The following is a 57,671-nucleotide window of genomic DNA, read 5'->3' on the forward strand; positions in this document are numbered from 1 at the left end:
CGCGGGGTGGGGAGAGCTTCGAGGAGGAGGTCGAGCGCGTGCGTGCGGTTCCGGCCGCCGCCGCCCGCGCGCAGTTGCGGGTCGCGGTGGGCGGCCCGCTGCCCGCCCTCCTGGAACGCGACGACCTGGCGGACCGCGCCGCCGGCCTCCTCACCCACGTGTGGGAGGACGCCGTACGCCCGTACTGGGGGCGGCGCCGGCGGATCCTCGAGGCGGACGTGGTGGCCCGGACGGCGCAGGTGGGGCGGGAAGGCTGGGCGGCGGTGCTGGACGCGCTGCGGCCGGGGACGCGCTGGCTGGGCGGCGACCGGCTCCAGGTGAACGCGCACGAGCTGCCCCCGCGGGAGATCTCCGGGGCCGAGCTGCTGTTCGTTCCGGTGACCGCGCAGCGGGTGGGCTGGGTGTCGTACGAGGGGACGCGACGGTACGCGCTGGTGTACCCGTGCGCGGGGGCGCTGGCCGGTGATCGTGACCGGGAAGCCGTGCCGGCGGGTCTGGGCGCGCTGCTCGGGGGTGCGCGGGCCCGGGTGCTGATGCTGCTGGGCTCCCCGATGAGCACCAGCCAGCTCGTCGCCGTGACCGGGCAGGGGCTGGGCTCGGTCGGCCGGCATCTGCGGGTGCTGCTGGAGGCGGGGCTGGTGGAGCGGGCGGGGCGTACGGGCCGGTCGGTGCTGTACGCGCGGACGGCGGCCGGGGAGGTCCTCGCCGAGGCGGGGCGCGGGGCGGGCGCGGGGGTGTCGTCCGCCGGGGCTAGGGTCGGCTCATGACGACTGCAGAGAACAACGGCACCTCTCCCCTCGATGTCGGGATCGACGCCCTGAACGGTGGTCCGGCGGACCTCGCCCAGTACGCGGGCCGGGTCGTGCTCGTCGTGAACGTGGCCTCCAAGTGCGGGCTGACCCCGCAGTACGCCGGCCTGGAGAAGCTGCACGAGCGGTACGCGGAGCGGGGCTTCACCGTGCTCGGCGTCCCCTGCAACCAGTTCCTCGGGCAGGAGCCGGGCAGCGCGGAGGAGATCGCCGAGTTCTGTTCGGCGACGTACGGGGTGACGTTCCCGATGACCGAGAAGGTGGAGGTCAACGGGGAGGGGCGGCACCCGCTGTACGAGCGGCTGGTCGGTGTCGCCGACGCCGAGGGGCACAGCGGGGACGTCCGCTGGAACTTCGAGAAGTTCCTGATCGGGCGGGACGGCGAGGTCATCGCCCGTTTCTCCCCGCAGACCGAGCCGGATGGGGCGGAGCTGGTGGCGGCCGTGGAGAAGGCGATCGGCTGAGCGTTGACCTTGCCCCTGGGGGAGGGTGGAGCGTCTGCGTCACCGGGCGGAACGGCCGCCCGGTGACGGAGGATGCCGGCGTGGACGAAGAACTGCTCGCCATCGGGGCGTTCGCGGCGCGGGCGCGGCTGTCGGCCAAGGCGCTGCGGCTGTACGACCGGCTGGGGCTGCTGGCCCCGGCGCGGGTCGACGCGAGCACCGGATACCGGTTCTACCGGGCGGGTCAGGTCGAACGGGCCCGGCTGGTGGCGCTGTTGCGGCAGCTGGACATGCCGTTGGCGCGGATCGCCGAGGTCGTCGACGCGGACGACGCGGCGGCCGGGGCGGAACGGCTCGCCGCCTACTGGGCGGACGTCGAGGCGCGCCACGCCGAGCAGCGGACGCTCGCCGAGTACCTCCGTGCACGGTTGTCGGGGAGGAGCTCCGAGATGTACGGAACGTTCACGGTCGAGACGGTCGAGGTGCCGGAGCAGGTACTGATCACCGAGTCGCGGCACATCCTCGCGGAGGAGCTGCCGTCGTGGATCGGGGCGGCGCTGGGCCGGCTGGAGGAGGCGGCCGGGGCGTGCGGGGGCGTGGCCGGGACGCCGTTCGTGGCCTACCACTCCGAGGTGTCGGCGGAGAGCGACGGTCCCGCGGAGGCGTGCGTGCCGGTCGCCGGCGAGGCGGCGGCACGTGCCTGGGCCGACGGTCCGGGCCGGGCCCGGGGGACGACGGTGCGGGTGGAGCCGGCGCTGCGGCTGGCCTACGTCCGGATCACCAAGGCGCAGGTGGCGCATCCGCAGATCCTGGCCGCGTTCGAGGCGGTGGAGGAGTGGATGAAGGGCCGGGGGCTGACGCCGGCGGGCCCGTGCCGCGAGGTGTACTTCGCGGACTGGGAGGCCGCGGGGCCGCAGGACCCGGTGTGTGACGTGGCCTTCCCGGTGGCACTCCCGTAGCGCCGTCCGCAGGCGTGTGGGGCTGCCGCAAGGCCCGGTAGCGCTGCCGGGCCCGGTGGCGCCGGCCGCGGGCCCGGCGCCCGGCCGGCGGGCTCCTCGGCGGCCCCTGCGCGGGCCTGCCCGAGGAGCACCGGCTGAGCCCTCTCGGCGAGGACGGCGGACAGGTCGAGAGGGCTCCGCGGGGGTGACGGTGCCGGTCGCCGGTGCCGGTCGCCGGTGCCGTCAGCCCTTGACGGTGGCCACGAAGGCGCTCCACGCGTCCGCGGGGAAGGCCAGCTTGGGACCCTCGGGGACCTTGGTGTCCCCGAGCTCCAGCGCCGCCTCGGTGGTCGACCTGACCATCACGCACGCGCCGTTGTTGTTGGTGTAGGAGGACGTCGTCCACGTTTCCGTGGCGCCCAGACGAATTGCCATGTTCGCTCCGTAGCCAGATGCTGAGTTGCTGTCACCGACCTGCGCATTCCGGCATGGACCCGCAGAACGGATTGCGCCAACCTCCACTGGCGGTTGGCGTGATCGACGCTACTCGCCACCATCGTCTCTCGGAGCGGTCGTTCACTCGTCTGGATGGCATATCCCAGGCGCCACTTCCAGTCAGGCACGTCAGCGGTGTAGCCTTCCGCCCCCCGCGCCTGACGGCGTGTCAGCGTGCGTAGTCCTTCGCGAGGCGTTCCACCAGCTGACGGGACTGCTCCACGTTCAGCGACTGCGCCCGCAGGTGCTCGTACATCACCGTGTACTTCTGCACGTCGTGCGGCTTCTCCAGGTACAGGTCGCTGGTGACGCCCTCGATGTACACCACGCTCGAATCGGCGGCGTCGGCGAACTCCAGGATCGAGTACTGGCCGTTGATCCCGGCGTGCGCCCCGACCTCGAACGGCAGCACCTGCACGGTGATGTGCGGCAGCTGGCTCAGCTCCATGACGTGCTCCAGCTGTTCGCGCATCACCTCGCGGCTGCCGACCACCCGGTGCAGGGACGCCTCGTCGAGCACCACCCACAGGCGCAGCGGCTCGGCGTCGGCGGTGATCCGGCTCTGCCGGCGCAGCCGCACCTCGACCCGCCGGTCGTTCTCCTGCTCGGTGGACTCCGGCGAGCCGCCCTGGACGATCGCCTCGGCGTACGCGCGGGTCTGCAACAGGCCGGTGATGATCTGCGGTTCGTAGACGCGCAGCGACTCCGCGTCGGTCTCCAGACCGATGTAGACGCTGTACGGGATGTCGCCGAAGGCGTGCCACCAGCCCTGCTGGCGGGAGTCCTTGGCCATCTGCATCAGCGACTCGACCATTCGGGTGTCCTCGACCTCGTACACCCCGCACAGGTCGCGCACGTCGCGCTGGCTGATGCTGCGCCTGCCGTTCTCCAGGCGGCTGATCTTCGACTGCGAGACCAGCAGTCGCTCCGCCACCTCCTCGGCCGTCATGCCCTTGAGCTCCCGGAGCCTGCGCAGCTCCTGGCCGAGCCGGCGGCGCCTGACGGTGGGATTGACATGGGACGCCACGGGACGTGCACCTCCGGCTGTGTGCCTCGTACTTACCACTTTGCGTGTCTGCTGATGAGCAGACTGCCACCAAGGTGCTTCCTGCCGCTGGGAAACGGTGGATATACGACGGGTACACGCCACTCCACGGACGGGTGGAGGGAGTTGGGGCCGGCCGGGGTCACGCCGAGCGGGGCGGAGGACGCCGGTGCGTTCTCCGCCCCGCTCGGACAGCGGCTCCCGTGACCGGGCTCTGCGGTACATCGGATCCGTGCTCGCCGCGCCGTTCGGCCCTGGGGACGTACGGCTCAGTGGGCCACGGCGCGTGCCATGGATCCCCGGTGCGGTTGCGCCGGAACGCCACGGGCGGGTTCCGGTGCGCCCCTGCCGCCGGCGGGGGCCTGCCGGCCTGCCGGGGCGGAGCCGCGCCGCGGCTGGGCCGCCGCGCCGTTCTGGACGTCCATCACCGCGTGCGCGACGAGTCCGCCCATCGGGTCGTGCCGGATCAGGTCCCGCAACCGGGAACGCGAGGAGCGTCCCTCGTTCCCCGGGTACAGGTGCTTGCCGAGACCCACCGCGTGCGCCAGTGCGGCGAGCGCCGCGGTCCGCGGGTCCGGCGGGACGCCGGTGCGGATCGCGGAGTCCAGCCGGGCCTTGATCTCCCGGCTGATCTCGGTGTCCGTCGCCTGGTAGCGAGTCGTCGGCAGCACCCCGCACATCTGTCCGGCCACGGCATGCACCATGCCGCACCGCTCCAGATGCGAGAGGTAGGTCTGGCGCAGCCCGAGACGCGGCCCGCCGATCCAGTGGACCGCCCGTACCGGAGCGCCGCGCCTTCGCAGCAACTCCAACGCGCAGTCCAGTGTTGGGTCTCCAGTCGGCCGTGGCACCACCACGGCGATACGATCCCCGTCTGGGGCTATCCGTCCGGCCAGCGCCAGCTCCACTAGCTGCGCTCCGGCCAGACCGAGGTCGAGCGACTGCGGCTGTGCAGTGGTACCCGTGGTCGGGTCCAGTGCCAGCAGCAGAAGCTCCTCCGGAAGTGTTCTGCGGCTCCTGCCCATCCATGCCTCCCCGCGTGGATGTCTGACAGGGTGACCCCTCTCACATTGGTCTGTCGAGAGCACGTGACCGGTTCGTAAGGGAACCGGTAGGTATGTCGTTCTCGTCTACCACGTGGGGCAGGCCCGCACACAGGACACTGGTACATGGTTCGGACAGCACCGTGGAGCGCTGTCGCGGGCGGGCGGTTCACGGTTCGGATGGCGCACGCGGGGCGTGCGGCGCATGGAGGAGGCATCGGTGGCGGGCGAGTCCCCCGACAGGTCGAAGCAGCGCGAGTCGTCGGCAGAACCGACGTCGGGGAGCGCGGGTCCGGTTCCCGGGAAGCGGGATCCCCGACTGGCGGTGGCGCGCGACGCCGCCCCCTCCGAGCCCCGCGGCACCGCGGACACGGCCACCCGGGTGCTGTCGGTACCCGACGCCTCTCCGGCGGAGGGCGAGGACGAGACTCCGGCTGAGGGCAGGACTCCTGCGGAGGGTGAGGGCAGCTCCCCCGCCGGGGGTGACGGCCGGCTGCGCGAGGCCGTGGCCGCCTGGGTCCGCTCGGCGGAGCCGGGCGAGGACCTGAAGGGTGACGCCGGACGGGACACCGACGGGGACGAGCGCGACACCGACACCGACACCGGTACCGCCGCGGCGGCTCCGGAGGCGGCGGACGCGGCCTCCGACGACGCGGACACCGCCGGGGGCAGCGCCTCCAGGGACACCGGCACCGCCGCGAGTGGCGCCGCCGGTACGGGTACGGCGGCGGGCGGCGACGGCACCTCCGAGGGCGCCGAGCCGGACCCGGCCGAGGGCAGCACGCCCGAGGACACCGGGGCGGCCCCGGCCCCGGTCGACGCCTCCGGGGACGCCCCCACGGACACGAGCGGCGCCCCCGAGGACGCCGACACCGCCGGGAGCGGCGCCGCCGAGGGCGCTTCCGGGGGTTCGGACGAGGACCCGGCCGCCGACGGCGGGACCGAGGGCACGCGCGCGGACGAGGCCGATGGCGACGCCTCAGAGCGTGCCGGCACCGACACCGCCGACGGCGGGGCCTCCGAGGACGCCGAGACGGAGGCCGCCGAGGTCAGCACCGCCGAGGACACCGGGGCGGACCTGCCGGAGGGCAGTGCCTCGCGGGACGCCGCAACGGGCACCGCCGGGGGCAGCGCCTCCGGTGAGGCCGCTGCGGACGCGGCGGCGGACGCCGCGTCCGAGGACAGCGGTACGGAGGAGCTGCCCGAGGGCCGGGCCGCCGAGGACGCCGGGACGGACAGCGCCTCCGGCGGCGCCGGGGCGGACGCCGCGTCCGGGGGCGGCCGTGCGGCTGCGGCCGAGGGGGCCGGCGGGGCGGTTCCGGCCGCGCGCGGTGCGTCCGCGGACGGCGGGGCGAAGTCGCGCGAGCGCGGGGACGACGCCGATGGCGGCGACGGTGAGGACAGGGCCGATGGGGGCGGCACCGGGGGCGAGGGCGGCAAGCGTTCCGTCGACCAGCCGACCGCCGTCTTCCGGACCCGGAAGCCCGCCGTCGACCAGCCCACCACCATGCTCAAGCTGGGCGACGCCGAACCCGACACCGAGCGCAAGGCCGAGCCCGAGCGGGAAGCCGAGCGGACCAGCAAGTTCGTCGCGCTGAAGGACTTCGACGACCCCGCCGTCCGCAAGCCCCCGCCCGCCGCCGACGCCACCACCGCGCTGCGCACCGTGGCGCCCGCCGAGGCCACCACCTCGCTCCCGCAGGTCGGCCCGGAGCGGACGACGCAGCAGCCGCTGCCGCCCAAGCCGCCGCTGGACCTGCTCGCGGAACTGACCAACACCCCGCCGCCCCCGCAGACCCCGCTGCGGACGGCCGTGCGGCGGGTGAAGATCTGGACGCCGCTGGTCGTCCTGCTGGTGATCGTCTTCGCGGTCGTACAGAACATCCGTCCGCTCCCCGCACCCACGCTCGAGCTGACCGCCGAGGACAGCTACACCTTCGAGGGCGGCAAGCCCGACATCCCGTGGCCGGCCGCCGGACAGGCCGCGCTCGACGTGCAGGGCATCGGCACGTTCGGCTCCTCCGGTGAGCAGAAGCCCGTCCCGATCGCCAGTGTCGCCAAGGTCATGACGGCGTACGTGATCCTGCGCGACCACCCGCTGAAGAGCGGCGCCGAGGGCCCGATGCTCAAGATCGACGAGCTCGCGGAGCAGCAGTCCGACGCCGGCCAGGAGTCGACCGTCAACGTCACCGCGGGCGACGAGATCTCCCAGCGGGAGGCGATCGAGTCCGTCCTGATCGCGTCCGCGAACAACGTGGCGCGGCTCCTCGCCCGCTGGGACGCGGGGTCCGAGAAGGCGTTCGTGGAGAAGATGAACGAGGCCGCGAAGGACCTCGGCATGACCGACACGACGTACACCGACCCCTCGGGTCTGAACGACACCACCGTGAGCACGGCCGTGGACCAGGTGAAGCTGGCCAAGGAGGCCATGAAGCAGCCCGCGTTCCGCGAGGTCGCGGCGATGATGTCGTACGACGACTACAAGGGTGTGAACCACTCCAACTGGAACCAGCTGGTCGGCCACAACAACGTCGTCGGCATCAAGACCGGCACCACCACCTCCGCGCTCGGCAACCTCGTGTTCGCCGCGAAGAAGGAGGTCGGCGGGGAGACCCGGACCGTCGTCGGCGCCGTGGTCCGCCAGCCCGCGGGCGGCAAGGACAACACCATCCTGTCCGCCGCCCTCACCGCGGGCGACGACCTGATCCGGGCCGCGCAGGGCGCGCTGGAGTCGGCGACCATCCTGAAGAAGGGCACCGTCGTCGGGTACGCGGACGACGGTCTCGGCGGCCGTACGCCCGTCGCCGTCACCGAGGACGTCAAGGCCGTCGGCTGGGCGGGCCTGTCGGTGAAGCTGACGTTCGCCGCGGACGAGCTGCCGCGCACGGCGAAGGCGGGCACGAAGGTGGGCACGCTCACCGTGGGTGACGGGACGAGCAGTGCCGTCAAGGTCCCGGTGGCCCTCCAGAAGGACCTCGTGGAGCCCGGCTTCACGGACAGGCTGACCCGCCTCACCTGAGGCGGGACCGGCGCAGCACACCCGCACCCCGCGGGCCGACGCCCACCCCGGGCGACGGTCGGCGGGGTGCGTGCTAGCGTCACGAAACGGGCAGGAACGGGCAGGAACGGGCAGGGAACGGGACACGGGGAGTGCCTTCAGGTGGCCACAGCGGAGCCGACACGCGCCGACGACGCCGATCCGGGTCCGGGATCCGTGGGTCCGCGATCCGACGCCCGGGAATCCACCGGTCCGCGAATACCCGCGGCCGGGTCACGGCGTCCGTCCCCCGACGGCCCTGACATGCCTCCGCGGGGCGGCGACGGCACCCGCGGCGCCTTCATGACCGCCGTCCTCGCCGTGCGCGCCCGCATGCTGCGGCACCCCGTGCTGTCCGTCACCGCGCTCGCCGGCCTGCTGCACATCGTCTGGTTCTTCACCTTCGCCAACAGCGGCGGCGACCTCGCCGCGCAGGACGCGTGGGCCGAGTTCGTCGGCCGGCACCCGGACTCCGCGTACAACCTCGCCTGGTACGGCGGGATGCACCCGGTGTCGTACAGCGTGGTGTCGCCGTACCTGATGTCGCTCCTCGGGGTGCGGACGACGATGATGATCGCGGGGACGGTGTCGGCGGGGCTGCTGACCCTGGTCCTGATGCGCAGCCGGGCCGTGCGCAATCCGCTGTGGGCGGCCCTGGCCGGGGTGTTCGCGCTGCTGTGCAACGCCGCCTCGGGGCGGGTGACGTACGGGCTCGGCACGATGTTCGCGCTCGGCGCGGTCGCCGTGGTCTTCTGCTGGCCGTACCGGTGGCGCTACAAGCGCTGGGCGAAGGCCCTGTGCGCGGCCCCGCTGGCGGCGCTGGCGACCATGGCCTCGCCGGTCGCGGGCCTGTTCGTGGGTCTGGTGGCGGTCGCGCTGTTCCTGCAGAAGCGGCTACCGGGCGCGTGGGCGCTGGGCCTGGCGCCCACCGCGGTGGTGGCGGTGTCGGCGTGGCTGTTCCCGTTCTCGGGCACGCAGCCGATGGGCGTCGGCTCGGTGGTCCTGCCGCTGCTGTACTCGGTCCTGGTCTGCGTCCTGGTCCCCGCGGAGTGGAAGACCGTGCGGATCACGTCCGCGGTGTACGGGCTGGGGATCGTGCTGGTGTGGCTGATCAGTTCGCAGATCGGGTCGAACATGACGCGGCTGGCGATGCTGTTCGGCGGTGTGGCGCTGGTGGCGGCGCTGCCGTTCGCGGTGCCGAAGTCCCGCAAGTGGTACGCGATCGTCGTCGCGATCGCCGGCTTCACCGGCTGGATCGGCTTCAAGTCGGTCGACGACGTCGTGCACACCACGCCCCGCGCGTCGTGGGCGCGCGAGCTGGCGCCGCTGGTGAACGAACTGCAGGAGGTCGGCGCCGGGCGTGGCCGGGTGGAGGTCGTACCGGCCCGCTCGCACCGTGAGGCGTCCGCCCTCGCCCCGTACGTCAACCTGGCCCGCGGCTGGAACCGGCAGGCCGACATGGAACGCAACCCGCTCTTCTACGACGACACCCTCAACTCGGCGAACTACCGGGAGTGGCTCAAGCGCTGGGGCGTGCACTTCGTGGTGCTGCCCAAGGACGAGCCGGACGGTGACGGGGGCCAGCGGGAGCGTGAGCTGGTGCAGCGCGGGCTGCCGTACCTGAAGCAGATCTGGGGCGACGCGAACTGGCAGCTGTTCGCGGTGGACGAGCCGACCCCGCTCGCGGAGCCGAACACGGTGGTGGAGCGGGCCGATCAGGGCGAGTGGACGCTGCGGGTGGAGAAGGCGGGCCGGATCCTGATCCGCATGCCGTACTCGCCGTGGCTGGGCCTCGTCGACGCCGACGGCAAGGCGCTGGAGCCGCCGCAGGAGACGGAGGAGTCCGAGGACCGTGCCGAGGGTGAGCCGAAGACGTACGAGAACGTCCACGGCTGCCTGATGGAGACGGAGGAGGATGCCGACGGCGACCGGTGGACGATGCTGCTGGCGCCCGAGCCGGGGATCTACCGCCTGGCGGCTCCGTACAAGTGGGACCGGGGCACGCCCTGCCCCGACGAACTGCGCTGACCGGGTCGGCCCGGACGAGACGACGACATCCCCGGCACGGATCCCGCGCAGCTTCCGGGCGTTCACATAGCTGAACACTTATCAGCCATACGGACGACTTTACCCGCTCTTGACCCGACGCTTCCTTGTCGCGCCCGCGCCCTCGCCACCACGATGAGCGGGCACTTCGCGGCCCGCCATGTCCCTACCCCGCTCAGGCGAAGTGCCAACCAGCTGAGCGGCGTTCACAAGGAGGACCCTGGAAGGGGGGACATGAACGGTCTCGACTGGGCGGTTCTCATCGGCTACTTCGCCGTGATGGTCGCCATCGGTGTCTGGTCGCACAAGCGGGTGGACAACGTCAGCGACTTCTTCACGGCCGGCGGCAAGATGCCCTGGTGGCTCTCCGGCATCTCCCACCACATGTCGGGCTACAGCGCGGTGATGTTCACCGGGTACGCCGGCATCGCCTACACCTACGGGGTGACGTCCTTCGTCACCTGGTCCTTCCCCATCGCCTTCGGCATCGCCATCGGCTCCAAGCTGTTCGCCCCGCGCATCAACCGGCTGCGCTCCCGGCTCCACGTCGCCTCGCCGCTGGAGTACCTGAAGAACCGCTACGACCTGAAGACCCAGCAGGCGCTCGCCTGGTCCGGCATGCTGCTGAAGATCGTGGACGTGGGCGCGAAATGGGCCGCGATCGCCACCCTGCTGTCGGTGTTCACCGGTGTCTCGCTCAACCAGGGCATCCTCATCACCGGTGTCGTCACGGCGGTCTACTGCACCATCGGCGGCCTGTGGGCGGACGCACTGACGGAACTCGGCCAGTTCATCATCCAGTTGCTGGCCGGCCTGACGATGTTCGTCGCGGTGGTGCTCGAACTCGGCGACCACGGCGGCTTCTTCGGCGCCTGGGACGAGCCCGAACTCCAGGGGCACGGCGAGCCGCTGGTCGGACCGTACGGCACGGTCTTCCTGCTGGCGTTCCTCTTCATCAAGCTGTTCGAGTACAACGGCGGCATGCTCAACCAGGCCCAGCGCTACATGGCCACCCCCACCCCCCGCGAGGCGGAGCGCTCGGCACGGCTGTCGGCGGTGCTGTGGCTGGTCTGGCCGGTGATCCTGTTCTTCCCGATGTGGATGTCGCCGCTGCTGGTGGAGTCGCAGAAGACGGACGGCTCGGACTCCTACGCCCTGATGACCGAACAGCTGCTGCCGCACGGGCTGCTGGGTCTGGTCATCGTCGGCTTCTTCTCCCACACGATGGCCATGTGCTCCTCGGACGCCAACGCCATCGCGGCGGTCTTCACCCGCGACGTGGCGCCGGTGCTGTCCGCGCGGGCGCGGGCGTGGGGCGAGCGGTCGGGCCTGATCGCGGCCCGCGTGACCACGGTGGTCTTCCTCGGCCTGTCCATGGCGGTCGCCACCCAGGTCGACTCGCCCACGTTCAAGGACATCATCACGGTCGTCATCAAGTGGGTGGCCGGCCTGATGGGCCCGATCGCCATCCCCATGATGCTGGGACTGCTGCGTCCGTTCCGCCGCTCCGGCCCCACGGCGGCGCTCATCAGCTGGGGGCTGGGCCTGCTCGCCTTCTGGCTGGTCAACTACCCGATCCACTGGGCCGTCGACGGCGGTGTGCCGCTGGAGTACCAGGTCTCCGTGCCGCTGGCGGTCTCGTTGATCCTGTACGTCCTGATCGGCTTCGCGAAGCCGGAGGACACGCCGGAGCGGGTGGCGATCATCGACCGGGTCAACACCGATGACGACGGTGGGGCGGGGGCGGCCGGGGCGGCGGTGCCGTCCCGGGGGGAGGAGCACGCCCCGGCTCCCGCCAGGGACTGAGGCGGGGGCCGGGGGGAGAGTCGGAGGTGGAGGGCTCTCGGGATCTCGCCCCCGCCGCCCCTTCCCGTCCCGTCCCCGGGGGCTGCGCCCCCAGACCCCCGTTCGCGCGGTTCCCCGCGCCCCTCAAGGGCACCTCTGGGCGCCCCGTGGGTAGCGGGTGAGCCAGGCCGGGCAGGAGCCGGCGGGGCCGTGGAGGGCGGGACCCTGGGTCATCTCCATGGCGAAGTCGTCGGCGAGTTCCAGCATCGTGGGGCGGCCCTCCAGCTCGGCCAGCCAGGCCGGGGGAAGGGCCGTCTCGCCGTGCAGCGCCCCGAGCAGGCCGCCGGTCAGCGCACCGGCGGCGGCGCTGGGCCCGTCGTGGTTGACGGCGAGACACAGACCGTGCCGCACGTCCTCCGCCACCAGCGCGCAGTACACGGCGGCGGCGAGCAGTCCGTCGGCGGTGGCGTTCCCGACCAGCTCCGTGACCCGCTCCGGGCCGGGCATCCCCTGCCGCACGGCGCCCAGCGCCTGCTGGAGCGCGTCGCTGACCGGCTGGTGTCCCGGCCGCGCGGCCAGCAGCGCGAGCGCGCGCTGCACGGCCGCGTCCAGGCTCTCCCCGCGGGCCAGCGCGTGCACGATGACGGCGTACCCGCCCGCCGCGAGGTGGCCGACCGGATGGCCGTGGGTCTGCGCCGCGCACTCCACGGCGAGCTGGGCGACGAGCTGCGGCTCCCAGCCGACGAGCAGCCCGAAGGGCGCGGACCGCGCGGCGGCCTCCGGGCCGGCCTCACCGGGGCTCTTGGGCGCCTCCAGCGTCCCCATGATCTCGTCACCGAGCCCGAGCAGCAGCGCCCGGGCGGGGTCCCGGCGGGCGTACAGCCACTCCTCCCGCGCCAGCCAGCCGTCGTCCCCCCGCCGCTCGTCCGGGCCCCAGTCCCGCTGGGTGGTGGCCCAGCGCAGGTACGCCCGGTGCAGGTCGGTCGGCGGATGCCAGGCGCCGGTGTCACGCCGCACCTGGGCGCGGATCAGCCCGTCGACGGAGAACAGGGTGAGCTGCGTGTGGTGGGTGACGGCACCGCGCCGCCCGTAGGCGGGGGCGAGGCCGGTGACGCCCTCCGCGCCGTGCGCCCGGCGGATCGCGTCGATCCCCAGGCCGCCGACCGGCGCGCCCAGCGCGTCCCCGACGGCCACCCCCAGCAGCGTCCCACGCACCCTGCTGCGGAAGTCCTGCTGCTCACGGCGCCCCCACACGGGCCCGGCAGTACCAGCCACCAAGACCTCCCGGGGACCGTCCGTACGTACGACGCCGAGCACTGTAATCGAACGCGGACGGCCGGTTCAGGGGGCGGGCGGGTATGCGACAGGTGCCCCGGTTGCTCGGATGGCGCCGGTATCAGCCGTCCCGGTGGCGTACGACCGTGTCCCGCTGGGTGCGCGCCCAGGCGTAGGAGGGGTCGATCTCCAGGGCGCGGTCGAGGTCGGCCAGGGCTTCCGCGGTGCGGCCGAGGCGGTGGCGGGCGACGCCCCGGCTCGCGTACGCCGACGCGTAGTCGGGATCGAGGGACAGGGCGAGGTCGTACGCGGCGAGGGCCTCCTCGTCCCGGCCCGCGGCGCGCAGGGCGTCGCCGCGTTCACAGTGGGCCCACGGGGAGTCGGGCTGCAGGGCGACGGCCCGGTCCAGGTCGGCGAGGCGGTCGGCGTGGGCGCCCAGCTCGCGAGACGCCCTGGCCCGGCGGAGCAGCGCCCAGAAGTAGTCGGGCCTCAGGCGCAGTGCGCGGGTCAGCGCCGTGTTCGCGGCGACCGGGTCGCCGAGGGCGAGGCGGGTGGCGCCGAGGGAGGCCCAGGCGTACGCGTGGGCCGGGTCGAGCCGGACCGCGCGCTCCAGCTCCGGCAGGGCCCGGGCGTGGGCCCCCATGGCCCGCAGGCACTCCCCCTTCTCCGCGACGATTCCCGCATCCTGCGGTGCCAGGGCCTCGGCACACGTCAGGTGGGCCACCGCGCCGCCGTAGTCCTGCTGTGCGGCCAGGGTGACGGCCCGGCCCCGGTGCACCCGCAGCCGCACCTGCGCCGGCAGCTCCGCCGGTGTCAGGTACCGTGCGTCCGCCCCGGCCGGACGGCCGACGGGCGCACTCCCCGGCCGGGCCCCGGCCGGTACGGGTCCTGCGAGGGTCCTGCCCGGGTCGGTCCCGGAGGCGCCCGCCGGTCTCCCGCCCGGGGGCCGCGCGGCGGCCCCCGAGAGCCTGCGGCGCCGCACGCCCCCCACCAGCCGGTCCAGGACGGCCCCGGTACCGCCCTGCCCGAGCGCCGCCGCCAGTTCCTGTCCCCACGCGGCCGCCTCGGCCAGTTCGGCGTCCCGTCCGGCGTCCTGGAGGGCCCGCACCCAGTGCCCGGCGACGGCCTCGCCCTGGTCGCACGCCTCGACGAGGTCCCGCAGCACCTCGGGCAGCGCCTGCCGGTCCCGGGTACACAGGAGGTGGTAGGACTCGGCCAGCCGCAGCTCCCGCCACTCCTCGTCGGCCCACAGCCGCCCGGCGTCCCGTCCGGCCTCCGTCTCCCCGCGCCACTGCCCGAAGAGCTCGGCCAGCCGGCGCTGGCGTTCCACCCAGCCGCGCGGTGAGCGCCCGCGCTGGAACCGCAGCATCGGGGCGCGCACGACGTCGTGGTAGCGCAGCCGGCCCCCGTGCTCGTCGACGAACGGCAGGCCGCTCACCCAGGCGTACAGCTCGTCGAGCTGTTCCCCTTCGCAGTCGGCCGCCACGCGGAACACGTCCGCGTCCAGCCGGCGCGGCAGCGCGCCCGCGAGCGCGGCGGCCCTGCGCACCGGGTGCGCCTCCCACTTCAGGAACCGTTCCACGGCGGTGGCGCTGGGGTCCGGAACCTCGTCGGGGCCGGTGGGGCCGGCGCCGGCGAGCATGGAGACGAGCACCGGCAGACCGCCGGTCAGCCGCAGCACCTCGGCGACGACCGGTTCCGCCGTGATGCCCCGGCCGGCGAGCAGCCCCCGCGACTCCGCCTCGGTGAACGGCCGGAGCGGCAGGGTGGTCATGAAGTCCGCGAAGCCGCCCCAGCGGGCCGTGACGGGGGGCCGCTGCCCGGCGGTGACGACGACGACCGTGGCGGGGAAGGCGCCGTGGCGTTCGCTGGTCATGACGTCGTGCAGCCACGCGTCGAGGAAGGGGCCGGTGCGCTCGTAGGTGTCGAAGAACAGCACGATCCACGGGACGTCGGTGGCGACGCCGTTCAGTTCGCCCGCCAGGACGGGGGTGAGGACGCTCTCCGGGGAGAGGACGAGCTGGACGTCCTCGTGGCTGCGGAAGCGAGCGCTCAGGCCGGCACGCAACCGGTCGGCGCCCTGGGCCAGGTGGGCCGGGTCGATGACGGCGGCGAAGGCACCGGCGCCGGGGATGAGTCCCAGGCCCGCCAGTCCGGCCCGGGCGACCGCCATGCTCCCGGCGGACGGCGCCCCGTCGGGCTCGGGCGCCAGCGCGGCGAGGGCTGCCGTCTCGGCCTCGTGGCGGCGTTCGCGGTGGGCGGCCAGGAGCCGCTCCAGTTCCTTGAACCGGTGCCCCTGCGCCGCGAACTGCCGGCACATCTCGGCCAGCGCCTCCGGGATGCCGTCCACGCCCGCGTCGACGTACGACGTGAGGGCGCCGCGCTCCCGGGCGATGTGCTCGAACTCCCTGAGCAGGCGGGTCTTTCCGACGCCCGCGTTGCCGTGCACGTGGAACAGGAAGCGGTGGCCCGTCTCCCCGGGCGCCGAGTCGAAGTTCGCCCGGAACAGTTCGCGTTCGGCGGCGCGGGCCACGAGCCCCGCGCGCCGGCGCTGTTGGACGATCTGCTGCATCGTCAGCCGTGCCTGCGCCACGCGGACGCCCCCTCCCCCGTGTCCCGGCGGACCCCGTCCCGTCCCGCTACTCGACGACCCGTACCGACGTGCCCGCCGTGCCGAAGGTCCACAGGGCCTTGCCGTCGTCCTTGCCCACGCGGATGCCGCCGGTCTTGGCGTCCGGGGCGGCGGGCGGGGGCGAGGAGCCGTCGACCGCGTTGGAGAACGCGACGGAGACGCCGGACTTGGCGGCGAAGTACATGATGTGCTCGACCTGCACGCCGTCGCTGCCGGTGGTGGCCTCCGTGCGGGTGCCGATCGTGTAGGAGCCCGGGTCCGGGGAGACCGTGCCCGGCCACACCGCGAAGGAGCGGCGGGCGGCGTCGCTGGCGTCGACCAGCCACACGCGCTTCTGGTCCAGGGAGTACACGATCCGGCGGCCCGTGCCCGAGTCGGCCGGGACGGCCGCCGGTTTCTCCTCCTCCGGTGCGGCGGAGGGCTTCGGGTCCGCCGTCGCCGAGGCGCTGGGCCGGCTCGCGGCGGCGGTGGGTTTCGGCCCCTGGTCCGCCTGGACGGCCAGGACCGCCACCGCGGCTATCGCGCCCGTGGTCAGGCCGGTCACCCAGGCCCACGAAGGAAGACGGGCAGACACCGGTACGTACTCCTCAGCTACGGGTCCCGAACGCGCGTCGGATCATCCTACTGCCCGCGCGGCCGGTGCCCGTCGCGGTCCGACGCCCGTCCCAGCCCGGCACCCGGCTCAGTCCAGCACCCGTCCCAGCCCGGCACCCGGCTCAGTCCAGCACCGGCAGCAGCTCCGGCAGGTGGCCGTCCGAGGCCTCCGCCGCGCGACGGCGCTCCTCGGGGACCTCGCCGTACAGGGTGGTGCGCGGCTTCGCCGGACGGCCCGCCGCCTCCGCGACCGCGATCAGGTCCTTGACCGACTTGTAGGAGCCGTAGGAGGAGCCCGCCATCCGCGAGATGGTCTCCTCCATGAGGGTGCCGCCGAGGTCGTTGGCCCCGGAGCGCAGCATCTCCGCCGCGCCCTCCGCGCCCAGTTTCACCCAGCTCGTCTGGATGTTCGGGATGTGCGGGTGCAGCAGCAGCCGCGCCATCGCCGTGACCGCGCGGTTGTCGCGGACCGTCGGGCCCGGGCGGGCGATGCCGGCCAGGTAGACCGGGGCGTTGGTGTGCACGAAGGGCAGCGTCACGAACTCCGTGAAGCCCCCGGTGCGCCGCTGGATGTCCGCCAGGGTGCGCAGGTGCCCGAGCCAGTGCCGGGGCTGGTCGACATGGCCGTACATCATCGTCGAGGAGGAGCGGATGCCCAGCTCGTGGGCCGTGGTCACCACCTCGATCCAGGTCGCCGCCGGCAGCTTGCCCTTGGTCAGGATCCAGCGGACCTCGTCGTCGAGGATCTCCGCCGCCGTGCCGGGGATCGTGTCCAGGCCGGCCTCCTTCGCCGCCGTCAGCCACTCGCGGATGGACAGGCCGGTGCGGCTCGCGCCGTTCACCACCTCCATCGGGGAGAAGGCGTGCACGTGCAGGCCGGGGACGCGTTCCTTCACCGCCTTCGCGATGTCGAAGTACGCGGTGCCGGGCAGGTCGGGGTGGATGCCGCCCTGCATGCAGACCTCCACCGCGCCGACGTCCCACGCCTGCTGTGCGCGGTCGGCGACCTGGTCCAGGGAGAGGGTGTACGCGTCGGCGTCCGTGCGGCGCTGGGCGAAGGCGCAGAAGCGGCAGCCGGTGTAGCAGACGTTGGTGAAGTTGATGTTGCGGGTGACGATGTAGGTGACCTCGTCGCCCACCACGGACTTGCGCACGTCGTCGGCCACGCGGCACAGGGCGTCCAGCGCCGGGCCGTCGGCGTGCAGCAGCGCGAGCGCCTCCGCGTCGGTGAGCCGCGTCGGGTCGTCGGCCGCCGTGCGCAGCGCCTCGCGGACGTCGGTGTCGATGCGCTCGGGGACCATTCCCGGGGCGGCGGCCTCGCGCAGCGCCTCCCAGTCGCCGTACACCTCGTCGAAGTCGTCGCGGCGGTCGGCGCTGCGGCCCTCGGTGTCGATGGTGCGGTGCAGGTCGGTGCGGCCCGTCGCGGTGAACGCCTCGTCCGGCTCCTGCCAGGGCAGCCCCGCGGGGAGCGCGTCCGGGCGCGCCAGTCCCGTCTCCGGGTCGGCGAGGGCGGCGACGTGCGGACGCAGCCGCGGGTCCAGCCAGGGTTCACCGCGCCGCACGAACTCCGGGTAGACGCAGAGCCGTTCGCGCAGTTCGAAGCCGGCCGCCCGGGACTTCTCGGCCAGGTCCTCGATCTGCGGCCAGGGGCGCTCGGGGTTGACGTGGTCGATGGTGAGCGGGGAGACGCCGCCCCAGTCGTCGATGCCGGCCGCGATCAGCCGCCCGTACTCGGAGTCGACCAGGTTCGGCGGGGCCTGGAGACAGGCGGAGGGGCCGAGGACGAGCCGGGCCACGGCGACGGTGGCGACCAGTTCGTCCAGTTCCGCGTCCGGCATGCCGCGCATCGCGGTGTCCGGCTTGGCGCGGAAGTTCTGGATGATCAGTTCCTGGATGCCGTGGTGCGCCCGGGACACCTTGCGCAGCGCGAACAGGGACTCCGCACGCTCCTCGTACGTCTCGCCGATGCCGATGAGGACGCCGGAGGTGAAGGGGACCGAGGAGCGGCCCGCGTCCTCCAGGACCCGCAGCCGCACGGCCGGCTCCTTGTCCGGGGAGCCGTGGTGGGGGCCGCCGGGCTCGGACCACAGGCGGGTCGCGGTGGTCTCCAGCATCATGCCCATGGACGGGGCGACCGGCTTCAGCCGCTGGAAGTCCGTCCAGCTCATGACGCCCGGGTTGAGGTGGGGCAGCAGCCCGGTCTCCTCCAGGATGCGGATGGAGACGGCCCGCACGTAGGCGATCGTGTCGTCGTACCCGTGCGCGTCGAGCCACTCGCGCGCCTCGGGCCAGCGGTCCTCGGGCTTGTCACCGAGGGTGATGAGGGCTTCCTTGCAGCCGGCGGCTGCCCCCTTGCGGGCGATGTCCAGCACCTCGTCCGGCGACATGAACATCCCGTGCCCGGCCCGGCGCAGCTTGCCGGGCACGGTGACGAACGTGCAGTAGTGGCACTTGTCCCGGCACAGCCGGGTCAGCGGCACGAAGACGCTCTTGGAGTACGTGATGACCCCGGGCCGTCCCGCCGCCTCCAGCCCCGCGTCGCGGACCCGGGCGGCCGACGCGGAGAGGTCCTCCAGGTGCGCACCGCGCGCCTGGAGCAGGACGGCGGCCTCGGTGACGTCCAGGGAGACGCCGTCCCGGGCGCGTCTGAGCGCACGGCGCAGGGAGTTCTCGGTCGGGCCGCCCGTTCCGGAGGTCACGGAAGTCGTCATCCTTTGAGCATACGTTCGGGGTGATCAGGACCCTTGCCCGTCCGCTTCCCCGCGCTCACCCGACGAACGGCTGGTAGGCGTCCAGCGCCCGCAGCACCTCCGCCTCGCCCGCCGCCGGAAGCTGCACCACGGTCTCCTCGACGCCCAGTTCGGCGAAGTGGGCCAGCTTGCCCGCGCTGGGCAGGACGGCGTACGGGACGACCTGAAGGGCGCCCGGGTCGCGGCCCGCGTCGGCCCAGGCGGTGCGCAGCCGGGGCAGTGCCTCCGTCAGACCGCGCCCGCCGATCGGCAGCCAGCCGTCGGCGTACTCGCAGATGTGCGCGAACAGCTTCGGCCCGGCCTCCCCGCCGACCAGCGTGCGCGGCCCCACCACCGGGCCGCGCGGCTTCTGCACCGGCTTGGGATGCGCGAAGCTCGCCCGCACGCTCCCGAACTCGCCCTCGTACGCCGTCGGTTCCTCGGACCACAGGGCCCGCATCAGGCCCATCCGGTCGCGCACCAGCTCCCGCCGGGTACGCCACTGCACGCCGTGGTCGGCGGCCTCCTCGACGTTCCAGCCGAAGCCGAGGCCCAGTGTGAAGCGGCCCCCGGAGAGGTGGTCCAGGGTCGCGACCTGCTTGGCGAGGTCGATCGGGTCGTGCTGCGCGGCGAGTGTGATGCCGGTGCCGAGGCCGAGCCCCTCGGTGACGGCAGCGGCCTGCCCGAGCGCGACGAACGGGTCCAGGGTGCGCCCGTACTCGCGGGGCAGCTCCCCGCCCGCCGGGTAGGGGCTGGTCCGCTCGGTGGGGATGTGCGTGTGCTCCGGCAGGTACAGCCCGGCGAACCCGCGCTGCTCCAGCTCACGGGCGAGCCGGACCGGGGTGATCGTCTCGTCGGTGAGGAAGATCGTGACGGCGATGCGCATGAGCGGCCTTTCGTACGCGGACGACCACCCATGCATACCCGGGCGGGCCCGGTCTGTCCATACCGACCGGTCGGCATCGAGCGTGGGTGTCGAGGGGCGCACCCTCCGGCCGGTGACCGGCCGGGCCGTGGTGGAGTGGCGGATCACCCCGTCGTACGCCGCCTGCGTCGGGCCGGGTTGCGGCACGGGACGGCCGCGGCCCCTCGCCGGAACCACGGCCGTCTGCACCGGCCCCATTTCCCCGGGCCGCCGGTAGGCTCGGGCGCACGATGACTTCTCGCGCCGAACGCAAGTACCGCGCCGCCACCGCGTTCCAGCGCCGGATCAATCCGGTGCTGCGCCGGCTGCCGCTGCAGACGGTTCTGGAGACCACGGGCCGGGCCTCCGGCCTGCCCCGCCGCACCCCGGTGGGCGGGCGCCGGACCGGCCGGTCCTTCTGGCTGGTCTCGGAGTTCGGCGAACGGTCGCAGTACGTCCGCAACATCACCGCGGACCCCCGGGTGCGGGTGCGCATCCGGGGCCGCTGGCACACCGGCACCGCCGTCCTGCTGCCCGACGACGACCCCGTGGCCCGGCTGCGCACCCTGCCCCGCCTCAACAGCGCCGCCGTACGGGCCTTCGGCGCGGGGCTGTTGACGGTACGGGTGGATCTGGACGACTGAGGACGCGTATGTGTGGGCCCCGTGGCGGCCCGCCGCTCCCCGTGTGACGGGCGTCTCGCACGGCTGACTCATCCGTCAGGAGAAGGCAAACTGGCGTAGTTGCTCAGGATGCATGAGGGGGACTGCATGGACGGTGTGCCGCGAGGACCGGAGCAGCGGCGCCCCGGCTCCTCGACGGAGCCCCAGGGGCTGCGCTTCGGCGTGCTCGGTCCGGTGCGCGCCTGGCGCGACGACGAACCGGTCGCCACCGGAAGCCCACAGCAACGCGCCCTGCTCGCCGCCCTGTTGCTGCGCGAGGGGCGGACGGCCACCGCGGCCGAGCTGATCGACGCGCTGTGGGGCGAGGAACCCCCCTCCCGGGCCCTCGCGGCGGTGCGCACCTACGCCTCCCGGCTGCGCAAGGTGCTGGACCCCGGCGTCCTGGTCAGCGAGTCCGGCGGTTACGCGGTACGCGGGCTCGGCGAGGGGGCGCTGGACCTCGCGGCGGCACAGGAACTGGCGACGGAGGCCGAGAAGGCGCGCAGCGGCGGCGACCTGCGGCACGCACGGACGGTACTCAACCGCGCCCTGTCCCTGTGGGACGGCGAGACGCTGGCCGGGGTCCCCGGACCGTACGCGCAGGCCCAGCGGATCCGCCTGGAGGAATGGCGGCTCCAACTCCTGGAGTCCCGGCTCGACATGGACCTGGAGCAGGGCCGCCACGCGGAGACGGTCTCGGAGCTCACGGCGCTCACCGCCGCACACCCCCTGCGCGAACGCCTGCGCGAGCTGCTCATGCTCGCCCTGTACCGCAGCGGCCGCCAGGCCGAGGCGCTCGCCGTGTACGCCGACACCCGCCGCCTCCTCGCCGACGAACTCGGCGTCGACCCCCGCCCCGGCCTCCAGGACCTCCAGCAGCGCATCCTCCGGGCCGACCCGGCCCTGGCGGAGCTGTCCGCCCCCGCGGCCGAGCCGGCGGCGGCCCCCCTCCGCCCTGCCCAACTCCCGGCGACCGTGCCGGACTTCACGGGCCGCGCGTCCTTCGTACGGGAGCTGAGCGAGGTACTGGCCTCGGCGTCGGGCCCCGAGGCGCAGGTGATGGCGGTGTCGGCGCTGGCGGGCATCGGCGGCGTCGGCAAGACGACGCTGGCGGTGCACGTGGCCCACACGGCGCGCTCCGCCTTCCCGGACGGCCAGCTGTACGTCGACCTCCAGGGCGCGGGAGCCCGGTCGGCGGAACCGGAGACGGTCCTGGGCTCCTTCCTGCGCGCCCTCGGCACGGCGGACTCGGCGATCCCGGACACCCTGGAGGAACGGGCGGCGCTGTACCGCTCGGTCCTGGACGGCCGCAAGGTCCTCATCCTGCTGGACAACGCGCGGGACGCCGCGCAGGTCAGACCGCTGCTGCCCGGGACGGCGGGCTGTGCGGCGCTGGTGACGTCGCGGGTGCGGATGGTGGACCTGGCCGGCGCACACCTGGTCGACCTGGACGTGATGTCGCCGGAGGAGGCGCTGGCGCTCTTCAGCAAGATCGTGGGCGAGGAGCGGGTCGCCTCCGAACGCGAGGCGGCCCTGGACGTGGTGGCCGCCTGCGGCTTCCTGCCGCTGGCGATCAGGATCGCGGCGTCCAGGCTGGCCTCGAGGCGCACCTGGACGGTCTCGGTCCTGGCGGCGAAGCTCGCCGACGAACGCCGCCGGCTGGACGAACTCCAGGCGGGCGACCTGGCGGTGAAGGCGACGTTCGAGCTGGGCTACGGCCAGCTCGAACCCGCCCAGGCCCGCGCGTTCCGCCTGCTGGGCCTGGCCGACGGCCCCGACATCTCCCTGGCGGCCGCGGCGGCCGTGCTCGACCTCCCGGTGGACGACACCGAGGACCTGCTGGAGTCCCTGGTCGACACGTCCCTGCTGGAGTCGGCCGCGCCCGGCCGCTACCGCTTCCACGACCTGGTGCGGCTCTACGCGCGTGCGTGCGCGGAACGGGACGAACAGCCGCCCAGCGAAAGGGAGGCGGCACTCTCGCGGGTACTCGACTTCTACCTCACGACGGCGGCGCAGGTCTTCGCGATCGAACGACCGGGCGACCGGCTCATCGATCACCTCGAACCGACCCAGTACGGCGGACTGCACTTCGGCGACCGGCAGGACGCCCTCGACTGGCTGTACTCGGAGGCCAACTCCCTGCTGTCCACCGCCCGGCAGGCCGTCCAGGGCGACAGCCTCCGCCGTGGCGTCGACCTGTTGTGGGCCGCCAAGGACCTGGGCGAGTCGGGGGCGAACTCGAAGCAGTACGCATCGGCCGCGATCGCCGCCAAGGAAGCCGCCCGATCGGCCGGAGACCGCCGCGCCGAGGGAAGGGCGCGTACGGCACTGATCAACGTGCACCTGGTCGCGGGCCGGTACGCCGAGGCGGAGGAGGAGGCGAGCCGGGCGGTCGAACTCGCCCGCACGGTGGAGGACTCCATCGCCCTCTACTGGGCCAGCAACGACCGGGGCATCATCGCGCTGATCCAGGGCCGCAACAGCGACGCCGAGGCGCATCTGCTGACGGCCATCGACGGATCGCGCAAGGACGGCAACGCCCCCCTGGAGGCGAGCGCCCTGTGCAACCTCTCCCGCGTCCGCCTGGCCATGGGGAACACGGCGCACGCCGTCGGACTCGCACTGGAGGGCATCCGCATCTACGACCGGCTGGGCCTGACGCTCCGGCTCGCCAACGCCCGGTACGCCCTGGGGCTGGCGTACACCTCCGCGGGGCGCGACTCAGAGGCGCTGACGGAACTGACCGAGGCGCTGCGGATCTTCCGGGCGAACCGGCAGCGGCTCTGGGAAGGGACCGCCCACTTCCGCATCGCGCAGGCCCACTTCGCCGCTCGGTCGCCCGCCAACGCCGCACAGCACGCCGAGCAGGCCCTCGCCGTGGGATGCATCGGCGGTGACCGCACACGGGCCAACGTCCTCACGACATTGGGCGAGTCCCTCGACGCGCTGGGCCAGGTCGACCGCGCACGCGCCTGCTGGCGCGAGGCCCTGTTCCTGTACGAGCAGACCGGGGCAGCGGAGGCGGAGGGCGTCCGGGCACGGCTGAGCCCGGCATCCGCGGCGTGAACGCCCACTCCCGCGGCGCGTTCATCGAACGTTTATGCCTGGCTGCAAGACTGAGCACATCGAACCGTCGCGTCGGGGGGCAGGCGGTTCGGCAGGGCTCACGACCGGGGGCAGGAGTCCGAACCGTCCTTGTCCGGCGGCCTGCGGGGGAATTGCCGGACAAGGACGACCGCACCGTTCACTCGCACACACGGGGAGAAGCCACATGAGCGACGTCAAGAAGAACCAGGGCGAAGAGATCACCACGCTCGACAACCACGCGCCGGCCCCGCCGGCGGACGGCGAGATCACCACCCTCGACAACCACGCCCCGGCCCCGGCGGCGGACGGCGAGATCACCACCCTCGACAACCACGCCCCGGCCCCGCCGGCCCTGGGCCTGGGTGGGGGCAAGTAGTCGTCCTTCACGCACGGGGGATCGGCCGCGGCGGCGCGGAGGGGGAGCCGCCGCGGCCGACGCGTGTCCGCAACGGGAGCAGACGGGGCCACGCGTGTCCGCAACGGGAGCAGTCGGGGCCCACGCTGCAGCAGTTGGCGGAGGGCAGCTTCCACGGGATGAGTCACCTGAGCGAGAACGAACGCGGACTGGGTTGTCCACAGGCGCGGGAGGTTCCTGTCCCGTATCGGCGAGACTGCCGTCGTGGAACATGTGGGGCCCAGGGCCGATCTGCGGGCGCTGGCGCAGGGAGGTGTGCTGCTCACCTCGCGGGCGCTGAACGCCGGGTGGCCGCAGAGTTCGCTCACCGCGCGACTGCACGCGGAGGGATGGACCCGCGTGCGGAACGGGGCGTGGGCCGTGCCGGGGAAGGTGATCGACCTCGGCGTACGGCTGAGAGTGACCCAACTCCTCACTCCCCGGCTCGTCGTGAGTCACCACTCGGCCGCTCGGCTCTGGCAGATCGAGACGCTGGGTGAGGGCTCGGCGGAGCGGGTCGAGTTCACGGACCCCGGTCTCAGCTTCCGGGGAAGGCTCACGGGCGTCCGCGTGCACCGTCTGCCCCTCGCCGAGGCGGATGTCCAGTACCGAGGTGGGCTGCGCGTCACCGACGTGCCCCGGACCCTCGCCGACCTGCTGCGGAGCGGCGGGAGGGACGACGCCCTGGTGGCCGTGGAGTCCGCGCTCGGCTACCGCAGAGTCGGCGGAGTGCGCCGGCCGCCCCTCATCGCCCCGGCCGCACTCTCCGTCGCGCTGGAGGCACCCCTCCTGGGCAACAGCCGGGCGCGGGAGTGGCTGAGGCTCGTCGACCGTGAGTCCGGGTCGCCCGCGGAGACGGTCGCACGCCTCCGCATGCTCGACGCCGGCCTGCGCCCGGAGACACAGGCCGAGGTCCGCACGCCGAGCGGTCGACGCCGCTGCCTGGACTTCCTGTTCCGGGCCGAGGGACTCGCCGTGGAGATCGAGGGCTACGCCTACCACGGCACCCGCGAGGCCCACCGCCGGGACATGGCCCGCTTCAACGAGATCACCCGCTGCCCGGAAGTCCGGCACGTCCTGCGCTTCGCAGCGGCGGAGGTGTTCGAGGGAGCCGGGACCATGATCGATGAGATCCGTGCCTCGTTGGTGTGGCTGAGGGCGGGGGGAGGTGGTCCTCCTGCTGGTTCCAAGTGACCGTTGGGCCACTCGCTTCTTCGTCAGTGTCGTGCTTCCGCGACCCGCGTCAAGGGCGCTGCGTTCCGCTGCGCTCCACTCCGCGTCGCCTTCGGCGATGGGCCTACGGCCCACCCTTGACCCGGCCCGCTCCAGCACGAGGGAGAAGCGAGCGAGCGGCCCAACGGTCACCTGTGATCCCAGGTCGGGTCAGCCGACCGGCTCGGCGATCATGTCGGGGTCGGTCGCATGCGGCGATGCGGGTCGCGTCCTCGTCGCCGGTCTCCACCCGGATCGGCGCACCGTCCCGGTCCCGGGTAGGGCGACCTCCTGCGGGCGGGTGAGAACCTGCGCGCCGGTCTCGTCCTCGAACCTCACGGTGACGGTGAAGACGCCGTCCGCGGCCGGTCCGGCGGGGTCAGCGGACCGCCGTCGCGTACGGGCTCGGGAGGCAGTCGTGTATGCGGGGGACGTACTTGGTGCTGTCCACTTCGACGCGGGCCGTCGCCGTCCCGCCCGCCGGGACGTCGACCTTCTCGGTGCGGGTGACGACCGTGCCGCCGGTGCTGTTGTCGAAGGTCACCTCGACCGTGAAGGTGCCGTCGACGGTGTTGGGGTTGGTGACCTCGACGGTGGCGTACGGGGCCTTGCGCGAGACGCAGGTCAGCAGTTCCACCGTGGCGTCCTGGAGGGACGAGAACGTGCCCTCGCCGCTGCCGCCGCCCGTGTCGTCGGTGTCGGTGTCGGTGTCATCGTCGTCGTAGTCCCGGTGCGAGCCGCTCCCGGAGCCGGAGGACGAGTCGTGGTTCTGGGACGAGCTGCTGCAGCCTCCGCCGTCTCCCCCGTCGCCGCTGCCGTTTCCACGGCCGGTGGAGAAGCCGGTGAGGGTCAGGACGACCAGGGCCGAGACCGCTGTGAGCTTGAGAGTGTTCCCCCGTGGAGTCATGCATGCCAGGCTAGCGACTCCGGTGTCACGGGCATGTCACCGTCCGGCGGCCGTCGTGCACCCGGCGTGACGCCGGCCCCCCGGAGCGGCCGGCCGGGCCGCCCGGGGTCCGGCTCTACGTCGTGCGTGCCGTGCCCGTCCCCTTCTCCGCGTCCAGCGCGTACACGCAGCGGTCCTTGCTGCACGCGTACACCACGCCGTCCCGGACCACCGGGGAGCCGGTGATCTCGCCGCCGGTCGCGAGCTTCCACCTCAGGCGGCCGTCGTCGGCCTTCAGGGTGTACAGCAGGTGGTCGCTGGAGCCGAAGTGGATGCGGCCCTCGGCGACCGCGGGGGCGCCCACGATCTCGCCGCCCGACTGGAAGCGCCACTTGGGCGTGCCGGTGACCGCGTCCAGGGTGTAGAGGCCCTTGCCGCTGCCCACGTGGACGTGGCCGGCGGCCACCAGGACCGGCTCGGTCGAGGCGCGGGACTCGGTGGCGATGCGCCAGCGGTCGCGGCCGTCGGTGGCGTCGAGGGCGTAGACCGTGCCGAGGTAGTCGGCCAGGTACACGCCGCCGCCGGTGACCGCCGGGCCGGGGACGAAGGCGGGCGGGGAGAGGAAGACCGCCGGGGCCTCGAAGTGCCAGCGCACGTGCCCCGAGGTGACCTCCAGGGCGAGGACGCGGGTTCCGGCACAGACGTAGACGTGGCCGTCGGGGGCGTGGGTGAGGCGGAGCGGGACGCCGCCGCAGGAGGCCGCGTCACCGATGGGGTAGGACCAGCGTTCGTCTCCGGTGCGGGCGTCCAGGGCGCGCAGCCGGGCGTCCTGCCAGAGGAAGACGGTGCCGTCGTGGACGGACGGCCCGGCCTCCGGGGACTCGAAGTCGCTCTGGCAGCCGGTGACCTCCCACAGCTTCTGGCCGGTGGCCGCCTCCCATCCCTGCACGCCGCCGCCGCGCGTGCCGGTGACGACGGTGCCGCGGTCGGCCTTGAGGGAGTACACCCAGGCGTCCGTGGACAGCCGCCACAGGTCGCCGCCCTCGCGGGCGTCGAGGGCGAAGAGGGTGGGCCCGTCGGAGGCGTGGATGCGCCCGTCGGCGACCGCCATCGACCAGGCGACGTCGCGGGTCTTGAAGCGGCGCCGGCCGGTGGCGACGTCGAGGGCGTGCACCTCGAAGGAGGTGACGTAGACGAGGTCGCCGTCGACGGCCGGGGTGCCCCAGACGTCGTTGGACATGCGGAAGCGCCAGGGCCGCCAGCCGCTGGGGTGCTCCGGAGGGGCGGCGGGCGCCGGTACGGCCGGGTCGGCGCCGTTGACGCCGGGGCGGGGCTTGGACCAGGTGGCGGCCAGGGCGGCTTCCGGCGGGGGTGCCTTCACGGCGGCCGCGCGCGTGTCGGCGACGCGCGGGCCGGGACCGATGGGCACCGGGGCGCCGGCCAGCCGCACGGGCCCGGTGTCGGGTGCCCCGACGCCCACGGCCGCACCGGCGTGCGCCCCCACCGGCGCCGGCCGGGACGGGGGCGGGGGGACGACGGGGTCGTGCGGGGGCGGGGGCGGTACGGCGGGACGGGCGCCGCCCGCGCTGCGGCCCGTGCCGTGCGCCGGTCTGGGCGCCGGACGGCCGCCCCGGCGGGTCTCGATCAGGCTCACCGCCCGCTCGGGCAGCCAGGCCGAGGCCGTACCGCTGTCGTCAGAGCCGGAGCCGAAGAGGTGCGGAGCGAGCTGCGCCTGGAGGTCGGCGGGGTTGGGGCGGGCCGTGGCCTCCATCTGCATGCACGCCTCGATGAGCGGCCGCAGCTCGTCCGGGAGGCCGTCGAGGTCCGGGCCCTCGCGCAGCAGCATGAAGACGGTCTCGACGGGGTTGGCGCCGTGGAAGGGCGGGTGGCCGGTGGCGGCGAAGACCAGCATGGAGCCGAGGGAGAAGACGTCGCTCGCGCCGGTGACGCTGCGGGAGTCCTTGGCCTGCTCCGGGGACATGTAGGCCGGGGTGCCGACGGCGACGTTCGTCATGGTCAGGCGTGTGTTCGAGACGCCGGAGGCGATGCCGAAGTCGATCACCCGGGGGCCGTCCTCGACGACGAGGACGTTGGACGGCTTGAGGTCGCGGTGGACGAGCCCGGCGCCGTGGATCGACTGGAGCGCCTCCGCGACGCCCGCGGCGAGCCAGCGCACCGCCTGGGCCGGCAGCGGCCCGCACTCGTTCACTATCTCCTCGAGGGAGGGCGCGGGGACGTACGCGGTGGCCAGCCACGGCACGGCGGCGCGCGGGTCGGCGTCCACGACGGCGGCCGTGTAGAAACCGGAGACCGCGCGGGCCGCCTCCACCTCGCGCGTGAAGCGGACCCGGAACAGCTGGTCCTCGGCCAGTTCCGTCCGGACCGTCTTGATCGCCACCCGCCGGCCGGACGCCGAGCGCGCGAGATAGACCAGCCCCATGCCGCCGGCTCCCAGCCGTCCCAGCACCTCGAACGGCCCGATACGCCGCGGATCGTGCTGCGTCAGCTGATCCACCACTTGCCTGCCACCTCCCCGTACGCGTCGCGCCACCACCTGTGCGCGACCGTAGTGCAGCGTCTCACCACCGCACCGCCGTGGCGGCACGCACCCCGATTCTTCCTGTCCGGGCCCCCGGTTGCGAACCGGCCGACAAATCGGGTGTCCAGGTTTACATATGACGTCGGGGGCGGAAACGGCTCAGCGGCGCAGCAGCGCGAAGGAGGCGCCCTGGTTGTCGGTGACCACGGCCGCGGTGCCGTAGGACGTCTCGAAGGGAGGGACCTGGACCCGGCCCCCGAGCCGGGCCACCTCCGCCATGGCGGCGTCCAGGTCCCCGGCGGCGAAGTGGACCAGGAGGTGGGGCGGCATCTCGGCGGCGAAGACGTCGGTGACCGGTGCGCGGCCGAAGGCGGGGTCGGCGTCCGGGCCGAACAGGGCCTCGTGGAAGAGGTCTCCGTAGAAGGTGTTGGCCGTCTCGGTGTCCCGCGCGTAGAGCTGCACCCAGGCGAAGGTGCCGGGCTCCCGCCGACGGCCGAAGCCGGGGGTGCGCCCGCCCTGCCAGAGGGAGAACACGGCGCCCTCGGGATCGGTGACCAGCGCGGTGACGCCCAGGTCGCCGAAGGACAGCGGCGGGGAGACGATCTGACCGCCGCCCGCGAGGATCCGCCGGCACGTCGCCTCGGCGTCGGGGGTGGCGAAGGACACCGTCCACACGGTGGGCAGCCGGCCGTCCGTCTTGTGCGCGAGGGAGGCGACGGGCTCACCCTGCTTCAGCGCCCGCACGGTTCCCTGCGGCTGGTCCTCGAAGGTCCAGCCGAAGAGTTCGCCGTAGAACCGCTTGCCCGCCTCCACGTCGGGGAGCTGCGCGTCCACCCAGCACGGGGTGCCCTCCGAGTACTGCGATGCCTTGTTTTCGGCCATGCCGCCAAAGTAGCCGCGCCGCCCGCACCGCGCAGACCAGGCACACCAGCGCGTCCGCGGCCGCGCACCCCATTTGCAGTCGGCCGAATCGCGCCCGGATCGCCCGTCGGTAAGCTGACTGCATGACAGGACAAGTGCGTACCGTCGACGGCCGGGTGGCCGGAAAGCGTGGGCAGGCGACCCGGCAGAAGCTGCTCGACTGCCTCAGCGAGATGCTCAGCTCGTCCCCGTACCGGGATGTCAAAGTCATCGACGTCGCCCGCCGGGCGGGAACCTCGCCGGCCACCTTCTACCAGTACTTCCCGGACGTCGAGGGCGCCGTTCTGGAGCTCGCCGAGGAAATGGCCGCCGAGAGCGGTGCGTTGACCGAACTGCTGGCGGGCCGCTCCTGGGCCGGGCGGGCCGGCTGGCAGACGGCGCAGGAACTCGTCGACGGTTTCCTGGAGTTCTGGCGGAAGAACGACGCGCTGCTGCGCGTCGTGGACCTCGGCGCCGCCGAGGGCGACAAGCGGTTCTACAAGATCCGCATGAGGATCCTGAACTCGGTGAACTCCTCCCTGGCCGACTCGGTCGCCGAACTGCAGGCCAAGGGGCGCATCGACAAGGACGTGAATCCGGGGGCGATCGCGGGCTCCCTGGTCGCCATGCTCGCGGCCGTCGCCTCCCACCAGAAAGGTTTCTCCTCCTGGGGCGTGAAGCAGGCCGAGCTCAAGCCCAACCTGGCTCTGCTGGTGCACCTGGGGGTCACCGGAAGGAAGCCGACCAAGTAGCCACCCGGCCGCCCACACCCCGCGCGACCACGCAAGTCCTGTCATCCGGGCGGCGGTTCACTCCGGTGGACCGCCGCCTGTCGCGTGGTGCGGGGCCGACCGGGTCGGATGGGGAAGGAACACCTCCGGTGCGGCCCGCGTTCAAGCCACCGGAGTCCGGCCGTACACCGGCACGCACCCGTTACCCCGCAGGTCCCACACGTCGCAGGAGGAACCCGCCATGGCCCTGACCCGCGAAGAACGTGAACAGTTCCTGGCCGAACCCCATGTCGCCGCCTTCGCCGTGGACGCCGGGGACGGCCGCGCCCCGCTGAGCGTGCCCATCTGGTACCAGTACGCGCCCGGCGGCGACGTCTGGATCATCACCGGTCTCGACTCGCGCAAGAACCGGCTGATCAGCGCGGCGGGACGCTTCTCGCTGATGGTGGACCGCGTCGAGCCCACCATCCGTTACGTCTCCGTCGAGGGGCCGGTCGTCGACACGACCCCGGCCACGGTCGAGCTGCTCCGGGAGATCTCCGCCCGCTACCTCCCGGCCGACAAGGTCGAGGGGTACGTCGACTTCGCCTGGAAGAACCACGGCGAGCAGGTCATCGTGCGGATGCGGCCCGAACGGTGGCTCTCCTCCGACCTCGGGTCGGTCTGATCGGGCCGCACGCCCGACAATCAGGGCATGGAACCCGATCTTCACGAGCTGCTGAGGTCGCTGCGGGTGTGGGACCCGGCGGTCACCACGCTGCCGCCGCTGGACCCGGACACCGCGCCCGCCGCGCCGCTGCCGCTGTTCGCTCGGTGGCTGGCGGACGCGGCGGCGGCCGGACAGGCCGAACCGCACACCATGTCGCTGGCCACGGCGGACGCGGAGGGCCTGCCCGACGTACGGATCGTGATGCTGCACGGCGCGGACGACGACGGCTGGTCCTTCGCGACCCACGCGCACAGCCGCAAGGGCGGCCAGCTCGCCGGGCGCCCGTACGCCGCGCTGGCCTTCTACTGGCCGGTGCTGGGCCGTCAGGTGCGGGTGCGCGGGCCGGTCGGCGTCGCTCCGCGCGAGGAGGCGCAGGCGGATCTGCACGCCCGCTCGACGGGAGCCCTGGCCGCCGCCCTGACCGGCAGGCAGAGCGAGGTCCTCGACTCGACGGAGGACCTGGCACGGGCCTCGGAGCAGGCCTGGGACCGGGCACGGCGGGAACCGGCGACACCGGTCCCGTCCTGGACGCTGTACCGCCTGCGGCCGGACGAGGTCGAGTTCTTCCAGGGCGACGCCCGGCGCCGCCACGTACGGCTGCGCTACCGGCGGGCACCCGAGGGGTGGACCCACAAACTCCTCTGGCCCTGACACCGGCCCGCCGCGCGGGCGATACGGGAGCCGGGCCGGTGGGGCGGCAGACGCGGCCGGTGCCGGCGCACGCGCCGGTGCGTAGGGGCGGTGGCTGCCGTGGGGCACGGGTTCCGTGCACGTCCTCCTACCCGCTGAACCGACGTGATCAATCCGCAACCAATTCCGGTCTTGACCGATACCCATCAACCAGGTGCGGAATTAGGCTCGCGCTCATGACCGACTCCTCCACGTCCGCGCAGCCCACCGCGCCGAACCCGGCGGACCGCCCCGTCTACGTCATCGGCGGCGGACCGGGCGGGCTGGCCACCGCGTACGCCCTGCGCGCCCGGGGGATCAGGGCGGTCGTCCTGGAGCGTTCCGACCGCGTGGGCGCGTCCTGGCGGCGCCACTACGACCGGCTGCGCCTGCACACCACCCGGCGGCTGTCCGCCCTGCCCGGGCTGCCGATGCCCCGCCGGTTCGGACGGTGGCCGGCCCGCGACGACGTGGTCAGGTACCTGGAGAAGTACGCCGAGCACCACCGGCTCGAGATCGTCACCGGCGTGGAGGTCTCCCGCGTCGAGCGCACCCCGGACGGCACCGGCTGGCTGCTGCACGCCACCGGCGGCCGGGAGCTGACCGGCGCGGCGGTCGTCGTCGCCACCGGCTACAACCACACCCCGCGCGTCCCCGACTGGCCCGGCCGGGACACGTACACCGGCGAGTTCCTGCACGCCTCGGCGTACCGCGCCCCGAAGCCCTACGCCGGCCGGGACGTCCTCGTCGTGGGCGTCGGCAACACGGGCGCGGAGATCGCCGTGGACCTGGTGGAGGGCGGCGCGGCCCGGGTGCGGCTGGCGGTGCGCACGCCGCCGCACATCGTGCGCCGTTCCACCGCCGGCTGGCCGGCGCAGTACTCGGGGGTCCTGGTGCGCCGGCTGCCCGTCGGCCTCGTCGACCGTGTCTCCCGGGTGCAGGCACGGGTCGCGATACCCGACCTGTCGGTCCACGGCCTGCCCCGCCCCGGCTCCGGTCTCTACAGCCGGGTGCGGGAGGGGGCCATCCCGGTGCAGGACGTCGGGCTGATCGACGCGGTGCGCAACGGGACGGTGGAGGTCGTGGCCGCCGTGGAGGCGTTCGACGAGGGCCAGGTGGTGCTGGCGGACGGGACGAGGATCACCCCGGACGCGGTGATCGCGGCGACCGGGTACGTCCGGGGGCTGGAGTCCCTGGTGGGGGACCTCGGCGTGCTGGACGGGCGGGGCAGACCCGTGGTCCACGGGGCCCGTACCGCGCCCGGCGCCCCCGGACTCCACTTCACCGGCTACACGAACCCGATCAGCGGGAACCTCCGGGAACTGGCGCTGGACGCGGAGCGGATCGCCAAGGCCGTGGCCCGCGCCGGCGGGGTGTCCCGGCTGCCCACCGCCTAGCCGTCACCGCGCCCCGTCGCCCGGCCGTCACCGGGCCGCCCGCCGCCCCGGACCGCCGGACGGCCGTCGCGTCAGGCGCCCGCCGCGAGGGCGGCGGTCGCCGGCCGTCGCCGGATCACCAGGGCCATCAGTGCCGCCGCCGCGCACAACGCCCCCGACGCGTACCAGACCACGTCGTACGAGCCGAACGCGTCCCGCGCCACGCCGCCCGCGAAGGCGACCATGGCCGCGCCCACCTGGTGGGACGCGAGCACCCACCCGAAGACGATCGGGCTGTCGTCCCCGTAGTGTTCGCGGCACAGCGCCAGCGTGGGCGGCACGGTCGCCACCCAGTCGAGCCCGTAGAAGACGATGAAGAAGACCATCGGCGGGTGCACGCCCGGCGCCAGCAGCATCGGCAGGAACAGCAGGGAGACGCCGCGCAGCGCGTAGTACACGGCGAGCAGCCGCCGGGAGTCGTACCGGTCGGTGAACCACCCGGACGCGATCGTCCCGACGACGTCGAACACCCCGATGACCGCCAGCAGCGACGCCGCCGTCGTGATCGGCATGCCGTGGTCGTGGGACGCGGGCACGAAGTGCGTCTGGATCAGCCCGTTCGTCGAGGCGCCGCAGATCGCGAAGGAACCGGCGAGCAGCCAGAAGGGCCTGGTGCGCACCGCCGAGGACAGCACCGTCAGCGCGCGCCGCGCGGCGCCCGGCACCGGTGCCGGCTTGGGCACGAACTCCTCGGCCCCGTACGGCTTCTGGCCCACGTCGGCCGGGTGGTCGTGCAGCAGCAGCCAGACGAACGGCACCACCGCGAGCGCGGCGAGCGCCACGGTGACGGCGGCCGGCCGCCAGTCGTGGGTGGCGACGATCCAGGACAGCACGGGCAGGAAGATCAGCTGTCCGGAGGCGGACGCGGCGGTGAGGACGCCGGTGACCAGGCCGCGCCGTTCGGTGAACCACCGGTTGGTGACGGTGGCGGCGAAGGCGAGCGCCATGGAGCCGGAGCCGAGGCCCACCAACAGGCCCCAGCACAGGATCAGTTGCCAGGCCGCGGTCATCCACACCGTCAGCCCCGAGCCGAGCGCGATCACGGTCAGGGCGACCGCGACGACCCGCCGGATGCCGTAGCGGTCCATCAGCGCCGCCGCGAACGGCGCGGTGAGGCCGTACAGCGCGAGGTTCACGGAGACCGCCGCGCCGATGGTGCCCCGCGACCAGCCGAATTCGTCGTGCAGGGGGTCGATGAACAGGCCCGGTACGGATCGGAACGCGGCGGCACCGATGATCGTCACGAACGTCACAGCGGCCACGAACCACGCCCGGTGCACACGGGTGCGGTGCGGCTTGCGGCCGCCGGCGGGCGGCTCCACGGCGACGGCTGTCTCGCTTGTCCGGGTCACGTCGTAGAGCTTCCGGTGCCGGGGGGCGTCACAGCGAGTGGCCCGAAGGACAGGGTTCACTAGGATCGGGCCATGGATCCGGCCGAGCACTCCCCCGCGCCCGACGGCTTCCGGCCGCACCGGGTCGTCGTCCTCGCCCTCGACGGGCTGCTGCCCTTCGAGGCGGGCATCCCGCACCGCATCTTCGGCGGTCCCCGCGACGGGCGCGGACGGCGGCTGTACGAGGTCGTCACCTGTTCGGTCCGGCCGCCGGGGCCCGTCGAGACGGACGCCGACTTCACCCTTCACGTCGCCCACGGCCCCGAGGCACTGGCCACCGCCGACACGGTGATCGTCCCGGCCTCCTACGAGCTGGGCCCGGTCTACGAGCGCGGCGAGCTGACCGGTGAACTGGCCGCCGCCCTGGCCCTGATCCGCCCCGGCACCCGGATCGCGTCGATCTGCACCGGCGTCTACGTCCTGGCCGCCGCCGGGTACCTCGACGGGCGTCCCGCCACCACGCACTGGGCGGACGCCGAACGGCTGCAGAGGATCTTCCCGCGGGTCCGGGTGGATCCGGACGTGCTGTTCGTCGACGACGGCGACATCCTGACCTCGGCGGGCGTCGCGGCCGGCATCGACCTCTGCCTGCACATGGTGCGGCGCGACCACGGTGTCGTCGTGGCCAACGACGTGGCCCGGCGCACGGTCGTGCCGCCGCACCGGGACGGCGGGCAGGCGCAGTACATCCGGCGGCCGGTGCCCGATCCGCAGCAGGCGTCGACGAGCGGTGCCCGCGCGTGGGCGCTGGCCCGGCTGCACGAGCCGATCCAGCTGCGGGACATGGCCGCGCGGGAGGCGATGTCGGTGCGCACCTTCACGCGCCGCTTCCGGGAGGAGACCGGGGTCAGCCCGGGTCAGTGGCTGACCCGGCAGCGGGTGGAGCGGGCCCGGCACCTGCTGGAGTCCACCGACCTGTCCGTGGACCGGGTCGCGGGCGACGCCGGTTTCGGTACGGCCCAGTCGATGCGGCAGCACCTCCAGGCGGCGCTGGGGGTGACACCCACGGCCTACCGGCGGACCTTCCGGGAGGGCGGACGGCGGGCGGAGGCGGCGGCGATCGCCGCGGCCGGATGAGCAGATGTTGTCCACAGCCTGTGGATAAACGGGGAACGGCGGCGGTGCGGCGCTGCGCGCCCCGAGCACGGCAACGCCGCACCGCTCCTCGGCTCGGCCTTCCCGCCCGGGCTCCCCCTCGGCCCTGGGGGGAACCGACGCCGACCGACGACCCACACTCGCCGAGGGCTCCCGTCGCGGGCCCTCGCCGTCCCCTCGCGGCGAATCGCTGACGACCAGCGTGATCACACCGTCACGGCACGTCAACACCGGTTCGGGTGAGATGGGGCGGAATGCGGCATAAGCCCTGTTCGTGGGCGCAGCGCACGGAAGCACACCCGGCGCACCGGTTCACGCACCGCCCCCCGGGGGACCGGTCCGCCGTGCTCCCGTGACCCCCTGGGGCGCGAGCGAGGGTCGCGACCGAGGGGTCCGCTCCGACCGGTCCGCCCGCGCGCTCACACCGCCTCGTACGTGCGTCCCCCGTAGGTCCGTCCCCCGTACGCCGTCGAGGTGCTCCCGTCGCAGACCGGGGCGGCGGCCTCGGGCCGGCCCGCGCAGCGGTCCAGTTCGCACCAGATGCGCTTGCCGGCACCCTCGGCGCTCCAGCCCCAGCGGTCGGCGAGGCCGTCCACGAGGGCGAGTCCGCGGCCGCCGGTCGACTCGCCGTCCACACAGCGCGGCACCGGCGCCCGGCCGCTGCGGTCGGCCACCTCGAGGCGGACGACGGCCTCCCCGGACGCCTCCACCCCCGGCAGGCACAGGCGCAGCACGGCGGGGCGGCCGGTGTGCACCACGGCGTTGGTGACGAGCTCCGAGACGAGCAGGATCAGCGTCTCGGCCAGCGGTTCGTCGGCCCCTATGCCGGACCCGGCCAGCCGTGAACGGGCCCACCGCCGGGCACGCCCCACCTCAGCGGGGTCGGGCCGGATCTCCAACTGCACTTGAAGCACCTGCACCGCTCACACCATCCGAACCGGCGGACACTTGGACTCGCGCCTCACGAGGGCCACGATCGTAGCCATTTTCTGCATGGCCAGAACAACAGCCGGGACAGGAGTCACGGAACGTGATTCCCTTGCAGGACAGCATGGTTGACGTACAGTCACGTCAACAAGCGCTTCGGGCATATTCCCGCGCGAAGGAGTACACGTACGGCATACTGTGCGACGCCCGCCGGGGATGGTCGAACAGGGGGCGGCGACGGGCCCGGTCGCACGGCGAGCAACCGCAGGCACCAGCCCGGACGGAGTCGCCTCGGGGGCGACTCCGCCACGGTGCGCGCTCGGAACGACTCGCATCCCACACAAGGTACCGGAGGGGACGTCCGACTCCGGGCCGTGACGAGTCACGCGGACGACGGAAGCCGGACTCCACGCTCCGTGATCAAGAAAATGCCACGATCCGTGACACCGGCGCGGGGTGCGTCACTCGGGAACGGTGAAGTAGCGGGCGAAGGCCCGGACGATCTCCTCCTCGCCGATCCGGCCGTCGCCGTCCGTGTCGAGGGAGGCGGCGACCGCACCGGCGAGCTCCTCGTCCACGCCGAGCACCTTGAGCACCCGCGCGGTGTTCTCGACACCGGCCGCACCGTCGTCGTCGGTGTCGGCGACGGCGAGCGCCGCGTGCAGGAAGGGACGGGCGATCTCGGCGAAGCGCTCCGGGTTGTCCCGCAGCCGCTTGACCGCGCCGTGCACGAACTCCTCGCGCGTGATGCGCTGGTCGCCGTCCCGGTCCGCGATCCCCGCCATGCCCTGCCAGAACGCCTCGGCGCCGATGTACAGCGCCTGGCCCCGGTCGGAGCGGGCGGCGGTGCCGAACTCGGCGAGCAGCGCCTTGGCCGCTCCGCTGAAGTCCTCGCGGTCGATGGAGCCGTTGCCGTCCTGGTCGAAGGTGGCGAACCGGGCCGCGATCCTGCGCTCGTACTCGCTGGTGACCATGTCTCTTTCAGGCCGCCTTAGGTCAGTGGGTCGTCTCGCAGGGAGCGTACGTGGTCAGCGGGCGTCCGGGAGCACGAAAGCGTCGCCCGGACCAGGACCGGGGGAATACCGGGACAACGGCGTGACACGTGTGAGCGGTTCCACGACGGACGTCCGGAGGCGGCGGCTCACGCCGACAGCGGACGGGAGTCCTCGTCGACCGCGGCGGGGACGTCCGGATGGATCTCGAAGAGGCGGCGGACCCCGAGGGCGCCGAGCACCTTGTTCACGTGACTGCCGTCGGCGGCCCCCCGCGCGGGGAGGATCAGCCGCAGGCCGCCCCCGCAGGAGCGCAGCAGCCGGCGGGAGGCGATGAGCACGCCCACCCCGCTGGAATCGCAGAACCACACGTCGGAGAGATCGAGGACGAGGCTGTGCCGCCCCTCGGCCACCACGTCGTGCACCCGTTGGCGCAGCACCGGGGACGTCACCAGGTCCAGTTCGCCCGACACCCGGAGCACGGCCCATCCGCCGTGCTCCTGGTCGGTCACTGTGAAGGTCACCACCACGCCCCTCGCTCGCCGAAACGGAAGCACTGCCTACGCTTCCTTGCAGCGCGGCTGCCCAACGGCCGTTCCCCTGAAACGCGGGCCAGGAAACGGTTACCGATCAGAAAGGGCTTGTTCTAGTCTCATTCGATCCGATTCGATCGGTTCCGATCGGTGCGGTGAGGGTAGTCAGGTGCCGAACAGTGTCCGACGTGCGCGGGCGGACCCCTTACCACCTGCGGATCGACCAGGGGCGCACATTGCCACAAAGGGGCGTGCGCCCTGGTTCGTGCCGACTACATTCATGGGGTCACCGGCCGCACGCCGGCCCCGGGCACCGACCGGCCCGGGGTGCCGGGGAGGAACAGGGGGTGAGGGGCCGCATGCCGGAACGGGACGCACCGCCCCACCGGGACCGCAGGATGCAGCAGCGGCTCGCCCACGGGGAGGCGGCAGCCCTGGGCGAGCTCTACGACCGGTTCGCCTCCCTCGTCCACGGCCTCGCCCACCGCGTCGTGGGCGACGAGCACGCGGCCGACGCCCTCACCCGCGACGTCTTCGCCCACGTCTGGCAGCACCCGGACTCCTACGACCCCGAAGAGGGCCCCCTGCGCAGCTGGCTCGCCGCACTGACCAACCGGCTGGCCGTGCAGCGGCTGCGCACCACCCAGGCCGCGGCCCTCGCCCGCGGCGGCCCCGGCACCACCGAGGACCTGGAGCGCACGCTGCGGCACGCCTCGGTGACCGCCCGCGCCGACTACATCGTCCAGTCCATGCCGGCGCCCCTGCGGGCCGCCCTGGAACTGGCGTACTTCCAGCGCCGGGACTACCACCGGGCCGCCACCGCCCTCGGCGTCACCGACGAGGAGGCCCGCCGCCGGCTCCGCCTGGGCCTGCAGCTGCTGGCCACCGCCCACGACACCGAGGCCCCGGGGGCCCCGCCCGGGATCGGGGGCGTCGCGTGAGCGGGCAGGCCGGACAGCGGCAGGAACGGACGGCCGCGGGCACGCCCGACGCGAACGGGCCGGACGGTGTGCCCCCGCCCCAGGAGCACGGCGTGCTGAAGTCACTGCTCGGCGCGTGGGCGCTGGCCGCCTGCGCACCGGCCGAGGCGGAAGCCGTCGAGGAACACCTCGGCGGCTGCGGGCCCTGCGCGGACGAGGCGCTGCGACTGCGGGAGGCGGTCGGCCTGCTCCACCGGCCCGAGAGCCTCGACCTGGACCCGGGGCTGCGCACCCGCGTCCTGGAGTCCTGCCTGGAACGGCGCCCGCCGCGCATCCCCGTACCGGAGTGGGCCGCCGCCTACGACGCCGAGACCGCGCGGCTGGACGCGCTGCTCCAGGACTTCGGTGATGCCGAGTGGCGGGCACCGGTGCGGCTGCGCTGGTACGAGGCCGACGAGGCGAGCAGCCGCCGCACCACCGTCGCCGGGGTGATCGCGCACCTGCTCACGGTCGACGGGCTGGTCGCGGTCGCCCTCGGCCTGGACGACCCGCTCGGCGGCGTCCCGGCCACCCGGCCCACCCCCGCGCACCGCACCGAGGCGTACTGGCGGGCCGCCCGCTTCCCGCCGACCCGCTCCGTGCGCGCACCCTGGCGGAAGCAGAGCCACGCCCTCGTGCGGACCGCGTCCTTCACCGGCCCCGCCGGGCGGACGACGGTCCCGTACGGCGACTTCGCACTGCCGCTGCCCGACGCCATGCTGGACCGGGCCTTCGAGTGCTGGGTGCACGCCGAGGACATCGCCGAGGCGGTCGACTACCCCTACGAGCCGCCCTCGGGACGGCATCTGCACCGCCTGGTCGACCTGGCCGCGCGGATGCTCCCGGCCGTGCTGGAGCACCGCCGGGAGCACGGGCTGGCCTCCCCCGTCGAACGGCGCCTGGTCGCCGCCGGGGAGCCGGGGCGCAGCCTGCGGCTGGAGATCGAGGGGTCGGGCGGCGGGGAGTGGCTGATCCCGCTGGACTCCCCCGCGGCGAAGGGCTCCGCCGAGCACGAGGTGGCGCATGTCGCGCTGGACGGCGCGGAGTTCTGCCGGCTGGCCGCGGGCCACGTCCCCCCGCGGGAGGCTGCCGCCGGGCAGGAGGGGGACCGTACGGCGATCCGGGACGTGCTGTTCGCCGCGGCGAGCCTGAGTCGTATGTAGCGCGGTGCGTGGGAGCCGGTCGCGGCGCGTCGCGCGGGTCGCGGCGCGTCGGCGGCTGCGGGCGGTCGGTGGCCGGGCGCGCAGTTCCCCGCGCCCCCTGAAGGTGCGTCCGCCGCAGCTGCCTCAGGGGCGCGGGGAACTGCGCGGACGCCCCCCACGCACCCGCGCCCGCCCGCGCTACGGAAGGGACCGGGTCCCTAGGCGAACACCACGGTCCTGCGGCCGTTGAGCAGGATCCGCCGCTCCGCGTGCCACTTCACCGCCCGCGCCAGCGCCTGGCACTCCACGTCACGGCCGATCGCGACGAGCCCCTCGGGGGTGACGTCGTGGCCCACCCGCTCGACCTCCTGCTCGATGATCGGGCCCTCGTCGAGGTCGGCGGTGACGTAGTGCGCCGTGGCGCCGATCAGCTTCACGCCCCGCGTGTGCGCCTGGTGGTACGGCTTCGCGCCCTTGAAGCTCGGCAGGAAGGAGTGGTGGATGTTGATGATCCGCCCGGAGAGCTGCTTGCACAGGTCGTCGGAGAGGACCTGCATGTAGCGGGCGAGGACGACGAGTTCCACCTCTTCCTCGCGCACGATCTCCAGCAGCCTGGCCTCCGCCTCCGGCTTGCCGTCCTTCGGCACGGGGATGTGATGGAACGGAATGTTGTACGAGGCCACCAGTTCCGCGAAATCGGTGTGGTTGGACACCACGCCGGCGATCTCCACGGGCAGTGCGCCCGTCCGCGCGCGGAACAGCAGGTCGTTCAGGCAGTGCCCGAACCTGCTGACCATGAGCAGGATGCGCATCTTCTCGTCGGCCCGGTTGATCTGCCAGTCCATCCGGAAGGAGTCACCGATCGCCGCGAAGCTCGCCCGCAGCTTCTCCACGGTCACCGGGGCCTCCGCGGAGAAGTGGACCCGCATGAAGAACAGTCCCGTGTCGTGGTCCCCGAACTGCTGGCTGTCCTCGATGTTGCAACCGGTCATGAACAGGTAGCTGGACACCGCGTGCACGATGCCCTGCTTGTCGGGACAGAACAGGGTGAGGACGTACTGGTCGGCCGGGGCCGTGACTCGGGTGGACTGCTCGCTCATGCAGGAAAGGGTCCCACACACGGCGTCACGGCCGGGGGGCCGTTCCGCTACGCGGACCGCGTCGCGATCCGCAGCACCTCAAGGGTCCTCGGCGGGGTGTCGGGGTCCTCACCGTCGCTGGTCGCCATCCGCACGTGCGCGTCCCGCGCGGCCCGCACCGCCTCCGGCCATCCCTCGTTCTCGAGGTAGGCGGTCACCGGCGCGTCCGGCCCGACCTGGTGCATGATCCGCAGCACGCGCAGCACCGCGGTGTCGACGAGCGCCGCCTCCTGGGAGTCGCGGAAGATCGTGCCGACGTACTTCTCGGCGGACCAGTTGTCCAGCCAGGTGTCCTCGACCAGCCGGTACACGGCGTCGGTGACGTCCCCGTAGCCGGGCACTCCGGCCAGCCAGACGTCCCGCTGGAAGCCGGGGTCGGAGAGCATGTGCAGCGCGGAGCGCACATTGCTGCGCCAGCGCCACCACGGCATGTCGTTGAGTGGCATGCTGCCCATGGTGGAGGAGCGACGGCCGCGACGGGAAGAGTTCTCCGAACCTTGCACGGTCGTCGATCGTACGTTTCCGCGCACCGGGGGCCGAACGGGACCCCGCAATTCACCTCGGTGTCACCGTCCGTCGACCATGGGTCACTCCGGGGTTGGCCGTGTGGGGGAATCGTGCGGAGGCATGACCGGCAGGCGACAGACCCGCAGCACCTTCCTCCCCCGCCTCCTCACCCGGCGTGTCAGAGCCGCCGCCCTGACCACGGGCGCGCTGGCGGCGGGCGCGTCGCTCGCCGCCGGGTGCGGTGTCGTCCCCGGTGCCACGGGGGGCTCCGGGGACGACACCATCACCGTGATGACCTGGGCGCCGCAGGACACCGACGCCACCAACAAGCCCGGGATGCCCGCGTTCGCGGAGGCGTACGCGCGCTGGATCAACTCCGAGGGCGGCATCAACGGCCGCCGGATCGACGTGCTGACCTGCAACGAACGGAACGACTCGGTGAGCGCCGCGCGGTGCGCCCGGCGCGCCGTCGAGGAGGGGGTCGTCGCGGTCGTCGGCTCCTACAGCCAGCACGCCGAGGGCTTCCTGCCCACCCTGGAGGCCGCCGGCATCCCCTACATCGGCGGCTACGGCATCACCACCGCCGAGTTCACCAGTCCCCTGTCCTACCCGGTCAACGGCGGCCAGCCGGCACTGCTGGCCGGCCTCGGCCGCACCCTCGCCGACACCTGCGGCCCGGTCACCCTGATCCGCCCCGACACCCTCGCCGGCGACCAGCTGCCCCCGCTGCTCGACTCCGGTCTGAAGGCGGGCGGGCACGCGCTCGCCGGCGACCAGCGCGCCGTGGAGGCCGCCACCTCCTACGAGAGCCAGACCAGGCGTGCCCTGGAGCGCGCCACCGCCGATCCCGCCGACCCGGGCTGTGTGGTTCCGGCGCTCGGCGACCGCACGGGCACCTTCATGGACTCCTTCCGGCGTGCCCGCGCGGACCACCCCGGGGTGCGCACCGCGACCGTGCTGGGCAGCGTCGACCAGTCGGCCATCGACGCGTCCGGCGGGGCGTCGGGGCCGTACGAGGGGTCGTACGTCACCGGCTGGTACCCGGCGGCGGGCGACGCGCGCTGGGACGCCATGAAGAAGGTGATCGAGAAGGAGGCGTTCGGCGACAACCGGATCGACGCGGCGGACGCCGGGGTGCAGACCACCTGGATCGCCTACACCGTCTTCCGGCAGGTCGTCGAGTCGCTGGGCGACGGCGAGGTGAACTCCGACACGGTGAGCGGCGCGCTGGACGGCGGGCTGAAGGTCAGCACGGGCGATCTCACCCCCACCCTGGAGTGGAAGTTCCAGGACGAGCTGGCCGCCGTCGGCTTCCCCCGCCTGGTCAACGCGAACGTGACGCTCCAGGTGGTCGAGAAGGGCCGGCTGGTGGCCGCCCGCAAGGGCTTCACGGACATGACGGAGACCCTGCGGGGCGCGGACCTGTAACCGGCCCGCCGGCGGCGGGCCGGTCCGGGGCGGGCCGGTTAGGGGCGGGCTGGTTAGGGGCGGGCCGGCGTCAGAGCTGGGTCGGCTGGCGTTGGGTCAGGCCGTACTGCTGGGCGATCTTGTTCCACAGCGTGGCCGCCTTGCCCTTCTCGGCGGTCGCGGTACCGCTGTCCCGGTTGCCGGCCTGGGTCTGCTTGGTCGTGCGGGCCTGGCCCTTCCTGCAGCCCTTCTTGTCGGCGGTCTGGTCGGCCCAGGCAGCGTAGTGGTTGTCGGCCGAGGCCGACGCCTGCCACGCCTTGGTGAGGGCCGCGCTCAGCGCCTCGTGGTCGGGCAGCTTGTCCACCGACAGCGCGGAGAGGTCGGTGACCAGCTTGCTGCGCTCCCCGGCCGCCTGCCGCAGGTCCTTGGCCGCCTGCTCCAGGTTGCGGCAGGCCTTCACGTCCGCGACCGCCTTGATCACGGCGGTCCGGCTGTCGCCGCTGTGCGCCAGCAGCTTGTCGAGCTCCACGGCCTGTTCACGGACGGGGTCGACGGACGGCGAGGGAGAGGCCTGCGCCTCCTGGCTCGCGGGCGCGGTGGCGGACACCGTCTCGTTGTCCCCGCCGCCGTCGTCGCCTCCGCTGCCGAGCAGGGCGCCCGCGCCGATGCCGAGGACGGCGATACCGACACCGACCGCCGCGATGACCGGCACCCGGGTGCCGCTGCGGCCGCCGCCGCGTCCGCCGCGGTCACCGGCCCGGCCGGACGGGTGCGGGGTGGGCGCGGCCGGGGCGGGGCCGCCGCCATACTCGACGCGCGGGAGCTGCTGGGTGGACCCGGCCGGGCCGCCGGCGTCGCTGCGGAACAGGTTGTCGAACTCGGCGGGCGGCTGCCGGCCGGCGTCACCCGGCGGCGGACCGGCCGGTGCGCCGTAGGGCTGGTCCGTGACGGGGGCGATGAACTGGGTGGCCTCGGCGTCGGGGTGGCCGGCGGACGGCGGATGGCCGGCGCCGGGCGCGTGCTGCCGCGGAGGACCCAGGTAGCGGGTCTCCTCGGAGTGGTGCGCGGCGGGCATCTCGGGCGGCAGCGCGCCCGGGCCCACCGGGGGTATGTACTGCGTCGCACCCTCGTCGGGGCCGCCGGCGGGCACCACCGGGGGTATGTACCGCGTCGCACCCTCGTCGGGGCCGCCGGCGGGCACCACCGGGGGTATGTACTGGGTCGCGCCCTCGTCGGCGCCGCCGGCGGGCACCGGCGGCAGGAACTGGGTGGCCCCCTCCGATCCGTCGGGTGCGGCCTGCGGGCCGCCGTAGCCGTGGGGGGCGTTCCCGGCGTGGTGCGCGGGCGCTCCGTAGGCGGAGCCGTACGGGTCCGGGGCGCCGTCCGGGCCCTGGTGGCCGCCGTATCCGGCGCCCGGCTGTGCGTGGAGGGCGGGCGGGACGCCGTACGCCTGGGGGGCGCCGTGCGCGCCGTGACCGGTGCCGTAGGGGTCCTCGCCGCCGTGCTGCGGGCCGGGGGCCCGGTGCCCGCCGTACCCGGCGTCGGCGCCGTGGGTCGCGGGACGGGCGCCCTCGGGCGGCAGCGGGCCGGGGTGGACCTGGCCGCCCCCGGGGGCGGGCGGGGCGTTCCAGGAGGACTGTTCCGGTGCGCCGCCCCACGAGCCGTCGGGCCCGGACTGCCAGTCCTGGCCCGACGACGGGCCGGGGTCCTGCGGGCCGGGGCCCCACGGTGTGCCCCAGGTCTGGCCGCCGGGCGGGGCCGAGGCGGGGAACCCGCCCGCGGCGGGCCGGCCGTCGGCACCGGCGCCCGGGGCGACCGGTCCGGCCGCCGCGCCCGGCAGCAGGGGCTCACCACCGTCGGAGGGCAGCACGATGCCTTCGCGCGCGGGGCGCGCCGAGGGCTCCTCGCCCTGTCCACTCTGCGTCACCGGGACTCCTACCAATGGGGGACCTTGTGGATCGTCGGCTCACGCTACCGGGTCCCCGGAGCACGGTGCCACGCAGCACGGAGCCCGACCTCATGCCCTGTGAGCGCGGTAACAGAACCACCTCACCCCACGCTGATCACGTCCTCCCGCCTCGGCTTCCCGTCGCCCAACACCCCTCAGGCGGCGGCCTGGAGCTCCATGCGCGCCCCGAACTCCCGTACCACCGGCTCCTCCCGGTAGGGCTCCAGACGCTGCTGGAGGTCCTCCAGGTATTCGGCACCGCGGTTGGAGCGGAGCCCGCCCAGCAGCTCCGCCGCCTTCAGGCCCGTACTGCATGCCTGTTCGATCTCCCGCTGCTGCACCTGCGCGGTGGCCAGCAGCACGTAGCCGATCGCCCGCCGCCGGGCCCGCGAGGCGGGATGCCCGTCCAGGGACTGGCGGGCGTACCGCGCCGCCGCCTCGGCGTGCCCGAGATCGCGGTGACAGTGCGCCAACTCGTCGGCCAGATAGGCCTCGTCGAAGTGCGCGATCCACACCGGGTCGTCGCCGGAGTCCGCGTCGGCGGCCTCCATCGCGCTCACGGCGCGCCCCGCCGCCGCGTGCGCGGCGTGCGTGTCGCCCATCAGCGCGTGGCCGCGCGCCTCCGCCGCGAGGAACATCGCGTCCGCGCGGGGGGTCACCCGCCCCCGGGCGCCCTCCTGCGCGGCGCGCGCCAACTGGGCGATCTCGCGCGGGTTCCCGAGCTGCGCGGCCAGATGGCTCATGGAGGCGGCGAGCACGTAACCGCCGTAACCGCGGTCACCGGCCGCCTGCGCCAGCCGCAGCGCCTGGATGTAGTAGCGCTGGGCGAGCCCCGGCTGCCCGGTGTCGACGGCCATGTACCCGGCGAGTTCGGTCAGTCGCGCGACCGCGGCGAACAGGTCCCGTCCCACGGCCTCCCGGTACGACCCCGCCAGCATTCCCGAGACGACGCTGTTGAGGTAGTGCACCACGACCGGGCGGACGTGCCCGCTGCCGTACTGGTGGTCCAGGTCGACCAGCGCCTGCGTCATGGACCGTACGGCCGCGACGTCGGTCTGGCCCACCCGCGGACCGGCCGAGCGCGCCACCTGCCCGTCGGGCGCGGAGATCAGCCAGTCGCGGCTCGGCTCCACCAGCGCGGAGGCGGCGACGGACGAGCCGGACAGGAAGTCCCGCCGCCCCACGTCGCTGCGCCACAGTTCGCAGACCTGCTCGATGGCCCCCAGCACCGTCGGCGAGAACTGGAGGCCGACCCCGGAGGCGAGGTTCTTGCCGTTGGCCATGCCGATCTCGTCGATGGTGACGGTGCGGCCGAGTTTGCGGCCCAGGGCCTCGGCGATGACCGCCGGCGCCCGGCCCCTCGGCTGCTGTCCGCGCAGCCAGCGCGCCACCGACGTCTTGTCGTAGCGCAGGTCGAGGCCGTGCTCGGCGCCGCACATGTTGACCCTGCGGGCCAGCCCGGCGTTGGAGCACCCGGCTTCCTGGATGAGCGCCTGCAGCCGTTCGTTCGGCTGCCGCGCGACGAGAGGCCTTGCGGCCATGGCGTACCCCCTCAGGCTGCGGTGCCTGCCCACGCACCGGGTTGACGTTCTTCCGCGGCCGTACTTCTCACGTCCCGGCGAGAAGAACCGGCCGTGAAGATCAATGCCCCGCCGCTGTGCCGACAATGCGAAGCATGTGAGGATTGCCGGGGTAACGGCGGTTGCCGGCCCCCCTCGTGGCTACCCATCCGCGAACGCGGTTCCCCCGCGCGCCCCCGCGGATGCACCCGTGCGCCCCGACCGGAGGCCCGGTGCTCCTCCCCCGCGCACGCGGGCGGGCGTAACCCCTGGTGACGGCCGTAGTTGTGTTCATCGTGGAAGAGACGATCGCGGGCACCGACGCCGTACAGATCCCGACGCAGCGCGGGGAATCGCTGCTCGACGCCGCCGTCCGCTACGCGGAGCAGCGGCACTGGGACGTGGTTCCGGGCACCTGGCTGGAGACCCTGGACGGGGTGCGGGGCTGCTCGTGCGGTGACGCGGCGTGTCCCGCGCCCGGGGCGCACCCGGCCCGCGCGGACTGGGCGGTGCGGGCGACCGGCAGCGCGACCGTCGCCCGGCGGATGTGGCGGGAGCGGCCGGACGCCTCGGTGCTGCTGCCCACCGGGCGGGCCTTCGACGCGGTCTCCGTGCCGGAGACGGCCGGGTTCCTGGCGCTCGCGCGGATGGAGCGGATGGGGCTGACGCTGGGCCCGGTCACCGTGACGCCGCACCGGCGGACGGAGTTCTTCGTCCTGCCGGGGGCGGCCGCGAAGGTGCCGAAGCTGCTGCGGGGGCTGGGGTGGTCGCCCTCGTCGATCGACCTGACGGTGCGCGGCGAGGGCGACTTCGTGGCCGCGCCGCCCACCCGGGTGGGGTGCCGGGGAGCGGTGCAGTGGGCCTGCCGGCCGTCCGCGGCCAACCGGTGGCTGCCCGATGTGGAGGAGCTGATCCCACCGCTGGCCTACGCGTGCGGGCGGGACCCGGTAGGGCGGGACCGCTGTCCCGGGAGGGTTTGCGCTGTTCGGGGACCGCGGGCCCGTGGTGGCCCGTCGCGCGGTTGCCCGCGCCCCTGGAGCGGCACCGTGCTCCCCGTGGACTTCAGGTGCGGGGAGCAGGCCGCTGACGGTGGGATCGATGCGGAGCTGCCCGCTGGGGGTTCGCCGGGATCGTGGGCCCGGCCGCCGCGCGGCGCCGCCGGAAGTGGGCACGGCCGCCGCGCGGGGCGCTCAGTCGTCGCCGAGGGAGTCGAGGAAGGGCTCGACGGCGGCCAGCCAGGTCTCCGGCTGGTCGTAGTGGACGAGGTGACCGGCGTCGGCCACCTCGGCGTACCGGCCGCGGGGCAGGACCCGCACCATCTCCTGGGCCTCCGCGCGGCCCAGTTCCCCGTCGAGGCCGCGGACCACCAGGGCGGGGCAGCGTACCTGGGCCAGCTCCTCCCAGTGGGCGTCGAACACCCAGGTCTCGCGGGAGCGGAGCATCTGCTCCGGGTCGAAGACGGGGCGCCAGCCGTCGGGGGACTCGGCCATCACCTCGGCGTAGAACTCCCCCCGCGCGGGGTTGGGGCGCTCCACCCACGGGTCGTCCTCGCCGAACCACTTGCGTACGTCGGCGAGCGTGGCGAAGGGCATCGGCCAGGCCTTGAACCACTCGGCCCACTCGCGCTGCGAGGCGGCGCCGAGGGCGGAGGCCCGCATGTCGCAGATGATCAGGCCGCGGACCAGGTCGGGGCGTTTGGCGGCGAGCTGCCAGGCGGTCAGCGCGCCCATGGCGTGCCCGATGAGGACGGTGGGGCCGAGGCGGAGCTGCTCCAGGGCGGCCTCGGCGTCGTCGACGTAGGCGTCGCGGGTGAAGGCGGCGTGCGGGGGCTTGTCACTGCGGCCGTGGCCGCGCTGGTCGAGGGCGACCGCGCGGTAGCGCCCGGAGAGCCGGCGGGCGGTGGACGCCCAGTGCGAGGCACGGCCCATCAGGCCGTGCAGTAACAGCACGCCGGGCACGTCCGGCGCGGTGTGCTCCGCCGGGTCCCGGTGGTCCTTGGGCGGGTCGCCGAACTCCCAGGCGGCGAGCCGTACGCCGTCCGTCCCGGTCACGTCGATGCGTCGCGCCATGGTCCTGGCACCCCCCAAGCTCGCTGCCTGCCCACTGCCTGTGTCCTGACCCCGCTGTTGCCGCACCCCGCACCCCGCACCCCGCAGGTTATCGAATGAGTATTCGAAAATGCGCTCTTGCCCGGCAACACCCCTCGTTCGAGTGACACCCGGCGGGGATTGATCGCCGCGGCCCAGGGGAGATCTTCAACGGGAGGCGGACCGCTCGGGGAAATCGGTCCGAGGGGAACGACCCTGGGAGCTCGGGGCTCCGGGTCGGCACAGGGGAGGACAGGCCCCGGCGCCGTGCGGCGCCGGGGCTCCTCACGTGGTCGCGGCACATCGTCCCGCCCCTTCCCGGCCGGGATGACATCGCTGTCGGTCCGGCCAAGAGCCCCTCAGGTCATATGCCTCACGCGACAGCCTCGCACGCCGTTCGGGCGAGCCGCTGCGATTCGACGCAACGGACCCGCGATTCGGCGCGTTCACACCGGCGGGCGCCGGGCGTCCGCCCCGTGAGCGGGCGCGGGCGCGGACCGGTGTCGCGCGGGCCGCGGACCGGCGGCGCGCCGGCCGCCCGGTCAGGGCTTGGCGACGAAGACGTGGGACGCCACGTCCGTCTCCAGCTCGGCCGCCTCACCGCTGCTGCCGACCAGCACCCCGCCGCCGGCCGACTCCGTGACGCTCACCACCGAACCGGGCTGCACACCCGCCCGGCGCAGCGTGTACATCAGCTGCGCGTCCGTCTGGATCGGCTCGCCGATCCGGCGCACCACGACCGTCTTGCCCTCGGCGCCCGGGTCGAGCTCGGCCAGCGACACCATGCCCTCGTCGAGGAACGGATCGGCGCCGTCCTTCTCGCCCAGTTCCTCCAGACCCGGGATCGGGTTGCCGTACGGCGACTCCGTCGGGTGCCTCAGCAGCTCCAGCACGCGGCGCTCGACGGCCTCGCTCATCACGTGCTCCCAGCGGCAGGCCTCGGCGTGGACCTGCTCCCACTCCAGACCGATCACGTCGACCAGGAGACACTCGGCGAGGCGGTGCTTGCGCATCACGCGCGTGGCCAGCCGGCGGCCCTCCTCCGTGAGCTCCAGGTGCCGGTCCGGGGCGACGGACACCAGGCCGTCGCGCTCCATGCGCGCCACCGTCTGGCTGACCGTCGGCCCGCTCTGGTCGAGCCGCTCGGCGATCCGGGCGCGCATGGGGACCACACCTTCCTCCTCCAGCTCGAGGATGGTGCGGAGATACATCTCCGTGGTGTCGATCAGTCCGGACATTCATGCCCCTTGATGAGATCTGCGGATTGGCTCTGCCGGAGGCTGGACTGCTCACCGGCGCGTGCGCTGGCCCCGGACTCAATTCTGACGCATGCGGCTGACAACCGGGCGGCGCCGCGAGAACGAGGGCCCACGACACCGGTGAACCGGCTGCGCCGACGCCGTATTGACACGGCACTGGTCCGGACCGCACGGTGATCCGCAGCACTCGACCCGCGAAGGGATGCCGCATGAGCGACCGCACGCCGGCCGGTCAGTTCCTCGACGCCGCGATCGGTCTGCTGCGGCGGATCCGTGACGAGGAGGCCGCGTCCGTCGAGGCCGCGGGCACGCTGATCGCCGACACCGTCGCGGACGGCGGCCGGCTCTTCGCCTTCGGCGCCGGGCACTCCTCGCTCGCCGCCCAGGACCTCGTCTACCGCGCCGGCGGACTGGCCCTGATGAACCTGCTCGCCGTGCCCGGTGTCGTCGGCGTCGACGTGCGGCCGGCCACGCTGGGCTCCGCCCTGGAACGCGTCGACGGACTCGCGGGCGTCGTGCTCGAGTCCTCACCGCTCCGCGCGGGCGACACACTCGTGATCATCTCCCTGTCCGGGCGCAACGCGCTGCCCGTGGAGATGGCCGTGAAGGCGCGCGAGCGGGGCGTACGGGTCGTCGGCGTGACGTCGGTGGCGTACGCGGCCCAGACGTCGTCCCGGCACTCCTCGGGGACGTTCCTGAAGGACCACTGCGACCTCGTGCTGGACTCCAAGATCGCGGTCGGGGACGCGGAACTGACGCACGAGGGCGTCCCGGCGCCGTTCGCACCCGCGTCGACGGTCGTCACCACGGCGCTGCTGCAGGCCGTCATGGCGACGGCGGCGGCGGTCCTCGCGGAGCGGGGCATCGAACCGCCGCTGCTGCGATCCGGCAACGTGGACGGGGGGCACGAGTGGAACGCCCGGGTGTTCGACGAGTACGCCGACCGGATCTACTACCGCCACTGACGCCGGCCCGTCAGCGCTCCGGAGCCGCGAGACCCGCCAGATCCAGGGACGCGGCGATGCGCACGGCCACGTCCTCCGCGTACATCGCGTCGGAGCGCTCGAACGCCTGACGCCCCGCCCCCCGCAGAAACGTCACGGCACCGAGCGTGCGCCCCCGGCTCCGCAGCACCGTGCACAACGCGTACACCGCGTCCGGGGGCCACTGGCGCCCCAGCGCCCACGCCCGCGCCTCCTCCGCGCTCAGGGCCCCCGCCCCGGCCCGCACCGACCCGGCCCGCTCCACGCACTGCACCGCCGGGTGCGACTCCGCGTACCGCACCGGCAGCCCCGCCCGCCCGTCCAGCCTGCTCGGCCCCGGCGCGCCGGACGGTGTCGCCGCGATCCGCACCAGCCGCACCGCGTCGGCGTCCCCGGGGCACTCGGCCACCCGGTCGATCAGCGCATGGTCGGCGAACCCGGCGAGCGCGAAGTCGAGGTGGACCGTCACCGCCTCCGCGGGATCCTCGCACTCCGCCGCCGCACGCGCCGCCCGGTGCAACTGCTGCGCACGGAACCGCAGCAGGGACGCCTCCTGCTCGCCCTGCCGGGCCTGAGTCACGTCCTGGAACAGCCAGCCCACCCCGAGCGGCACCGGCTCCTCCGCGAGCGGCGACGCCAGCCGCACGAACCCGCTGCGCCAGCACCGCCGCCGCTCGCCCTCCGGGGTCCGCACACTCACCCACAGCTCGGCCGGCGCGGGCGGCGCACCCTCGGCGAGGACATGGGTGAGCGCACTCTCCAGCTCCTCCACCCCCTGCGCCAGCAGCTCACCCAGCGGCCGGCCCAGTACGGCCGTACGCCCCGCGCCCAGGGCCCGCGCGGCGTGCGTGTTCACCACGGCGGGACGCAGGTCGGCGTCGACCAGGACGACCCCCCAGCTGGCGTCGTCGAGCAGCGCCTCACTCAACGCGATCGACCGCTCCAGGTCGATCTGCGTGTGCACCTCGCTGAACGCGCAGTACACCCCCGCCGGCTTCCCGTCGGGCCCGGGCACGGCAGCGGACTGCGTGCGCACCAGCACCCGGCCGCCGTCCTTCGTCAGCAGCGCGAACTCGTTCACCTGCCGGCCCGGCGCGTCCATGGCCGACATCAGCCGCGCCTCGACCTCCTCGGCGTCCGCGCTGCGCACCGCCCACCCGGCGAACCCGGCCCGGCCCACGGCCTCCCGCGCGCTCCAGCCGAGGATGCGCTCCGCCTCCCGGTTCCAGTGCGTGACCGTCCCGTGCGCGTCGAAGGCGCACAGCGCGGCGTCCATGCCGTCGAGCAGCGCGGCGAGGAGGTCGGAGCCGTCCGACCCCTCCCGCCCGGGCCCGGGCTCGTCCGGCCCCAGCTCGTCGGTGGTCCCACTACGCCGGGAAGCACTCACCTGGACCCCCTGCAGGCTGCGTCCGCACGTACGGCACGACGGTTCGCTCATCCACCATCATTCAACTTGAACGTGACTCAGCGCACACCAAGTTCCCGCAACATTGAGTAAATCGTTGCACGCCGTCTCTCGCCCACCGGGGACGGAAAGGCGCGGCACCGAAAACAGAGGGCCGGGAAAAAACGGTTGATTCACCGGCGATCGGTTCTTAGTGTGGCGTTACTTCAGAAGGGAGGTGGTTCGGCAGATGTATGCAGACCGGACGGAAGAGGTGGCTGCGGGCCAGTAGCCCGTCGCCGTACTCGGTTCGGCGCCGGACCAGCGTGTGCGTGATGCGCGCGACCGGCCCAATCCAACGCAGTCACCCGACCCGCGAGTCGCCGGTAACGTCCGGCCGGCTCCTCCCTCCGGGAGGAACCAGACTCGCGGGTCGTCTGCTTTTCCGGGGCCCGCTCAGCGGGCGATGTCCCCGTAGCCCTCGATCTCGCGCGGGTCGCGGGTGCCCGGGCCGACGTAGCGGGCCGAGGGGCGGACCAGGCGGCCGGTGCGCTTCTGCTCCAGGATGTGCGCGGACCAGCCCGCGGTACGGGCGCAGGTGAACATCGACGTGAACATGTGCGCCGGGACCTCGGCGAAGTCCAGCACGATGGCCGCCCAGAACTCGACGTTGGTGGCGAGCACCCGGTCGGGCCGGCGGGCGTGCAGCTCGGCCAGGGCGGCCTTCTCCAGGGCCTCGGCGACCTCGAAGCGCGGTGCTCCCAGGTCACGGGCGGTGCGGCGCAGGACGCGGGCGCGGGGGTCCTCCGCGCGGTAGACGCGGTGGCCGAAGCCCATGAGGCGTTCGCCCTTGTCGAGGGTCTGCTTGACGTACGCCTCGGCGTCCCCGGTGCGCTCGATCTCCTCGATCATGCCGAGTACGCGCGAGGGCGCGCCGCCGTGCAGCGGGCCGGACATGGCGCCCACGGCTCCGGAGAGGGCCGCCGCGACGTCCGCGCCGGTGGAGGCGATGACCCGCGCGGTGAACGTGGAGGCGTTCATGCCGTGCTCGGCGGCCGACGTCCAGTAGGCGTCGACGGCGGCGACGTGCTTGGGGTCGGGTTCGCCGCGCCAGCGGATCATGAAGCGTTCGACGATGGAGTCGGCCTTGTCTATCTCGCGCTGGGGCACCATGGGCAGGCCCTGGCCGCGGGCGGACTGGGCGACGTAGGACAGCGCCATGACGGCGGCGCGCGCGAGGTCGTCGCGGGCCTGCTCGGCATCGATGTCGAGGAGCGGTTTGAGGCCCCACACGGGGGCGAGCATGGCGAGCGCGGACTGTACGTCGACGCGGATGTCACCGGAGTGCACGGGGATGGGGAACGGCTCCGCGGGCGGCAGCCCGGGGTTGAACGCGCCGTCGACGAGCAGTCCCCAGACGTTGCCGAAGGAGACGTGCCCGACCAGGTCCTCGATGTCGACGCCCCGGTACCGGAGGGCGCCGCCCTCCTTGTCCGGTTCGGCGATCTCCGTTTCGAACGCGACGACTCCTTCGAGCCCGGGTACGAAGTCGGACATCTGGCGGCTCCTTGGTGAGGTGGGTGACAGATGGTGTTGTGGGTGGAACGACCATGTGCCGGTCCGGTCGGCTCGAGCGGACGCGTCCGGTGGATCCGCGGTCACGGTGTGTGGACTCGCGGTCCGGGACGTCATCCCTGTGGTGCCCCGGCTGGTGGTCACCCAACCGGATCAGTGCCTGCACGATATCCCTGAGTGCCATCTTTGGGGAGAGTTCGCGGCACTCAGTGCCACCACGTGATGTACGACACCGTCCCCGGGGCCGCGCTCGTGCGGCAGGATGACGGCGTGACCGACCGAGACGCCGTGCCCTTCCAGCTCGCCGCGATGCGCAAGCAGTACCGGTCCGAGGGGCTCTCCGAGACCGACCTGGCCGCCACGCCCGTCGAGCAGTTCGCGCGCTGGTTCAAGCAGGCCGCGACGGACGGCGGCCTGTTCGAGCCGAACGCCGTGATCGTCTCCACGGCGGACGCGGACGGGCGGCCCAGTTCCCGCACGGTGCTGCTGAAGCACTTCGACGACGACGGGTTCGTGTTCTACACGAACTACGGCTCCCGCAAGGGCCGTGACCTGGCGGAGAACCCGCACGTCTCGCTGCTGTTCCCCTGGCATCCGATGGCCCGGCAGGTCATCGTCACCGGCACCGCGCGGCGCACCGGCCGGGACGAGACGGCCGCCTACTTCCGCACCCGCCCGCACGGCTCGCAGCTGGGCGCGTGGGCCAGCGGCCAGTCCTCGGTGATCGCCGGCCGCGAGGAGCTGGACGCCTCGTACGCCGAGCTGGCGGCCCGCTATCCGGAGGGCGAGCAGGTGCCGGTCCCGCCCCACTGGGGTGGTTTCCGGGTGGTCCCGCGGACGGTGGAGTTCTGGCAGGGCAGGGAGAACCGCCTGCACGACCGCTTGCGGTACGTCGCCGAGGCGGACGGGGGCTGGCGGGTGGAGCGGCTGAGCCCGTGAACGGGCGGGAGTTCCGGAGCGGGCCGGTGTCCCGCGGGCGGGGCGAGGGAGCGGCGCCGTCGCCGGCCGGTGCGGCGGCGGCGGAGGCGCGTGCCCTCGCCGCCCGCGGCGAGGTGACGGCGGACGACGTCGAGGACGCCCTCCGGGCGGTGCGCGAGGCCCGCGAGCGGGCCGTGGAGGCGCAGGTCGCTACGGCTTGCCCCAGACGAACGCCGTTCGGTGCCCGTGCAGCACGTCGGCCGTCCGGGCGCGGAATACCGGACTGAGTTCGGGCCAGTTGCAGAACTCCAGTCCCAGGCTGCCGAAGGCGAGGGGTGCCTCGTCCCAGGTCCAGTCGGCAAGGGGGACGGCCGCGCCGCAGGCGGGGCAGCCGATGTCGGCGGCGCCCTCGTCGTACCAGGTCCGCATGGCGTGGGTGAAGCGTTCCCAGGTCGCGTCGTCCAGCGGGGTGGCCGCCGCGCAGCGCGGGCAGAGGGCCGCGCCGGGCATGTCGGCGCCGCTGGTGAAGCCGGTGCGGCCGGTGCGGACGGCGAGACCGTCACCAGGGGGCCGGTCCCAGTCGTCGGTGACCGCCCGGTGCCAGTGCGGGCCCGGCGGGTGTCCCAGGGGCTGCCCCGGCACGCAGGGCGTGCGCTCGGCGAGCACGACGCCCTCGGCCACGAGCCACCCGACCACGTGGTCCGCGAGCCGTTCCGCCTCGGTCCCGGTCGCGTCGAGGTCGACGATCACCTGCCAGAAGTCGCCCACGGTCAGCCCAGCGCCTCGTCCAGCAGTGCCGCCCACTGGGCCACCACGCGTGCGCGGCGGGCGGTGTCGTCGGTGAGGAGGGTGGCCAGGCCCAGGCCGCGGGCCATGTCGAGGAGGCCCTGGACGGTTTCGCGGACGCCGGGGCGGGACTCGTCGGCGTGGAGGAGTTCGACGGCGATGCGGTGCGACTCGCGGCCGACCCGCAGTTCCAGTTCGGTCACGCGCGGGCGGAGCTGGTCCTCGTTGGAGGCGGCGACCCAGAGGTGGAGCGCCGCGCGGAAGACGGGCCCGGTGTAGAGGCCGACCAGTGCCTCGACGACCGCCCGGCGGTCGCCGGTGGCGGCGCCCTCCGGGAAGAGGGCGCGCAGCGCGGTGGAGCGTTCCTCGGCGACGTACTCGACGGCGGCCGTGAACAGGTCCTCGCGGGTGGGGAAGTGGTGCTGGGCGGCTCCCCGGGAGACGCCGGCGCGTTCGGCGACGACGGTGACCGTGGAGCCCGCCCAGCCGTGTTCGGCGAGGCAGGCCACGGCGGCTTGAAGGAGCCGCTGCCGGGTGGCCCGGCTGCGGTCCTGCTTGGGGAACCGTTCCGCACGGTCGGACGTGCTCACACCACCCATTCCGGATCCCGTCGTTCGAGGAAGGCCGTCATCCCCTCGCGCGCGTGGGCGGAGGCGAAGAGGCGTGCCGAGAGCGCGGTCAGGGCGGCCGCGTCCCGGTCGAAGGTCTCCAGCACCCTAGCCGTGAGCAGCCGTTTCGTCTCGGCCAGGGCTTCGGGGGCGGACCGGCGCAGTCCGTCGAGGATCGGGGCGAGCACCTCGTCCACGTCCTCGCCGGCCGCCGTGATCAGGCCGGTGCGGGCCGCTTCGTCGGTGTCGAGGCGTTCCCCGGTGAGGTAGTAGCGGGCGAGGACGCGCGGGTCGGTGCGGGGCAGCAGCGGCAGGGAGATCACGGCCGGGGCGACCCCGATGCGGACCTCGGTGAAGGCGAACGTCGCCGCGTGGGAGGCGACGGCGATGTCGCAGGCGCCGAGGAGTCCGAGTCCGCCCGCGCGGACGTGCCCGGTGACGCGTGCGACGACGGGTTTGGGCAGGGCGACGATGCTCCGCAGCAGACCCACGAGGGCGTCGGGGGTGGGCGGGTCGCGCAGGTCGGCGCCCGCGCTGAAGGTGGTGCCGGTGTGGGTGAGGACCACGGCGCGGACGCCGGTGTCCTGGCCGGCGTCGGCGAGCGCGCCGGCGAGTTCGCCGACGAGGGCGGCGGACAGGGCGTTGCGGCGCTCCGGGGCGTCGAGGGAGAGCGTTTCGACGCCCCGGACACGGGTGCGGCCGATCAGGGTCACGAGGGCTCCTTGTGCGCGGTGCGGAGTTCGCGGCGCAGGATCTTTCCGGAGGCGGCGCGCGGGACGCCGTCGATGAAGGTGACGGCGCGGACGCGTTTGTACGGGGCGACGCGTTCGGCGACGTGCGTCATGACCTCGCCGTCGGTGAGTTCGGGCGCGGTGGGGCGGCGGACGACGAAGGCGTGCGGGACCTCGTTGCCGTCCTCGTCGTAGACGCCGATGACGGCCGCGTCGGCGATGCCCGGGTGGGCGAGGAGCAGGGCTTCGAGTTCGGCGGGGGCGACCTGGAAGCCCTTGTACTTGATGAGTTCCTTCACCCGGTCGACGACGAAGAGCCAGCCGTCCCGGTCGACGTGTCCGACGTCCCCGGTGTGCAGCCAGCCGTCCTGGTCGATCATCGCGGCGGTGGCGTCGGGCCGGCCGAGGTAGCCCTTCATCACCTGGGGGCCGCGGATGAGGATCTCGCCGGACTCGCCGGGTCCGAGGTCCTTGCCGGGGTCGTCGAGGGAGACGATCCGCATCTCGGTGCCGGCGAGCAGCTTGCCGACGGTGCCGGGCGGTGCGTCGTCCATGGCGTCCAGCGGGACGACGTGGGTGCCCGGCGACAGTTCCGTCATGCCGTACGCCTGGCCGACGGGCGGCAGTCCGAGCCGCTGCGAGCAGGCGGCGGCGAGGCTCGCGTCCAGGGGTGCGGCGGCGCTGACGACGTGTTTCAGGGAGGACAGGTCGTACTCGGCGATCAGGGGGTGTTTGGCGAGG

At 73.7% G+C, this 57,671-nt stretch carries 47 protein-coding genes and 1 pseudogene (2 of these 48 cut by a window edge); 21 read left to right on the plus strand and 27 right to left on the minus strand.

Annotated elements, in window-relative coordinates; genetic code table 11:
* The 3 genes from ACZ6A9_RS27725 to ACZ6A9_RS27735 form a co-directional block, all read left to right on the plus strand.
* Positions 1–767, plus strand: partial view of a helix-turn-helix domain-containing protein gene (locus tag ACZ6A9_RS27725; RefSeq protein ID WP_468990524.1) — the 3' portion only. Its footprint begins 247 nt before the window's first position; only the last 767 of its 1,014 coding nucleotides appear in the window; the start codon falls outside the window, past its left edge; the stop codon is at positions 765–767.
* Positions 764–1,273 (plus strand): glutathione peroxidase, encoded by a 510-nt coding sequence (locus ACZ6A9_RS27730; protein WP_468990527.1) that lies wholly within the window; start codon positions 764–766, stop codon positions 1,271–1,273. The genes ACZ6A9_RS27725 and ACZ6A9_RS27730 overlap by 4 nt, the downstream gene beginning before the upstream one ends.
* Positions 1,274–1,335: 62 nt before the next feature.
* Positions 1,336–2,211 carry a MerR family transcriptional regulator gene (locus ACZ6A9_RS27735; RefSeq protein ID WP_468990530.1) on the plus strand — a complete coding sequence of 292 codons (876 nt, stop codon included), beginning with the start codon at positions 1,336–1,338 and terminating at the stop codon, positions 2,209–2,211.
* A 222-nt stretch (positions 2,212–2,433) separates the two neighbouring features.
* Here ACZ6A9_RS27735 and ACZ6A9_RS27740 read toward each other — a convergent pair whose 3' ends face one another.
* The 3 genes from ACZ6A9_RS27740 to ACZ6A9_RS27750 form a co-directional block, all read right to left on the minus strand.
* Positions 2,434–2,625, minus strand: coding sequence for a DUF397 domain-containing protein (locus tag ACZ6A9_RS27740; protein WP_190100823.1), 192 nt, complete (start codon positions 2,623–2,625; stop codon positions 2,434–2,436).
* Between the two features lie 229 nt (positions 2,626–2,854).
* Positions 2,855–3,712 (minus strand): helix-turn-helix domain-containing protein, encoded by an 858-nt coding sequence (locus tag ACZ6A9_RS27745; RefSeq protein WP_468990533.1) that lies wholly within the window; start codon positions 3,710–3,712, stop codon positions 2,855–2,857.
* 287 nt (positions 3,713–3,999) lie between these two features.
* Positions 4,000–4,755, minus strand: a complete 756-nt coding sequence (locus ACZ6A9_RS27750) for a GOLPH3/VPS74 family protein (protein WP_468990536.1) — start codon at positions 4,753–4,755, stop codon at positions 4,000–4,002.
* A gap of 238 nt (positions 4,756–4,993) precedes the next feature.
* Here ACZ6A9_RS27750 and ACZ6A9_RS27755 point away from each other — a divergent pair, with 238 nt between their 5' ends.
* From ACZ6A9_RS27755 to ACZ6A9_RS27765, 3 genes are all read left to right on the plus strand, one after another.
* Positions 4,994–7,792 (plus strand): D-alanyl-D-alanine carboxypeptidase, encoded by a 2,799-nt coding sequence (locus tag ACZ6A9_RS27755; protein ID WP_468990539.1) that lies wholly within the window; start codon positions 4,994–4,996, stop codon positions 7,790–7,792.
* Between the two features lie 141 nt (positions 7,793–7,933).
* The gene (locus ACZ6A9_RS27760; protein ID WP_468990542.1) at positions 7,934–9,838 is read left to right on the plus strand and encodes an MFS transporter; all 1,905 of its coding nucleotides are present in this window, start codon (positions 7,934–7,936) and stop codon (positions 9,836–9,838) included.
* A gap of 252 nt (positions 9,839–10,090) precedes the next feature.
* Positions 10,091–11,662, plus strand: coding sequence for a sodium:solute symporter family protein (locus ACZ6A9_RS27765; RefSeq protein WP_468990547.1), 1,572 nt, complete (start codon positions 10,091–10,093; stop codon positions 11,660–11,662).
* Between the two features lie 123 nt (positions 11,663–11,785).
* On the opposite strand, the gene ACZ6A9_RS27770 is transcribed toward ACZ6A9_RS27765, so the two are convergent.
* The 5 genes from ACZ6A9_RS27770 to ACZ6A9_RS27790 all read right to left on the minus strand — a co-directional run bounded on the left by ACZ6A9_RS27770 (position 11,786) and on the right by ACZ6A9_RS27790 (position 19,757).
* The gene (locus ACZ6A9_RS27770) at positions 11,786–12,916 is read right to left on the minus strand and encodes an ADP-ribosylglycohydrolase family protein (protein WP_468990549.1); all 1,131 of its coding nucleotides are present in this window, start codon (positions 12,914–12,916) and stop codon (positions 11,786–11,788) included.
* A gap of 121 nt (positions 12,917–13,037) precedes the next feature.
* Positions 13,038–15,488, minus strand: a complete 2,451-nt coding sequence (locus tag ACZ6A9_RS27775; protein ID WP_468990795.1) for a tetratricopeptide repeat protein — start codon at positions 15,486–15,488, stop codon at positions 13,038–13,040.
* Positions 15,489–15,555: 67 nt separating this feature from the next.
* A complete protein-coding gene (locus tag ACZ6A9_RS27780; protein ID WP_468990552.1) occupies positions 15,556–16,122 on the minus strand; it encodes a hypothetical protein in 567 nt (188 codons plus the stop codon).
* 142 nt (positions 16,123–16,264) lie between these two features.
* Positions 16,265–18,853 (minus strand): bifunctional FO biosynthesis protein CofGH, encoded by a 2,589-nt coding sequence (locus tag ACZ6A9_RS27785; RefSeq protein WP_468990555.1) that lies wholly within the window; start codon positions 18,851–18,853, stop codon positions 16,265–16,267.
* A gap of 55 nt (positions 18,854–18,908) precedes the next feature.
* The gene (locus ACZ6A9_RS27790) at positions 18,909–19,757 is read right to left on the minus strand and encodes an LLM class F420-dependent oxidoreductase (RefSeq protein ID WP_468990558.1); all 849 of its coding nucleotides are present in this window, start codon (positions 19,755–19,757) and stop codon (positions 18,909–18,911) included.
* Between the two features lie 269 nt (positions 19,758–20,026).
* On the opposite strand from ACZ6A9_RS27790, the gene ACZ6A9_RS27795 reads away from it, so the two are divergent.
* The 4 genes from ACZ6A9_RS27795 (at position 20,027) to ACZ6A9_RS27810 (ending at position 25,112) form a co-directional block, all read left to right on the plus strand.
* Positions 20,027–20,419, plus strand: a complete 393-nt coding sequence (locus tag ACZ6A9_RS27795) for a nitroreductase/quinone reductase family protein (protein WP_468990561.1) — start codon at positions 20,027–20,029, stop codon at positions 20,417–20,419.
* Between the two features lie 126 nt (positions 20,420–20,545).
* A complete protein-coding gene (gene afsR / locus ACZ6A9_RS27800; protein WP_468990564.1) occupies positions 20,546–23,503 on the plus strand; it encodes an SARP-family global regulator AfsR in 2,958 nt (985 codons plus the stop codon).
* 205 nt (positions 23,504–23,708) lie between these two features.
* On the plus strand, positions 23,709–23,900 hold the full coding sequence (afsS, locus tag ACZ6A9_RS27805; protein ID WP_468990567.1) for a regulatory protein AfsS: 192 nt from the start codon (positions 23,709–23,711) through the stop codon (positions 23,898–23,900).
* Between the two features lie 243 nt (positions 23,901–24,143).
* Complete coding sequence (locus ACZ6A9_RS27810; RefSeq protein WP_468990570.1) at positions 24,144–25,112, plus strand: hypothetical protein; 969 nt, start codon at positions 24,144–24,146, stop codon at positions 25,110–25,112.
* Positions 25,113–25,509: 397 nt separating this feature from the next.
* Here ACZ6A9_RS27810 and ACZ6A9_RS27815 read toward each other — a convergent pair whose 3' ends face one another.
* From ACZ6A9_RS27815 to kbpA, 3 genes are all read right to left on the minus strand, one after another.
* The gene (locus ACZ6A9_RS27815; protein ID WP_468990573.1) at positions 25,510–26,037 is read right to left on the minus strand and encodes a hypothetical protein; all 528 of its coding nucleotides are present in this window, start codon (positions 26,035–26,037) and stop codon (positions 25,510–25,512) included.
* A gap of 115 nt (positions 26,038–26,152) precedes the next feature.
* A complete protein-coding gene (gene afsK / locus ACZ6A9_RS27820; RefSeq protein ID WP_468990576.1) occupies positions 26,153–28,534 on the minus strand; it encodes a protein serine/threonine kinase AfsK in 2,382 nt (793 codons plus the stop codon).
* 180 nt (positions 28,535–28,714) lie between these two features.
* On the minus strand, positions 28,715–29,437 hold the full coding sequence (gene kbpA / locus ACZ6A9_RS27825) for an AfsK-binding protein KbpA (protein ID WP_468990578.1): 723 nt from the start codon (positions 29,435–29,437) through the stop codon (positions 28,715–28,717).
* A 134-nt stretch (positions 29,438–29,571) separates the two neighbouring features.
* Here kbpA and ACZ6A9_RS27830 point away from each other — a divergent pair, with 134 nt between their 5' ends.
* The 4 genes from ACZ6A9_RS27830 (at position 29,572) to ACZ6A9_RS27845 (ending at position 32,961) form a co-directional block, all read left to right on the plus strand.
* Positions 29,572–30,207 carry a TetR family transcriptional regulator gene (locus tag ACZ6A9_RS27830; RefSeq protein ID WP_468990798.1) on the plus strand — a complete coding sequence of 212 codons (636 nt, stop codon included), beginning with the start codon at positions 29,572–29,574 and terminating at the stop codon, positions 30,205–30,207.
* 220 nt (positions 30,208–30,427) lie between these two features.
* Complete coding sequence (locus ACZ6A9_RS27835; protein ID WP_468990581.1) at positions 30,428–30,853, plus strand: pyridoxamine 5'-phosphate oxidase family protein; 426 nt, start codon at positions 30,428–30,430, stop codon at positions 30,851–30,853.
* Between the two features lie 27 nt (positions 30,854–30,880).
* Entirely contained in the window at positions 30,881–31,546 is a 666-nt protein-coding gene (locus ACZ6A9_RS27840) for a pyridoxine/pyridoxamine 5'-phosphate oxidase (protein ID WP_468990585.1), read from the plus strand.
* Between the two features lie 215 nt (positions 31,547–31,761).
* Positions 31,762–32,961 carry a flavin-containing monooxygenase gene (locus ACZ6A9_RS27845; RefSeq protein ID WP_468990588.1) on the plus strand — a complete coding sequence of 400 codons (1,200 nt, stop codon included), beginning with the start codon at positions 31,762–31,764 and terminating at the stop codon, positions 32,959–32,961.
* 71 nt (positions 32,962–33,032) lie between these two features.
* On the opposite strand, the gene ACZ6A9_RS27850 is transcribed toward ACZ6A9_RS27845, so the two are convergent.
* Positions 33,033–34,352 carry an MFS transporter gene (locus tag ACZ6A9_RS27850; RefSeq protein WP_468990591.1) on the minus strand — a complete coding sequence of 440 codons (1,320 nt, stop codon included), beginning with the start codon at positions 34,350–34,352 and terminating at the stop codon, positions 33,033–33,035.
* Positions 34,353–34,424: 72 nt separating this feature from the next.
* Here ACZ6A9_RS27850 and ACZ6A9_RS27855 point away from each other — a divergent pair, with 72 nt between their 5' ends.
* Positions 34,425–35,468, plus strand: coding sequence for a GlxA family transcriptional regulator (locus ACZ6A9_RS27855; protein WP_468990593.1), 1,044 nt, complete (start codon positions 34,425–34,427; stop codon positions 35,466–35,468).
* Positions 35,469–35,905: 437 nt separating this feature from the next.
* On the opposite strand, the gene ACZ6A9_RS27860 is transcribed toward ACZ6A9_RS27855, so the two are convergent.
* From ACZ6A9_RS27860 to ACZ6A9_RS27870, 3 genes are all read right to left on the minus strand, one after another.
* Entirely contained in the window at positions 35,906–36,391 is a 486-nt protein-coding gene (locus ACZ6A9_RS27860) for an ATP-binding protein (RefSeq protein WP_468990802.1), read from the minus strand.
* A gap of 483 nt (positions 36,392–36,874) precedes the next feature.
* Positions 36,875–37,387, minus strand: coding sequence for an EF-hand domain-containing protein (locus tag ACZ6A9_RS27865; protein ID WP_468990597.1), 513 nt, complete (start codon positions 37,385–37,387; stop codon positions 36,875–36,877).
* A 167-nt stretch (positions 37,388–37,554) separates the two neighbouring features.
* Positions 37,555–37,935 carry an STAS domain-containing protein gene (locus tag ACZ6A9_RS27870; protein WP_468990600.1) on the minus strand — a complete coding sequence of 127 codons (381 nt, stop codon included), beginning with the start codon at positions 37,933–37,935 and terminating at the stop codon, positions 37,555–37,557.
* 362 nt (positions 37,936–38,297) lie between these two features.
* Here ACZ6A9_RS27870 and ACZ6A9_RS27875 point away from each other — a divergent pair, with 362 nt between their 5' ends.
* The gene (locus ACZ6A9_RS27875) at positions 38,298–38,879 is read left to right on the plus strand and encodes a sigma-70 family RNA polymerase sigma factor (RefSeq protein WP_468990603.1); all 582 of its coding nucleotides are present in this window, start codon (positions 38,298–38,300) and stop codon (positions 38,877–38,879) included.
* The gene (locus tag ACZ6A9_RS27880) at positions 38,876–40,060 is read left to right on the plus strand and encodes a maleylpyruvate isomerase N-terminal domain-containing protein (protein ID WP_468990606.1); all 1,185 of its coding nucleotides are present in this window, start codon (positions 38,876–38,878) and stop codon (positions 40,058–40,060) included. Before ACZ6A9_RS27875 ends, ACZ6A9_RS27880 begins: the two co-directional genes overlap by 4 nt.
* A 197-nt stretch (positions 40,061–40,257) precedes the next feature.
* Here ACZ6A9_RS27880 and purU read toward each other — a convergent pair whose 3' ends face one another.
* A complete protein-coding gene (gene purU, locus ACZ6A9_RS27885) occupies positions 40,258–41,139 on the minus strand; it encodes a formyltetrahydrofolate deformylase (RefSeq protein WP_468990608.1) in 882 nt (293 codons plus the stop codon).
* Between the two features lie 47 nt (positions 41,140–41,186).
* Positions 41,187–41,624: an SCO4402 family protein gene (locus tag ACZ6A9_RS27890; RefSeq protein WP_468990610.1), complete on the minus strand. Its 438-nt coding sequence runs from the start codon at positions 41,622–41,624 to the stop codon at positions 41,187–41,189.
* A 181-nt stretch (positions 41,625–41,805) separates the two neighbouring features.
* Here ACZ6A9_RS27890 and ACZ6A9_RS27895 point away from each other — a divergent pair, with 181 nt between their 5' ends.
* Positions 41,806–43,113 (plus strand): ABC transporter substrate-binding protein, encoded by a 1,308-nt coding sequence (locus tag ACZ6A9_RS27895; protein WP_468990613.1) that lies wholly within the window; start codon positions 41,806–41,808, stop codon positions 43,111–43,113.
* Between the two features lie 70 nt (positions 43,114–43,183).
* Here ACZ6A9_RS27895 and ACZ6A9_RS27900 read toward each other — a convergent pair whose 3' ends face one another.
* Entirely contained in the window at positions 43,184–45,019 is a 1,836-nt protein-coding gene (locus ACZ6A9_RS27900; protein WP_468990617.1) for a hypothetical protein, read from the minus strand.
* 176 nt (positions 45,020–45,195) lie between these two features.
* Positions 45,196–46,581: a transcriptional regulator gene (locus ACZ6A9_RS27905; protein WP_468990619.1), complete on the minus strand. Its 1,386-nt coding sequence runs from the start codon at positions 46,579–46,581 to the stop codon at positions 45,196–45,198.
* Positions 46,582–46,886: 305 nt separating this feature from the next.
* Between ACZ6A9_RS27905 and ACZ6A9_RS27910 the strand changes: the two are divergent.
* Positions 46,887–47,543, plus strand: a pseudogene (locus tag ACZ6A9_RS27910) (bifunctional DNA primase/polymerase); the annotation flags it as partial.
* A gap of 246 nt (positions 47,544–47,789) precedes the next feature.
* On the opposite strand, the gene ACZ6A9_RS27915 reads toward ACZ6A9_RS27910, so the two are convergent.
* Both ACZ6A9_RS27915 and ACZ6A9_RS27920 read right to left on the minus strand, forming a co-directional pair.
* Positions 47,790–48,668, minus strand: a complete 879-nt coding sequence (locus ACZ6A9_RS27915; protein ID WP_468990623.1) for an alpha/beta fold hydrolase — start codon at positions 48,666–48,668, stop codon at positions 47,790–47,792.
* Positions 48,669–49,228: 560 nt separating this feature from the next.
* Positions 49,229–49,924, minus strand: a complete 696-nt coding sequence (locus ACZ6A9_RS27920) for a metal-dependent transcriptional regulator (protein ID WP_189558592.1) — start codon at positions 49,922–49,924, stop codon at positions 49,229–49,231.
* Positions 49,925–50,154: 230 nt separating this feature from the next.
* On the opposite strand from ACZ6A9_RS27920, the gene ACZ6A9_RS27925 reads away from it, so the two are divergent.
* On the plus strand, positions 50,155–50,910 hold the full coding sequence (locus tag ACZ6A9_RS27925) for an SIS domain-containing protein (protein WP_468990629.1): 756 nt from the start codon (positions 50,155–50,157) through the stop codon (positions 50,908–50,910).
* 10 nt (positions 50,911–50,920) lie between these two features.
* On the opposite strand, the gene ACZ6A9_RS27930 is transcribed toward ACZ6A9_RS27925, so the two are convergent.
* Positions 50,921–52,315 carry a PAS domain-containing protein gene (locus tag ACZ6A9_RS27930; protein WP_468990632.1) on the minus strand — a complete coding sequence of 465 codons (1,395 nt, stop codon included), beginning with the start codon at positions 52,313–52,315 and terminating at the stop codon, positions 50,921–50,923.
* Positions 52,316–52,768: 453 nt separating this feature from the next.
* Positions 52,769–53,869, minus strand: coding sequence for a citrate synthase 2 (locus ACZ6A9_RS27935; RefSeq protein WP_468990634.1), 1,101 nt, complete (start codon positions 53,867–53,869; stop codon positions 52,769–52,771).
* 288 nt (positions 53,870–54,157) lie between these two features.
* On the opposite strand from ACZ6A9_RS27935, the gene pdxH reads away from it, so the two are divergent.
* On the plus strand, positions 54,158–54,826 hold the full coding sequence (gene pdxH, locus ACZ6A9_RS27940) for a pyridoxamine 5'-phosphate oxidase (protein ID WP_468990637.1): 669 nt from the start codon (positions 54,158–54,160) through the stop codon (positions 54,824–54,826).
* A 189-nt stretch (positions 54,827–55,015) separates the two neighbouring features.
* Here pdxH and ACZ6A9_RS27945 read toward each other — a convergent pair whose 3' ends face one another.
* The 4 genes in view from ACZ6A9_RS27945 to ACZ6A9_RS27960 are tightly spaced (at most 2 nt apart) and all read right to left on the minus strand, a layout consistent with a single transcriptional unit that may run on beyond the window.
* On the minus strand, positions 55,016–55,573 hold the full coding sequence (locus ACZ6A9_RS27945; RefSeq protein ID WP_468990639.1) for a hypothetical protein: 558 nt from the start codon (positions 55,571–55,573) through the stop codon (positions 55,016–55,018).
* 2 nt (positions 55,574–55,575) lie between these two features.
* Positions 55,576–56,190: a TetR/AcrR family transcriptional regulator gene (locus tag ACZ6A9_RS27950; RefSeq protein ID WP_468990642.1), complete on the minus strand. Its 615-nt coding sequence runs from the start codon at positions 56,188–56,190 to the stop codon at positions 55,576–55,578.
* On the minus strand, positions 56,178–56,912 hold the full coding sequence (locus ACZ6A9_RS27955; protein ID WP_468990645.1) for an enoyl-CoA hydratase family protein: 735 nt from the start codon (positions 56,910–56,912) through the stop codon (positions 56,178–56,180). The genes ACZ6A9_RS27950 and ACZ6A9_RS27955 overlap by 13 nt, the downstream gene beginning before the upstream one ends.
* Positions 56,909–57,671, minus strand: partial view of a 4-coumarate--CoA ligase family protein gene (locus ACZ6A9_RS27960; RefSeq protein WP_468990647.1) — the 3' portion only. It continues 818 nt past the right edge of the window; 763 of the gene's 1,581 nt are visible here — the last part of the coding sequence; its start codon lies beyond the right edge, outside the window; its stop codon occupies positions 56,909–56,911. Before ACZ6A9_RS27960 ends, ACZ6A9_RS27955 begins: the two co-directional genes overlap by 4 nt.

It is taken from the genome of Streptomyces sp. NPDC041124, assembly GCF_055592385.1.

Coding starts and splice junctions, on each gene's coding strand:
- ACZ6A9_RS27775 (WP_468990795.1), bottom strand. CDS start 15,488: ATGCAGCAGATCGTCCAACAGCGCCGGCGCGCGGGGCTCGTGGCCCGC.
- ACZ6A9_RS27915 (WP_468990623.1), bottom strand. CDS start 48,668: ATGGCGCGACGCATCGACGTGACCGGGACGGACGGCGTACGGCTCGCC.
- ACZ6A9_RS27750 (WP_468990536.1), bottom strand. CDS start 4,755: ATGGGCAGGAGCCGCAGAACACTTCCGGAGGAGCTTCTGCTGCTGGCA.
- kbpA (WP_468990578.1), bottom strand. CDS start 29,437: ATGGCCGAAAACAAGGCATCGCAGTACTCGGAGGGCACCCCGTGCTGG.
- afsR (WP_468990564.1), top strand. CDS start 20,546: ATGGACGGTGTGCCGCGAGGACCGGAGCAGCGGCGCCCCGGCTCCTCG.
- ACZ6A9_RS27765 (WP_468990547.1), top strand. CDS start 10,091: ATGAACGGTCTCGACTGGGCGGTTCTCATCGGCTACTTCGCCGTGATG.
- ACZ6A9_RS27935 (WP_468990634.1), bottom strand. CDS start 53,869: ATGTCCGACTTCGTACCCGGGCTCGAAGGAGTCGTCGCGTTCGAAACG.
- afsS (WP_468990567.1), top strand. CDS start 23,709: ATGAGCGACGTCAAGAAGAACCAGGGCGAAGAGATCACCACGCTCGAC.
- ACZ6A9_RS27835 (WP_468990581.1), top strand. CDS start 30,428: ATGGCCCTGACCCGCGAAGAACGTGAACAGTTCCTGGCCGAACCCCAT.
- ACZ6A9_RS27840 (WP_468990585.1), top strand. CDS start 30,881: ATGGAACCCGATCTTCACGAGCTGCTGAGGTCGCTGCGGGTGTGGGAC.
- ACZ6A9_RS27845 (WP_468990588.1), top strand. CDS start 31,762: ATGACCGACTCCTCCACGTCCGCGCAGCCCACCGCGCCGAACCCGGCG.
- ACZ6A9_RS27790 (WP_468990558.1), bottom strand. CDS start 19,757: ATGCGCATCGCCGTCACGATCTTCCTCACCGACGAGACGATCACCCCG.
- ACZ6A9_RS27905 (WP_468990619.1), bottom strand. CDS start 46,581: ATGGCCGCAAGGCCTCTCGTCGCGCGGCAGCCGAACGAACGGCTGCAG.
- ACZ6A9_RS27855 (WP_468990593.1), top strand. CDS start 34,425: ATGGATCCGGCCGAGCACTCCCCCGCGCCCGACGGCTTCCGGCCGCAC.
- ACZ6A9_RS27925 (WP_468990629.1), top strand. CDS start 50,155: ATGAGCGACCGCACGCCGGCCGGTCAGTTCCTCGACGCCGCGATCGGT.
- ACZ6A9_RS27865 (WP_468990597.1), bottom strand. CDS start 37,387: ATGGTCACCAGCGAGTACGAGCGCAGGATCGCGGCCCGGTTCGCCACC.
- ACZ6A9_RS27920 (WP_189558592.1), bottom strand. CDS start 49,924: ATGTCCGGACTGATCGACACCACGGAGATGTATCTCCGCACCATCCTC.
- ACZ6A9_RS27895 (WP_468990613.1), top strand. CDS start 41,806: ATGACCGGCAGGCGACAGACCCGCAGCACCTTCCTCCCCCGCCTCCTC.
- ACZ6A9_RS27795 (WP_468990561.1), top strand. CDS start 20,027: ATGACTTCTCGCGCCGAACGCAAGTACCGCGCCGCCACCGCGTTCCAG.
- ACZ6A9_RS27950 (WP_468990642.1), bottom strand. CDS start 56,190: ATGGGTGGTGTGAGCACGTCCGACCGTGCGGAACGGTTCCCCAAGCAG.
- ACZ6A9_RS27785 (WP_468990555.1), bottom strand. CDS start 18,853: ATGACGACTTCCGTGACCTCCGGAACGGGCGGCCCGACCGAGAACTCC.
- ACZ6A9_RS27730 (WP_468990527.1), top strand. CDS start 764: ATGACGACTGCAGAGAACAACGGCACCTCTCCCCTCGATGTCGGGATC.
- ACZ6A9_RS27875 (WP_468990603.1), top strand. CDS start 38,298: ATGCCGGAACGGGACGCACCGCCCCACCGGGACCGCAGGATGCAGCAG.
- ACZ6A9_RS27890 (WP_468990610.1), bottom strand. CDS start 41,624: ATGCCACTCAACGACATGCCGTGGTGGCGCTGGCGCAGCAATGTGCGC.
- purU (WP_468990608.1), bottom strand. CDS start 41,139: ATGAGCGAGCAGTCCACCCGAGTCACGGCCCCGGCCGACCAGTACGTC.
- ACZ6A9_RS27815 (WP_468990573.1), bottom strand. CDS start 26,037: ATGACTCCACGGGGGAACACTCTCAAGCTCACAGCGGTCTCGGCCCTG.
- ACZ6A9_RS27740 (WP_190100823.1), bottom strand. CDS start 2,625: ATGGCAATTCGTCTGGGCGCCACGGAAACGTGGACGACGTCCTCCTAC.